The sequence below is a fragment of the Microtetraspora sp. NBRC 13810 genome (assembly GCF_030268685.1).
Classification (GTDB): Bacteria; Actinomycetota; Actinomycetes; order Streptosporangiales; family Streptosporangiaceae; genus BSRQ01.
Map to the genome: position 1 here is coordinate 162,598 of NZ_BSRQ01000003.1, position 56,294 is coordinate 218,891.

Below are 56,294 nucleotides of genomic sequence, written 5' to 3' on the forward strand. Positions count from 1 at the left end.
CACCGGCGGGGGCGGAGGGCGTTGTCGGCGTGGCGAGGGTGGAGGGGGTTCCCTGGGGGGCGGGGGCGGAGGGCGTTCTCGGTGTGCCGAGGGCGGTGAGGAGGGCGTGGTCGAGTGGTTCCTCGCCCGACGCCTCGTCGCCGGCGCGCGGCGGGCCCTCTCCCGCCTGGATCCGGCGGTTCCCCGAGCACAACGTGGTGCCCAGCGCCACGCCGGTGTCCACTTCGGAGGAGACCGCTCCGCGCGACTCGCCGGCGAAGACGAGGTACCGCGTGCCGACCGCGAAGCCGTACCCGCACGACGCCTCGTCCGCGTCGGTCACCACCTCGAACTCGGCGTTCGCCTCCCCCTTGTAGACGTGGTCGGCGCGGAGCGTGTGGACGACGGGCGGCCTGGGTCCGAGAGGGTCGCCGGACAGCGGGCGCGCGGAGACGACGGTGCCGGTGAAGACGGCCGCCGCCCTCCGCACCTGTTCCTCCGGCCCGGCCGTGGCGCACGAGCACGCGCAGGCGGCGGCGCCGGGCACGATCGCGAAGGCGCCTGCGAGAAGCAGGACGAGGAGTAAGCGGGCTGTCATGCCTCTCGGAACGCGGGCGAGCGCGGGACGGTTCAGCGGGAGCCCGGGTGGCGGTTCAGAGCGGGCGGGCGTGGGACGGTTCGGCGGGCGCACGACGGTTCAGCGGGGGTGGGACGGTTCGCGCGGGCGGGGCGGTTCGAGCGGGGCCGGGCGGTTCGGCCAGGGGGCGGTTCCCACGCGGGGGTGGGGGTGGGGGGAGGGGGGATCGCGGTGGTCATAGATTGGAGACGGAGAGTGACCTGTCCCCCCGGGCAGGCCGAGGTCGCCGCGCGGGTGGCGGCATCTCCTGGCGCCGGCGCCGCAGATCCGAGGCTCCGAAGGGGGACGATCGATGACGAAGCACACGACCCGGCTGAGACGGCTGATCGACGATCCGAAGATCCTGGTGGTGCCGGGCGCCTACGACGGGTTGGGGGCACGGCTGGTCCAGGCGCTCGGCTTCCAGGCGATCTACCTGAGCGGATTCCAGACCTCGGCCAGTGTGCTCGGCCAGCCGGATGTCGGCTACCTCACGCTGACCCAGATGGCGGCGCGCGTCTCCGCCCTGGCGGAGGTGGCCGACCTGCCGCTGATCGCGGACGGGGACACCGGGTACGGCAACCCGCTCAACGTCCGGCGGGCGGTCCGCGAGTACGAGAAGGCGGGCGCGGCGGCGATGCACATCGAGGACCAGACCTTCCCCAAGCGGTGCGGGCACATGACCGGGCGGCATGTGGTGCCGGGGGAGGAGATGGTGCAGAAGATCAAGGCGGCGGTGGACGCCCGGCAGGACGCCGACTTCGTGATCATCGCCAGGACGGACGCGCGGACGACGAGGGGCCTGGCGGAGGCGCTCGAACGCGGCGCGGCCTACCACGAGGCCGGGGCCGACATGCTGTTCATCGAGTCGCCCGAGACCGAGGAGGAGATGCGGCGCAGCTGCGCGGCCTTCCAGGGCGTCGTGCCGGTGCTCTGCAACCAGATCGAGGGCGGCCGCACGCCCATGCCGGGCGTCCGCGTGCTGGAGGAGATGGGGTACGCGCTGGCGCTCTTCTCGCTCGGCACGGCGTTCGCCGCGGCCAGGGGCATCCGGGACTACCTCGAAGTGCTCGCCAGCGAGGGTGACACCCGCGGGGCACTCCAGGACATGGTCATGTTCGACGAGTTCAACAAGCTGATCGGCCTGGACGAGCACGCCGAGCTGGAAAGGCGCTACCAGACGCCCTGACCCGTGCGGGCCGCGCCACGAGACCGCCACGGGCCACCGGTCCCACGCGATCGCGATAGATGGACGTCCTCCGTCGGCGCCACCGGCTCCCAGGCCGGTCAGGGCCAACGTATTGCACCGATCATTCCAAAACCTGTACGGTACGGGGCATGGCACGACCGAGAGGGTTCGACGAGGATCGGGCGATCGACGCGGCGATGCGGGCGTTCTGGACCGCGGGCTACGAGGCGACCTCGACGCAGGACCTGTGCGAGGCGACGGGGCTCGGGCGGAGCAGCATCTACAACACCTTCAAGAGCAAGCACGACCTGTTCGAGAAGGCCCTGGACCGCTACACCGAGGAGCGGAACGCCGCGATCGCGGAGGTCCTGGACGGCCCGCTGCCGATCCGGGAGAAGATCCGCACCCTGCTGTGGCAGAGCGTCGAGCCACACGCCGGCGACCCGCTCGGCTGCCTGGTGGTCAACTCCATGATCGAGCTGGCCCCGCACGACCCGGAGATCGCCGAACGGCTCCGCCGCGACCGCGACTGGCGGACGGAGGCGCTGCGCGCGGCCCTGGACGCCGGCAGGCGGGCCGGCGAGATCGGCGCGGACAAGGATCCCCGCACCCTCGCCGACTTCTTCGTCGCCGCGGTCAGCGGCATGCGGGTCGCGGCCCGGGGCGGCGCCGGCCGTCCCACCCTGGAGTCGATCGCGGCCACCGCCCTCACCGTCCTCTGACCGGCGGGCGACACCCGCCCTCCTTCGCCATGCCCGCATTATGAACTGATCCATCCAAAACTGGGAGGCAACCCCGATGCCACTGGCCGTCTACATCCTGGGCCTGGCGATCTTCGCCCAGGGGACGTCCGAGCTCATGCTCGCCGGACTGCTCCCCGAGATCGCCGCAGACCTGGGCGTCTCCATCCCCAGCGCGGGGCTGCTGATCTCGGCCTTCGCCCTGGGCATGCTGGTGGGCGCGCCGGTGCTCGCCGCGCTCACGCTGCGCCGGTCCCGCCGTACGACCCTGCTGACCTTTCTCGCCGTCTTCGTGCTGGCGCACGTCGCCGGGGCGCTGACCCCGGACTACTGGCATCTTTTCGCCACCCGGGTCGTCGGCGCCTTCGTGTACGCGGGGTTCTGGGCGGTGGCCACGGTGACCACGATGACCCTCGTCCCGCGGAACCGGCGCGGCAGGGCGATGGCGATCGTCACCGGCGGGCTCACCGTGGCCACCCTCGCCGGGCTGCCCGCGGGCACGGTCATCGGCCAGCATCTCGGCTGGCGGGCGGCCTTCTGGGTGGTGGCGGCGATGTCCGCGCTGGTGATGATCGGCGTGCTGGCCACCGTCCCCGGCGGACGCCCCGACCCGCGGACCGCCCCCCGGGTACGCGACGAACTGCGCGCCATGGTCAGCCCCGGCCTGTGGCTCTCGTACGGCACGACCGCCCTGGCCACCGGCGGCCTGCTCGTCACGTTCAGCTACCTCGCCCCGATGCTGACCGAGACGACCGGCCTCGCGGCGTCCTGGGTCCCCGCGGTGCTGGCGCTGTACGGGGTCGGCGCGCTCATCGGCATCACCGCCGGCGGGCGGATGTCGGACGCGCGGCCGTTCGGCACGCTCTACATCGGGCTCGCGGGGCTCGTCGTCACGTCCGCGGCGCTGGCCCTGGCCGCAGGCGCCCCCACGCCCGCCGTCGTACTGATCTTCCTCCTCGGCATGTTCGGCTTCGCGGTCAACCCCGCGCTGAACACCCGCGTGTTCAGTTTCGCGGACGGCGCCCCCACGCTCGCCACCGCGACCAACACCTCCGCCTTCAACGTGGGCATCACGGCAGGCCCGTGGCTCGGCGGCCTGGCCGTGGACGCCGGAGCCGGGTATCCGGCCCTCGCCTGGATCGGCGCCGGACTGGGCGCGCTCGCGCTCGGCACGGTGGCGCTGGCCGCCGCCCTGCACCGCCCCCGCCGGCACCCGCGGGCCGCCGAGACCCCGCTCCAGCCGGCCGGAAGCGGAGCGGCACACCCCACCCCTTGACCACTTCCCCGACATGGTCACCGCGAAGGCCGGAAATCACCATCCGTATTCAGCTGAACACGTAACGCAATGTACCTTTGTTCCCATGACCGATGCGATGCGCGGCACCCGGCGCGGGGACGTCCTCCTCGCGCTGTGCCTGGCCGTGCTCGGGATCGTCGTGCTGCTGCACGTGGCGTTGTCCGTCGTCGCCCCCGCCCACGCGGCCCACGCCGGGCACCTCCCGCACGCGGGCCAGGGGATCGCCGTCGAGACGGCCGCCGGTCACGGCGGCCTGGGAGCGTACGGGGAACACGGGCCGTGCCCGCAGCGTCCCGGCCATGACGATCACACCCTGTGCGGCGCCGCCGCCGGGGTCACCCTCACCGGAGAGCGCACCCTGCTCGCCGCGGGGCCCACCTGCTGCGAGTGGACCGGCGCGCAGACCGGGGCCGTGTCCCCGGCCCCCGTCCGGCGTTCCTCGCAGCCCGCCCGCCTGCCGCGAGGCACGGCGGTGCTGCTGCTCAAGTCCGTTTCCCGTACATAGCCGCCCCGCGGGCGTCGCGCGGCAGGCGGCTCGGCATCCGGCGTGGCCGGTGTGAGCCCGTGTCCCCGCGCGCCCAGATGCGCCTCGGCCACATCGCGTCCACGGGAAACGGATCATGATAAACACGTTCCAGCCATCGCAGAGCGCCATCGCTCCGCTGGCCCAGCTCATCACCGGCACGACCTGTCACACGCCGGAGCACGTCGTCGGCAACACGCCCGTTCTGTGGGTCCCGGAGATCTCCACCGGTGAGGGGCGGGGGTTCTGGGCCAAACTGGAGGGGGCCAACCCCGGGGGGATCAAGGACAGGCCCGCGCTGTACATCGTCGAGCGGGCGCGCGAGCGCGGCGACCTGCTGCCCGGCGCGCCCATCGTGGAGTCCACCAGCGGCACCTTCGGCCTGGGCCTGGCGCTGGCCGGCATCGTGCACGGGCATCCGGTCACACTGGTCGGCGACCCCGGCATGGAGCCCCTCATCCGCCGGCTGCTGTCGGCCTACGGCGCCCGGGTGGACCTGGTCGCCGAACCGCACCCGGCGGGCGGCTGGCAGCAGGCCCGCCGGGACCGCGTCCGGCGGCTGCTGCGCGAACAGCCCGGCGGCTACTGCCCGGACCAGTACACCAACCCGGACAACGTCGCCGCGTACGCCGGGCTGGCCACCGAGCTCGCCGGGCAGCTCGGCCGTATCGACGTCCTGGTGTGCAGCGTGGGCACCGGCGGTCACAGCGCCGGCGTCTACCGGGCGCTGCGCCGCTTCTACCCCGAGTTGCGGCTCGTCGGCGTCGACACCGTCGGCTCCACGATCTTCGGCCAGCCCGCCCGCCCCCGGCTCATGCGCGGCCTGGGCAGCAGCATCTATCCGCGCAACGTCGCCTACGACGCCTTCAGCGAGGTCCACTGGGTCGCCCCGGCCGAGGCGGTGTGGGCCTGCCGCCGCCTGGCCGGCCTGCGCTACGCCACGGGCGGCTGGAGCGTCGGCGCCGTCGCCCTGGTCGCCTCCTGGCTCGCCCGCACCCAGCCCAGCCACACCCGGATCGCCGCGGTCTTCCCCGACGGCCCGCACCGCTACTTCGACACCGTCTTCAACGACGACTACTGCGCCGCGCACGACCTGCTGACCGGACCGCCCGCCACCGAACCCGACGAGATAGCCCATCCCGCGGAACGCGAGCCCACCCGCTGGACCCGCTGCACCACCGTCCCGATCCCGGCCACGGCCCTCCGAAACGCCCCCGCCGACACCCCCGACGGCCCGCTCGGCGGCCCGTCCGATGATCCGTCCGGCGGTCCGCTCGGTGGTTCGCTCGGCGGCCCGCTCGGTGGCGAGGGGGTGCCGCGGTGAAGGGCACCCTGGCGCTGGCGCGGTCCTTCGACCGCACGGTCAAGCTGCTCCTGGTCAACCAGCTCACCATCAACACCGGTTTCTACATGCTGATGCCCTACCTGGCGGGCCACCTGTCCGGCTCGCTGGCCATGCCGGCGGCGCTGGTCGGCCTGGTCCTGGGCGTCCGCCATCTCAGTCAGCAGGGCATGTTCCTGGTCGGCGGGACCCTCGCCGACCGGCTCGGCTGCAAGCCGCTGATCATCGCCGGGTGCGCCCTGCGCACGGTCGCGTTCCTGCTGCTGGCGGTGGCCGAGTCACTGCCCGCGCTGGTGGTGGCCTCGGTGCTGACCGGGTTCGCCGGGGCGCTGTTCAACCCGGCCGTGCGCGCCTACCTGGCCCTCGCGGCCGGGGAGCGCAAGGTGGAGGCGTTCGCCGCGTTCAACGCGTTCTACCAGCTCGGCATCCTGGCCGGGCCGCTGATCGGCCTGCTGCTCAACGCCGTGGCCTTCCGGCTCGTCTGCCTCGTGGCCGGGCTGGTGTTCGCCGTGCTGACCCTCGCGCAGATCCGGTCGCTGCCCGCGCGGCCGACACCGGCGGCCCCGGAGGGTGGGAGCGTGCTGCGCGACTGGCGGGAGGTGCTGACGAACCGGCCCTTCCTGCTGTTCTCACTGGCCATGATCGGCTCCTACGTGCTGAACTTCCAGGTCTACCTCGCCCTGCCGCTGGAGATCCGCCGGGTCACCGGGGACGAGCTGGGCGTCACCCTGGTGTTCGCGCTCACCGCCGTGCTCACCATCGCCGGGCAGGCCCGCGCGACGGCGTGGGCGAGCCGCCGGCTGCGGCCGGCGCAGGCCATCGCCTGGGGGGTGGCGCTGATGGGCGCGGCCTTCCTGCCGCCCGCCCTGGCCTCCGCGACCGGCGCGGCGGGCGCGCCCCTCGGCGGCCTGGCGCACGCCGTCGCGCTCGTCCCGGTCCTGTGCACGGCGGCGCTGCTCGGCCTGGCCACGATGGTCGTCTACCCGTTCGAGATGGCGACCGTCGTCACCTTCGCCGGGCCGCGCCTGGTCGCCACCTACTACGGGCTCTACAGCACGCTGTCCGGCATCGGCATCGCCGCGGGCAACCTCCTGACCGGCTGGCTGCTGGATCTCGGCTCGGCGTCGGGCGTACCGGCGCTGCCGTGGGCCGTGCTGGCGCTGATCGGGGCCGGCTGCGCCGCGGCCGTCGCCGTACTGGACCGGTCGGGGCGGCTGGCGGCGGCGCCGCGGGCCGCGGCGGCCGGTACGCCGGGGTGACGTCCCGCCCCGGCGGGTGACGCGCGGCGGAGGGCCGGCCCGGAGGACGGGCCGGCCCCGTGGGGTCAGGGATAGCTGACGATGGTGCTCGTGCCGTAGGAGCCGACGACCGGGGTGCCGGCGTCGTTGATGGTGCGCTCGATGCCGCCGCTGCCGTCGAGGAAGACGGTGACCATGTTGTGGAAGCGGACCCCCGGCGTCTTCGGGACCTCGATCCCGCGGTCCGCCCGGATGTCCACGTTCTGGTTGAAGTAGGAGTAGACGCCCAGGCCCCACGCCTCGTGGGCGCGCACCCCGCGGCTCACCTTGTACGACGCCCAGCCCTTGCCGGTCGGGCTGGTCCACGCCTGCTGGCTCGGCGGGTCGTACGGCAGCTCGCTCTGGTAGAAGATCGTCCGGCCGTTCTCGCCGTTCCAGATCGTCTGGTACTTCTGGTAGTGCTCGACGAACAGGCCGTACGCGGTCACGTCGTCACCGTTGATCACGACGCCGGTGTCACCGGTGTTCTGCGACCAGCCGATCCCGTTGCCGTGGTCGCCGCGCCAGGCCCAGATGTTGTCGATGATCGTGTCGTCGCTGTTGACGACGAGGCTGGTCTCCGCCCGGCCGACCCACGGGCCGCCGATCCGGAAGAAGACGTCCTGGAGCGAGATCGGGTTCCTGGAGTGGTCGCGGCGGCTGTGCCGGTCGCCCACCTCCACCAGCGTCTCCGACTCGCGCCGCCCGGCGTCCACCAGCACGCCGGCGATCCTGACCCCGTCGACGTCGTCCACCCGCAGCGCCGCGTCGCCGGTGCCGGGCGCCAGGCTCGGCATGCCGAGGCCGAGCACCACGGTGTCCCTGTTCTTCACCCGCAGGGCGCGGTCGAGGTGGTAGACACCCGGGGTGAGCAGGAGGTGCTTGCCGCGGGAGAGCTGCTGGTTGATCTTCGCCGCGCTGTCGGACGGCTTCGCGACGAAGAAGTCCCTGATCGGCAGCGAGTGGCCCTGCGGACGCTGCCCGCCGGCCCAGGTGGTGCCGGAGGTGTCGCGCCGCAGGCCGGGGACGAAGACCCGGTAGCCTCCCGAGCCGTCGATGTAGAGGAAGGGCTTCTCCCTGGTGACCGGGCTGGTGGGCAGGGTCGTGTAGGGCGGGTTCGGGAAGCCCTGCTCGGGGGCCCCCACCACGCCGGAGAACACCTGGTTCCAGACGCCGTTGGTCCAGGCGTCGCCGAGTTCGCTGTCCCGGGTGAGCCACTGCTGCTGCGACCCGTTGATGGTGACCCCGTCGATCTTGGAGTCGGCGATGTATCCGCCGCTGGAGTACCCGGCGTTCCCTGGCTCCAGCCAGAGGGTGCCGCGGATGTGCACCCGCCGCATCGGGGAGGCCTGGGACACCGCCCACTGGTTCGACCAGTCGGTCGGCGTGACGGACAGGTTCTCCGCCGAGCGCCAGAAGTTGGTGAGCGCGGAGATGCCGGCCGCGGAGTCCGGGTCGGACTGGCCGACGACCCGTACGGCGCCGCGGATGTCGACGTCGTCCGGCGACATGCCGAGCCCGGCGACGGAGGTGTAGTAGCCGAGCCTGGCGTTGACGTCGTACTGGCCCGGTTTGAAGAGCACGGCGTACCGGTTCGTGCCCATCTCGTTCTCTTCCTGCTGTGCGAAGAGCTGGTCGAACTTGGCCTGGATCTCGGCGGCGGGGGTCTCGGGGTCGTACACGAAGACGTTGGGGCCGAAGTCCGGCTCCCCGCCGTGGTCGGCGGCGGCGGGGACCGCCGCGGACATGAGGCTGGTGGCGGCGAGCGCCGCCGAGGCGCCCACGGCGAGGAGACGGGATAAGACGCCGCGGCGGGCGCGAGGGCGGTGGTCGGGGGTCGTTCTCATGGACCTGCCTATCGGGACCGGAGGGCATGACGTCACAACGTAACGAGAGAGCGCTCTCTCGTTACACCGCGTTCACGTCAGGCCGATGCGAAGGGGTTGGTTATTTCTATCCGGTCAACGGGCTTCGCGCTATGGGTGATCTCTCCCCCGTCCGCATCAGGACGGTGGAAACCGGGTCAGTCCAGGCGGCGCAGCCCGCTCCGGTGCCGGCGGGCCAGGTCGAGATAGGTGGCGACGGCGTAGTCGATCCACTTGGCCTGCGCGCGGCCCGCGTCGAGCCGCAGCCTGGCCGGCACCCCGACGGCCAGCGCGCCCGCGGGCACGATCATGCCCTCCTTGACCAGGGCCCCGGCGGCCACGACGGCGTCCGGCTCGACCCGGGCGCGGTTCAGCACGATGGAGCCGGAGCCGATCAGGGCGTGACCCTCCACCACGCACCCCTCCAGGTGCGCGCGGTGCCCCACCACGCAGTCGTCGCCGATGAAGGTCGGCCACTCCTTGGTGGTGTGCAGCACCGTGCCGTCCTGGATCGAGGTGCGCTCCCCCACCCGGATGACGCCGTGGTCGCCGCGCAGCACCGCGCCCGGCCACACCGAGGCGCCCGCGCCCAGGTCCACCGCGCCGATCACCACCGCCTCGGGATGGACGTAGGCGTCCGGATGGATCTGCGGAGTCAGGTCGTCGAGGGCGTAGACAGGCATGTGTCACTTCCCCAAGTCGGCGGCGATCTCCCGGACGGCGACCCTCCCGATCTTACCGGTGGCCGTCCCGGGCACTCCGTCCAGCCTCAGCACCGCGCGCGCTCGAAGGCAGGCGTCTCGAAGGACGCCGTCCGCGAGATGGGCGCAGGCGTTGGACGACTCCCCGGACATGACCGTCCCGTCCGCGGGCGGGCGCGCGGAGATGAACCTCTACGTCTGGAAAGTGTTCCGTCAATGACTTGTAGCATGGGAGCAGTCTTCGGGACGTCCGATCGAGGGGAGACCCGGCCCGCCATGCCCGCAGCAGCCCGTGAGCCCGCGGCGGCCGAGCCTTCCTACTCCCGGCGCCATCAGGCCGGCACCGGCAGCGCCAGGTCCCTCCTGCTCACCGTGTTCGGCGAGTACGTGCTGCCGCACGCCGAGCCGGCCTGGACCTCCACGCTGCTGCACGTGCTCGGCGGGCTGGGCGTGGAGGAGAAGTCCGCCCGCCAGGCGCTGGCGAGGATGGCCGCGGACGGCTGGGTGGTCGCCGAGCGCGCCGGGCGCCGGGTGCGCTGGGGCCTGACCGAACAAGGCCGGCGGCTGCTGACCAAGGGCGCCGAGCGGATCTACTCCTTCGGCCGGGACCCGATCGTCTGGGACGGCCGGTGGCTGGTGCTGATCGTGACCGTGCCGGAGACCAGGCGCGAGCTGCGTCACCAGTTGCGCACCCGGTTGACCTGGGCCGGGTTCGGCAGCCCCGTGCCGGGCGTCTGGGTCAGCCCGCACGCCTCCTACGAAGCCGAGGCCAGGCGGATCGCCGAGGAGCTCGGCCTCGCGGCGGCGGCGTTCTCCTTCAGCGGCCCGTACGCGGGCATCGGGTCCGAGCGCACGATGGTCGATCAGGCGTGGCCGCTGGACGACCTGGCCGCCGGCTACGAGGTCTTCATCCGGGAGTTCGCCGGGGCGCGGCCCGAGCCCGGCGACCCGACGCTCCTCGCGCAGGTCCGCCTGGTGCACGAGTGGCGGCGGTTCCCGACGATGGACCCTCAGCTCCCGCCGGAGCTGCTGCCGCCCGACTGGGCGGGCGCGCGTGCCGCCGTCGTCTTCCACGGGCTGCACCGGGCCTGGCTGAGTCCCGCCCGGCGGCAGTGGGCCAGGCTCTCCGCCGCCGGGACGTGACCCTCCCACAGTTGACAATTCTCGATAGTTACATGATGAATGCGTAGCATGTCCGCGTCTGTGGAGAGGAGCCTTCCCTGAACGAGACCCTGAGGCTGGAGGAGGGAAGCGACCGGCTGCTGGTCCGGCTGGACCGCCCGCACGTGCGCAACGCGATCGACGCCGCCACCGTGGCCGAGCTGCACGAGGTCTGCGCCGACCTGGAGCGCCGCCCGCGGGTGCTCGTGCTGACCGGCTCGGACGGCGTGTTCGCGGCCGGCGCCGACATCCGCGAGCTGCGCGAGCGGCGCAGGGACGACGCGCTGGCCGGCATCAACAGCGGCCTGTTCGACCGGATCGCCCGGCTGCCGATGCCCACGATCGCCGCGGTGGACGGCCCCGCCCTCGGCGGCGGCGCGGAGCTCGCCTACGCCTGCGACTTCCGGCTGGCCACCCCGCGGGCGCGGTTCGGCAACCCGGAGACCGGCCTCGGCATCATGGCCGCGGCCGGGGCCACCTGGCGGCTGCGCGAGCTGGTCGGCGAGCCGCTGGCCAAGGAGATCCTGCTGGCCGGCCGGGTGCTGTCCGCCGAGGAGGCGCACGCGGTCCGGCTGGTCAACGAGCTGGTCCCGGCGGAGGAGCTGCTCGACGCCGCCGACCGGTGGGCCGGCCGGATCCTGAAGAACGCCCCGCTGGCGCTGCGCCTGACCAAGCTGGCCCTCGCCGCCCCGCCGGGCGCGCACCCCCAGTTCGACAACATCGCCCAGGCCGTACTGTTCGAGACCGAGGAGAAGCACGAGCGCATGACCGCCTTCCTGGAGCGTCGCCGATGACGCCCGAACTCACCGGAGTGCTCGGCGGCGGCCGGATGGGCGTGGGCATCGCGCACGCCTTCCTGCTGGCCGGCGGCACCGTACGTCTCGCCGAGGTGGACGCGGGCACGGCCGAGGCGGCCCGCGCCAGGGTGGCCAGGGCCGTCGAGGCGAGCGCCGAGCGCGGCAAGCTCGGCGCGCCCGTGCCGGACGTGCTCGCCCGGCTGGAGGCGACCGTCGGCCCGGACTCCCTGGCCGGCTGCGACCTGGTGATCGAGGCGGTCCCCGAGGACCCCGCCCTCAAGGCGCGCGTCCTCGGCGCCCTGTCCGCCGCCCTGTCCCCGGACGCGACGATCGCCACGAACACCAGCAGCCTGTCCGTGGGCGAGCTGGCCAACGCGATCGACCGTCCGGAGCGCTTCCTCGGTCTGCACTTCTTCAACCCGGTCCCGGCGAGCGCGCTGGTGGAGATCGTGACCGGGGAGCGTACCGCGCCCGGCCTGGCGGACCGCGCCGGCGACTGGGTGCGCGCCCTGGGCAAGACGCCCATCGTCGTACGCGACTCCCCCGGCTTCGCCAGCAGCCGTCTCGGCGTCGCCCTCGGCCTGGAGGCGATCCGGATGGTGGCGGAGGGCGTGGCCTCGCCCGAGGACATCGACGCCGCCATGACGCTCGGCTACAAGCACCCGGTCGGCCCGTTGCGGCTGACCGACCTCGTCGGCCTCGACGTGCGGCTCGGCATCGCCGAATACCTCGCCTCGACGCTCGGCGAGCGTTTCGCCCCGCCCGCCCTGCTGCGCGAGAAGGTCGCCAGGGGCGAGCTGGGCCGCAAGAGCGGCCGGGGCTTCTACTCCTGGGACGACACCCCGTGACCCGGCGTTGCGGGCGGCTCAGAGCAGCCCGCCGGCGGTGCCCAGGGAAGCGCCGGTGACCCTGGACGGGAGCGCCGAGGCCGCGCCGGTCCTGGCGTCCCCGATCTTCGGGTCGGCCCAGTCCAGCATCTCCGCCATGCCGGTCGCGCGCGCCGGGCCCTCCTCCGCCCACGGGCCGCGGGCCGCCGGGAAGTCGTCGTGGCCGGCGTAGTGGCCGCGGTCCTCCGCGGGACGCCAGTACGCCGGATGATCCGGGTAAGCCGGGTAGCCCGCGTAGCCCCGGCCGGTGCCCGCGGCGGTCGCCTGGCTCACCGCGCCGGTGGGGGCGGCCGTGTCACGGGGGCGGGGCACGATCTGCACGACAACCGTCTGCCGGGCCTGACCGTTGACGTTGTGGGCGCGGTTCTGGCCGACGTTGCTGCGGTTCAGCGCGCGGGTGAGGGCGCGGGTGAGCGACCGGTTCCAGCTCCGGCCGCGGTGCCGGTCCCAGCCTCCGCGTCGCGCGCCGTGGTGCTTGTCCTTCGTCAGCGTGGGGCTCGACACACCGGCATGCGCGGCACCGGTCACGGCGCTCAGGCCGACGACGCCGCCCGCGAGAACGGCACTGACGGCGAGCGTGCTCACGGCCTTTCTGAGGTCAGGCATCACGTATCCCCCTTACGAAATGCTTTGGCTGTTCGGGAAAGGTCATCCCACTTGTCTTGTTCTCCCAGCTTGATGTACGACAAACGCACATCGTCTGCTTTTGACCTCAAGTTACGATCTTGTCGCATGATTCGACACGGTATTTCGTGAATTTCCCCCCGACGCGAGCGCCCCGACCTTACCCGCCACCACCCGGCCACCCGGCCCGCACCCCCACGCCGTCAACCCATCCGCCCGCCTTTTCGAGATATGTCCAGATTCACTCGCCCGTAAGTCATTACCAGCGCCAATTCCGCTAACCCACCCACATATCGACATCAGACCTCAACCGTACCCATCAACCAATTACCCACCCCTTTCGCGAAACCCTGCAAACCACCCAAGCCACCCGATAGCACCTGATCAGCGGCACTCCCCTGGACGGCGGCACGGCATCCCGGCGCCGCCCGCCCCGGACGCGCGCCCGCGAGCGCTCCGGACCTTCCGCCGGGAGCGGAAGTCGCGAGCACCGTTCGGTGAAGTGAACGCCGATCGTTGCCCTCTATCGGCCTCGGGCCGCACCCGGCACGTCAAGCGGAAGCCAAAATTGGTCATGTCCGCCTATAGTTTTGGTCGAATATCCGTCTTTGACGTTTTTAGCAGCCCTTGCAGTGACTCTAGGCAAATAGTGTCTTGAACTATTGGACTCTGCCGTGACGGCGGGGACCGGCCGGCCGTGAGCAGGGACAGGGAGGGATAGGGTGTCGCCGCTTCCACGTCCGCACTCGATCCGGGCCCGGTTCACCATCGCCGCGGCCGCCCTGTCACTCGTCGCCATGGCGACCCTCGGGGCCAGTTTCGACGTGGCGATCCGGTACCGGGTCCAGTCCGACGCCTACAACCAGGCGGAGCGGGTCGCCAGCCAGTGGAGCGCGGCGGTGCGCAACGGGTTCGTGCCGCAGACGATCCCCACCTACGGCCGGGTGGACCTGGTCCAGTTGGTGGACGCCAAGGGGCAGGTGGTCGACGCCAGCAGGATGGCCTCGCGGACCCGGCCGATCAGCCTGCTGCGCCCGCCCGCCGACGACCGGTTCCAGAAGCTCACCGAATGCGCCGCGGGCCACTGCGTCGTGCTCATGGCCATCCGGATCTCTCCCTCGGCGGACTCCCCCGTCGTCTACGCCGGCCTCGCGGAGCCGTCCCTGCTGGCCACGAACGCCCTGGAGTACTCGATCGCGATCATCCTGCTGCTCGTCGTCGCCCTCGCGGTGTGGACCACCTGGTCGGTGGTCGGCCGTACGCTGCGGCCGGTGGCGGCGATCCGGGCGCGGATGGCGGAGATCACGGTGAGCGACCTGAGCCTGCGGGTGCCCGTGCCGCCCGGCGGGGACGAGATCGCGCTGCTGGCCGGCACCGCCAACCAGACGCTGGCCCGGCTGGAGTCTGCGGTGGAACAGCAGCGGCAGTTCGCCTCCACCGCCTCGCACGAGCTGCGCACCCCGCTCGCCGGGCTGCGCACGCAACTGGAGGAGGCGCTGTACTACCCGGGCGAGGTCGATCCGCACGACACGATCCGCTCGTCGCTGTCGGTCACCGACCGGCTGGAGGCGATCGTCAACGACCTGCTCGCGCTGGCCAGGCTGCGCGCCGCCGACCCGGCCCCGCCGGAGGCGATCGACCTCGGCGCCCTGGTGAGCGACGAGATCGCCTACCGCGAGCTGCGGGTGGCCACGTCCGTGCGCGCCATGCCGGACGTGAAGATCCTCGGCTCCCGGATGCAGCTGATCCGGGTCCTGGACAACCTGCTGACGAACGCGCAGCGGCACGCTGACAAGCACGTCGTCGTGCACGTGTACGCGGCGGAGGACGACGCCGTGGTCGAGGTGATCGACGACGGCGTGGGCATCGCGCCCGCCGACCGCGAGCGCGTCTTCGAGCGGTTCATCCGGCTGGACGACGGCCGCCGCCGCGACCCGGGCGGCAGCGGTCTCGGCCTCGCCATCTCCCGGGACATCGCCCAGGCCCACCAGGGCACGCTGCGGGTGGAGGACTCAGCACAGGGCGCCCGATTCGTCCTGCGACTGCCGTCGCTCTCCGCCCAGGCGTGCCGCGAGGCCCAGCCCAGGACCGGCGGCGGGCCGGGGGACGGCCCGGGGGACGGGCCGCCCACCGGTCCAGGCGGCAAGGAGGATTCCTGATGCGCATCGAAAGGTTCGACCACCTGGTCCTGACCGTCGCCGACGTCGAGGCGACGATCGGCTTCTACAGCCGCGTGCTCGGCATGCGGCCGGTCACCTTCGACGAGGGCCGCCGCGCCCTGCTCTTCGGCCGATCGAAGATCAATCTGCACCAGGCGGGGCGCGAGTTCGAGCCCAAGGCGGCTCATCCGGTGCCGGGAAGCGTGGACGTGTGCCTGATCAGCGCCGACCCGCTGGTGCAGGTGATCGCGGAGCTGGTGCGGCACGGTGTGCCGATCGAGGAGGGACCGGTCCGGCGTACGGGCGCCCTCGGCCCGATCGACAGCGTCTACCTGCGCGACCCCGACCGCAACCTGATCGAGATCTCCGCCTACCCGGGACACCCGCAGGAGCCCCTGTAGGTCGCGCGGAGAAGCCCCTGAAGGTCCCGGTAGGTCACGCGGAGGAGCCCCTGAAGGTCCCCGCAGGTCACGCGGAGGAACCCCCGAGGGCAAAGGCTTCCCATGCGCAGGGCAATGAGGCCGGGCCGGGAGGCCGTGGCACGGCACCATGGGCTGGTCGTGCCGTACGGATGCCGGAGGTGCAGCAGTGACCGGACGCCAGCAGCCCCGCCGCGCCCTGCCGTGCGGCGATTTCCATGGATTCCCAGTAGGGAATATTGACTTTGGGTCGCGGCGTGCTTAACGTCATGACCATGAGTCAAGGGATGTACTTGACCCGGCGCGCGCATGTCGACCTCTGCCATGTCGCCAGCGCCCAGTGTCGCCGCCCTTCGTAGCTCGAGCACCGCGGTCCGCCGGCCGGGCCGCCGCCGCACGCCTTCAGCCACCTAAGGGCCACATATGTCTCCTCCACCGTCCCGGCGAGCCTTATCCGGGCTCGCAGCCGTCCTCCTGCTGTCGATCGCCGCGCTCACCTCGTGCGCCACCGCCGGCGAACAAGCCTCGGGGCCCGCTCTCGCGCTCGACGCGCCGCTGCCGGCCGAGGTCCCCCCGGGCACCCGGCTCAGGGTGGGCGATCCCCAGACCCAGGTCGCCCTCCGGCTGTCCGGCGAGATCGACAAGTTCTCCTTCGACGTCGAATGGGCCAACCTCTCCGGCGGCCCGCAGACCACGGAGGCGTTCCGCGCCGACGCGCTGGACGTCGGCGCCGTCGCCGAGATCCCGGCGATCCACGCCACCTGGACCGGCCTGCCCGTGAAGATCGTCGCCTCCAGGTTCAAGCAGGACCCCCTCAACCATCCCACCTACGAACTCGGCATCGCCCCCGGCGCCGACGTCACCACCCTGGCCGGCCTGCGCGGCAAGAAGATCGCTTACAGCCCCGGCCAGGCGCAGGGCGCGCTCGTGCTGCGCATCCTGCGCAAGGCCGGGCTGACCAGTGAGGACGTGACGTTCGTCGAGCTGCCGAGCACCGGCGACGTCTACGTCAACGCGCTGGCGAGCAAGCAGGTGGACGCGGCCCCGCTCGGCGGCGTCAACATCAAGCGCTACGTCACCAAGTACGGCGCGGACGGCGCCACCACCATCCGGCACGGCATCCGCGACGACCCCGCCCACCTCTACGTCCGGACCGAGACGCTCAAGGACCCGGCCAAGGCCGCGGCCATCCGCGAGTACGTCCGGGCGTGGGCGCGCGCCGCGGTGTGGATCGACGAGCACCCGCAAGAGTGGATCGAGGGCTACTACGTCAAGGACCAGGGCCTGACCGCCGCCGACGGCGACTACCTCGTCAAGCTGGCCGGATCCCCGGAGATCCCGGCGAACTGGGACGACGTCATCGCCCGGCACCAGGAGACGGTCGGGCTCCTCGCCGCCGAGACAGGCAACCCGGTGCTGGACGCCCGGGACCTCTACGACCTGCGGTTCGCGTCCGTGGCGGCCGACGCGCTGAAGGAGGGCGCCTGACATGGACACCCAGACCACCGACGCCCCGGCCGCCGTCCCTCCCCGCACGACGCCGCCCCGCCCGGTCCTGAGAACCGTCCGCGCCCGCCGCCGCCTCGGGCCGGGCAGGCGCATCAGGTTCGGCTTCCTGCTCGGCCCGCTGCTCCTGCTGACCGCCTGGACGCTGGGCTCGGCGGCGGGGCTGCTGGACGGCAGGTTCCTGCCCGCGCCGTGGACGATCCTGGGCACCGCCGGCGACCTGATCGCCAGCGGGCGGCTGCAGGAGCACCTGCTCTCCTCGCTGCGACGGGCCGGGCTCGGGCTCGGGCTCGGCATCGCGCTCGGCACCGTCCTCGCGCTCGTGTCCGGGCTCAGCCGCTGGGGGGAGGCCGTCGTCGACGGGCCGGTCCAGATCAAGCGGGCGATCCCGGCGCTGGCGCTGATGCCGCTGCTGATCCTGTGGCTCGGCATCGGCGAGGTGATGAAGGTCACCACGATCACGCTGGGCGTCCTCGTGCCCATCTACATCCACACGCACAACGGCCTGCGCGGCATCGACAACCGCTACGCGGAGCTGGCCGAGACGCTCGGGCTCACCCACCGGACGTTCGTCCGCAGGGTCGTGCTGCCCGGCGCGCTGCCGGGATTCCTGGTCGGCATGCGCTTCGCGGTCACCTCCGCCTGGCTGTTCCTGGCCGTCGTCGAGCAGATCAACTCGACCAGCGGCATCGGCTACATGATGGAGCTGGCGCGTACCTACGGGCAGACCGACGTCATCCTCGTCGGCCTCGTCATCTACGGGCTGCTCGGCCTGTTCTCCGATGGCCTGGTCCGTTACGTGCAGAGGAGGGCGCTGGCATGGCGGCGCACCCTGGAGGACTGAGCACGGCGGCGCCCGCCGTACGGATCGGCGGCCTGACCCGCGCGTACGGCGAGCGGACCGTGCTGGACGCGCTGGACCTGGAGATCGCGCCGGGCGAGTTCGTCGCGCTGCTCGGGCAGAGCGGATCGGGCAAGAGCACCCTGCTGCGCGCCCTGGCCGGCCTGGACTACGAGGTGGCGGGCACGGGATCCGTCGAGGTTCCCGGCAAGGTCTCGGTCGTCTTCCAGGACTCGCGGCTGCTGCCCTGGGGGCGGGTGCTGGACAACGTCGTGCTCGGCCTGGAAGGAGCGGATGCCGCCGCGCGCGGCCGGGACGCCCTGGCCGAGGTGGGCCTCGCCGGGCGGGAGCGCGCCTGGCCGAGCGAGCTGTCCGGCGGCGAGCAGCAGCGCGTGGCGCTGGCCCGCTCGCTGGTCCGCGACCCGGAACTGCTGCTCGCCGACGAGCCGTTCGGCGCGCTGGACGCCCTGACCAGGATCCGCATGCACGCGCTGCTGCGCCGGTTGTGCGACCGGCACCGGCCCGCGGTGCTGCTGGTCACGCACGACGTCGACGAGGCGATCGTGCTCGCCGACCGGGTGCTCGTCCTGGACGAGGGGCGCGTGGCGGCCGAGCGGACCATCGATCTCGAATCCCCGCGGAACTCCGCCGACCCACGGTTCGCCGAGGTCCGCGCCCATCTGCTGGGCGCCCTCGGCGTGACCGGAGAACGGGACCTGGATTGACCCCCTCACCGCGCCTGCTCAATCTGAACCTGTTCATCTACCCGGGCGGCCACCACGAGGCGGCCTGGCGCTACCGCGACTCCGAACCGCACCGGGTGCTGGACATCACCTACTACCAGGAGCTCGCCCGCCGCGCGGAGGCGGCGACGTTCGACGCGATCTTCCTGGCGGACGGGCCGTCGCTGCCGGACAACGTCCGGTACGCCAGCAGGTTCCGGCTGGAACCGTTCACCTGGCTGTCCGGCCTCGCCGCCGCCACCCGGCGGATCGGGCTGATCGGCACCGCCTCCACGACGTACTTCGAGCCCTACAACCTGGCCCGGCTGTTCGCCTCGCTGGACCATCTCAGCGGCGGGCGGGCCGGCTGGAACATCGTGACCACCGGGGCGCCGCAGGCGGCGCAGAACTTCGGGCTGGAGGCGCACCCGGTGCACGCCGACCGGTACGCGCGGGCCCGCGAGTTCGTGGACGTGGTGACCAAGCTGTGGGACAGCTGGGAAGACGAGGCGCTGCTGATCGACCGGGAGTCCGGCGTCTTCGCCGACACCGGGCGGATCCATCCCATCCACCACGACGGCGAGCGGCTGCGGGTGCGCGGCCCGCTCAACACCCCGCGCAGTCCGCAGGGCCGCCCGGTCTACGTGCAGGCGGGGTCGTCGCAGGACGGCAGGTCCTTCGCCGCGAGGTACGCCGAGGCGATCTTCACGGCGCACCAGACCGTACGCAACGCCAGGGAGTTCTACACCGACGTCAAGGAGCGGGCGAAGGCGGAGGGCCGCGATCCCGGCCAGGTGAAGGTGCTGCCGGGGATCAGCCCGTTCATCGGCGCCACCGAGGCCGAGGCGCTGCGGCTGCGGGAGGAGTTCGACGAGCTCACCCAGCCCGAGTACTCGCTGGGGCAGTTGCGCGGCCTGCTGGGCGTGGACCTGTCCGGCCACGATCTCGACGGCCCGGTCCCGCGCGAGCTGATCCCGGCCGGCGGGGAGCGGCACGAGAGCAGCCGGTTCCAGGTGGTGCTGGACATCATCGACCGGGAGCGGCCGACGATCCGCGGCCTGCTGCACCGGCTCGCCGGGGCCCGCGGCCACTGGGTGACGGCGGGGACGCCGGAGCAGATCGCCGACCGGATCACCGAATGGTTCACCACCGGCGCGGCCGACGGGTTCAACGTCATGCCGCCCTACCTGACGGGCGGGTTCGACCTGTTCGCCGAGCACGTCGTGCCCATCCTGCGCAGGCGCGGCCTGTTCCGCTCGGAGTACACCGGCACGACCCTGCGCGACCACTACGGCCTGCCCCGCCCCGCCAGCCAGTACGGTCCCCCTCCCCCGGCACCGGCCCGCATCCAGGATCCGATCCTCGAAAGGACGCCCACACCATGACCCGTGCGCTGACGTCACCTCTCCGCCTGGGGCCGCCCCGGCATCGGCTGAGGTCCACCGCCGTGGTGGCGACCGCCGTGCTGACCGCCGTCACCACGACGGGCACGGCGGTGGAACCCGCCTCGCGGGCCGCGCACACCGCGGTGCACGTGGCGGTGGACGTGGCGGTGGAGTGGTTCGACACGACGGCGGCGACGATCGCCGCGGCGGGGGCGCCGACACAGGTCACCAACAGCCGGACGTGGGCGATCGGCTGGCTGGCCGCCGCCCGCGCCCTGCGCGCCGGCGGTGACCGGCCGGCCGGCGCGCCGCGCGCCGCGGGCGGGCGCGGCGCCTACGCGGACGCCGCGCTCGCCTCGGCCGTGCACACGACACTGACCGGACTGGTACCCGCCCGCCGGGCCGAGCTGGACGCCGCCCTCGCGACCACGCTGGCGCGGATCCCGGACGGCGCGGACCGGGACCGGGGCGTGGCGGCCGGGGCGAGGGAGGCCAGGTCGCTGCTCGCGCAGCGGTCCGGCGACGGGCTCGACCCCGCGTCGGTCAACCGGCCCTACACGCCGCCTCCGCCGCTGCCGGGCGTCTGGCGGCCGACGCCGCCGGACCACCTGGCGGGCACACAGTCCGGGAACCGTCTCGCCAGGCCGTTCGTCCTGGACCGGGCGGACCGGTTCCGCCCGGAGCCGCCGCCCGCGCTGGGCTCGGCCCGCTACCGCGAGGACCTCGCGGAGGTGCGCGCGTACGGCGCGGCCGACAGCACCGTGCGCACCCAGGCGCAGACGGACACCGCGCAGTTCTGGCTCGGCTCGTCCTACGCCATCTACGTGCCGGGGCTGCGCGCGGCGCTCGTCCAGTCCCGCCGGCCGCCGGCGGAGCGGGCCGCGCTGGTCGCGCTCTTCCACGTGGCGTCGGTGGACACCCAGATCGCCACGTCGGACGCGAAGTACGCCTACACGCGCTGGCGTCCGGTCACCGCGATCCGGGCCGAGGACGACGGCGACCCGGCCACCGCGCCGGACCCGGACTGGACGCCGCTGCACGTCACGCCGCCGCATCCGGACTACCCCAGCGGCCACGCGACCTACGCGGGCGCCGCCGAGGAGGTGTTCACCACGCTGGCCGGCGGGCCGCGCCCCCGCGAGCCGTACACGCTGACCAGCCCGACCGCGCCCGGCGTCACCCGGACCTACACCACGTGGCGGCGGCCCTCCCAGGAGAACGTGGACGCCCGTGTCTGGTCCGGCATCCACACCCGGACCGCCGACACGGCGGGCGTCCGGCTGGGCCGCCAGGTCGCCGCGCACGTGCTGCGCAACGCCGGCCGCCTGCTGTGACCGCGCCGGCCGCCGCCCGCGGCGAGGGCGGGCGGCGGCCGGGACCGGACGAGCGCCGGGCGGGACGGCGGCCGGCACCGTGGCCGACAACACTGTGGCCGGCACTGTGGACGGCACTGTGGACGGCACTGTGGACGGCCGGGGCGCCGATGCGACATCCTGGCGTGTGCTGTTACGACAGTTGGAGTATCTGGTGGCCCTGGCCAGGGAACGGCACTTCGCGCGGGCCGCCGCCGCGTGCCACGTCTCCCAGCCCTCGCTGTCGGCCGCGATCAGGAAGCTCGAACGCGAGCTGGGCGTGGCGATCGTCCAGCGGGGCCGCAAGTTCGAGGGGCTCACCCCCGAGGGGGAACGCGTGCTCCAGTGGGCGCACCGCATCCTCGCCGAGTGCGACGCGTTGCGCCAGGACCTCTCCGCGATGCGCGACAGCCTGTCCGGCGTGCTGCGGATGGGCGCGATCCCGACCGCGCTGACCGCCGCCTCGCTGCTCACCGCGCCGTTCTGCGAGCGGCACGGCCACGCCAGGGTGTCGCTCTTCTCGCTGTCCTCGCGGGAGATCAGCAGGCAGATGGCGGAGTTCGAGCTCGACGTGGCGATGACGTACCTCGACGACGAGACTCCGGCCCACGTGCGGACGACCGTGCTGTACGAGGAGCGCTACCTGCTGCTGACGCCGGACGACGGCAGGCTGGCCCGGCGGGACATCGTGCGCTGGGCGGAGGTGGCCGCGATCCCGCTGTGCCTGCTGTCGCCGGAGATGCGCAACCGGCGCATCCTCGACGGCATCTTCCACGAGGCCGGGGCCGTGGTGGTGCCGGCGATCGAGACCGACACCGTCTCCGCGCTGTACGCGCACGTGGCCACGCACCGCTGGTCCAGCGTGATCTCGCACGCCTGGCTGCACATGTTCGGCGTACCGGAGGGGATGCGGGTGGTCCGGCTGGAGCGGCCGGCCACGGCGCCGCGGGTCGGCCTGGTGATCGCCGATCGCGATCCGGAGCCGGTCCTCGCCCGCGCCCTGCTGGACGTCACCCGGGAGGTGGACGTGCGAGACGCGCTCGATCGGGTGATGGCGCGCTACCTGGCGTCTCCCCCTTCATAGGAGCGATCTATCTGCAGATAGAAACTTTCGCTTTGACCTGCGGATACGTCCGCGGCGAGGCTGGAGGCACCAACCCCCGGCAACCGGATGAGGAGCCACCGCAATGGCGAAAGTCCTGTGCGTTCTGTACGACGACCCGGTGAACGGGTACCCCGCCACGTACGCCCGTGACGACCTCCCGGCTCTGGACGGCTACCCCGGCGGGCAGACCCTGCCCACCCCCGAGGCGATCGACTTCACCCCTGGCCATCTGCTCGGCAGCGTCTCCGGCGAGCTGGGCCTGCGCCGCTTCCTGGAGGAGCGCGGCCACACCCTCGTGGTCACCTCCGACAAGGACACCGGGAACTCCGCGTTCGACCGCGAGCTGACCGACGCGGACGTGGTGATCTCCCAGCCGTTCTGGCCCGCTTACCTGACCGCCGAGCGCCTCGCCAAGGCGCCCAACCTGAAGCTGGCGATCACGGCGGGCATCGGTTCCGACCACGTCGACCTGGACGCCGCCATCCGGCACGGCGTCACGGTGGCGGAGGTGACCTACTGCAACAGCATCAGCGTCGCCGAGCACGTGGTGATGATGACGCTGTCGCTGGTGCGCAACTACCTGCCCTCCAACCGGTGGGTGCTGGACGGCGGCTGGAACATCGCCGACTGCGTCAGCCGCTCCTACGACGTGGAGGGCATGCACGTCGGCACGGTCGCCGCCGGGCGGATCGGGCTGGCCGTGCTGCGCCGGCTCAAGCCGTTCGACATGCACCTGCACTACACCGACCGGCACCGGCTGTCGCGCGAGGTGGAGGAGGAACTGGGCCTCACCTGGCACCCGAGCACCGAGGACATGGTGCCGCACTGCGACGTGGTCACCGTCAACGCGCCGCTGCACCCGGAGACCGAGAACCTGTTCGACGACAAGCTGATCGCCTCCATGAAGCGCGGCGCCTATCTGATCAACACGGCGCGGGCCAGGATCGTGGACCGCGACGCCGTCGTGCGCGCCCTGGAGAGCGGCCGGCTCGCCGGGTACGCCGGGGACGTGTGGTACCCCCAGCCGGCCCCAGCCGACCACCCGTGGCGCAGCATGCCGAACCACGGCATGACCCCGCACATCTCGGGCTCCTCGCTGTCGGCGCAGGCGCGGTACGCGGCGGGCACCCGGGAGATCCTGGAGTCGTGGCTGGCGGGCACCCCGATCCGGGACGAGTACCTCATCGTCCAGGGCGGCGGCCTGGCCGGCACCGGCGCCCACTCCTACTCGACCCGCTCCTGACCTGACGGTCAGGCCCTGAGCGTCGCGGCGGGCGTCGGCCATCCGCCCGCCGCGACCCCGTCCGCCTCCCACGGTCCCGCCGGGACCGGGGGAGGCTTTCCGCTCTTCACCCGCGTGACGGGCGGGCTCGCGCGTCCACCTCGCCCCGCTCGCCGTCTCGGCGGTCCCCGCCGCCCGGCGGCCACCGGTGCAGGGCGCCGGTGCTCGTCGTGAACACCGCGTCGCGGCCGGGCTCCACGACCGAGCTCCACGACCGAGCGCGGGCTTGACCCCGGGACGCGGGCACTGTTGTAATGACGGCGTCGCGTGTCGCCGACCAGGAGGACGGCGGTGGCATGGAGGCACCGGACTTGGGATGTGTCGTGTCTACCTACACCTTCCGCGCCTGACGACGCCCTTCCTTTCTTCGCGGGGCGACTCCGCGCGCATCTGCCGCTGAGCCTCGCGCGTTCCCTTTCTCGCTGGTGAGCACCGGCCGCTGAGGCGTGCCGCGTGCCCGCCCGCGCCCGTCCGCCCGTATCCGGGATCCCCGTCCGCCTGACCGTGCCGTGCGCGGTTCCGGGCGGAAGGGTCCCGGCCGCCGGTTGACATCCCCCCTCCCACTGCATAACTTTCCCGCGTGATTACCTTTGCTTTCAAAGCAAAGGCAATCAACCGCGCCCGGACCACGAAGGAGCCCATCCGTGCCCACGGATTTCAACAAGCCGATCATCGAAGAGTTCAGAGCCAACGAAGGCAGGGTCGGCGGCTGGTTCGAGGGATCCCCGCTGATCCTGCTGACCACCACCGGAGCCAGGACCGGCAGGCCCAATGTCAGCCCTCTCGGCTACGTCCCCGACGGCGACCGCATCCTGGTCGTCGCCTCGGCCGCCGGCGCGCCGAACCATCCCGCCTGGTACCACAACCTGCTGGCCGACCCCTGGGTCACCGTGGAACTCGGCACCGAGACGTTCGAGGCGAACGCGGTACCCCTCCGTGGCGAGGAGCGCGACCGGCTCTTCGCCAAGGTGGTGGAGGTCGCCCCCGGGTACGCCGAGTACCAGGCCAAGACGTCGCGGATCATCCCGGTGGTGGCGCTGTACCGAACCGCCGTGGACGAGAAGCGGGCCCGCGCGATCGGCGACGAGCTGCGCGAGCTGCACGACTGGTTCCGCCAGGAGCTCGCGGAGCTGCTCGCCGAGGTCCGCGCCCACCGGGGCGGCGCGGAAGACGCGGCGGGGAAGCCTGCGCCAGCCCTGGGGCAGCAGCTGCGCGAACGCTGCCTGACGTTCTGCGAAGGGCTCGCCAGGCATCACGGCGGCGAGGACATGGTCGTCTTCCCGCACCTGGAGGACCGGTTCCCGCAGCTGAAGGAGGCGCTGGACCGGCTGCGGCGGGAACACGTCACCGTGGAACGGCTGCGCGACGAGCTACGCGACGCGGTCGCCGCCCTCGGCACCGGGGACGCCGCGGAGTCCGAGCGCCTCGGCGACGAGATCGAACGGCTGGCGGCCGAGCTGTCGGCGCACTTCGACTACGAGGAGGATCAGCTCGTCCCGGCCCTCAACTCCCTCACCGACGCCCCCTGGCCGTCCCCGCGATGACACGCCCGGCGCGCCGCCGCGCCCCGAGGGCGATGCGATAGAACAGACCGCATGCAAGATCAGACGATCAGTGGTTTCCTGGAGCAGTTGGCCGCCAAGGTCCCCGCCCCCGGCGGCGGGGCCAGCGCCGCCCTGCACGCCGCGCAGGGGGCGGCGTTGCTGGGCATGGTCGCCCGCTACAGCACCGGCGAGAAGTACGCGGGCGACGCCGAGGCCATCACGCGGATCCGCACGGAGGCCGACCGGCTGCGCGGGCGCGCGGTCGAGCTGGCCGCCGAGGACGCGGCGGCCTTCACCGCGGTCACGGACGCCTACCGGCTGCCGAAGGGGACCGACGCGGAGAAGGACGCCCGCGGGGCCGCCATCGCCGCCGCGTCGGCGGGCGCGGCGAAGCCGCCCGCGGACACGATCACTCTGGCCGGCCACCTGGTGGGCCTGGCCGAGGAACTGCTGCCGATCGCCAACCGCAACGTCGTCACCGACGTGGCGGCCGCCGCCGAGGCCGCCCGCGCCGCGCTGACCACGGCCAGGGTCAACGTGGAGGTCAACCTCGCGGGCGTCCGGGACGGCGAGACGCACGCCGCGCTGGGCGGCGTGCTCGGCACGGTGGACGACCACGTGCGGCGGGCCGAGCGTCTCACCGAGCAGGTCCGCGCGGAGATCGCCCGATGAGCGCCACCGTGCTGTCCGGCCGGGAGCTGGCCGCCGACCTGCGCGCCGACGCCGCCCGGCGGGCCGCGAAGGGCGACCCGCCGCGGCTGGCGGTCGTCACGGCCACCGCGGACGAGTCCAGCGCCTGGTACGTGCGCTCGATCGCCGGCGCGGCGGGGAAGGCCGGCATCGCCTGTGACGTCGTCGATCTCGGCCCGGACGCCCCGGTGGAGACGATCCGCCGGCGGCTGGCCGAGCTCGGCGCGGACGACGCGGTGCACGGCGTCATCCTGCAGACCCCGCTGCCCGGCGGCGCGACGCTGGCCAACCTCGCCTTGGCCATCCCGCCGGGCAAGGACGTCGACGGCGCCGCGCCGCTGTCGCTGGGCCGCCTGATGGCCGGCCTGCCCGCCTTCGCCCCGGCCACCGCCGAGGCGGTCGTCGCGCTGCTCGACCGGCACGGCGTCGATCCCGCGGGCCGCAGGGTGGTGGTCGTCGGGCGTTCCACCGTGGTCGGCAAGCCGCTGTCCCAGCTCCTGCTGGCCAGGAACGCCACGGTCACCGTCGCCCACTCGCGCACCGCCGACCTCGCCGCGGTCACCGCCGAGGCCGACATCCTCGTCGCCGCCGCGGGCCGTATCGGGCTCATCACTCCAGACCATGTCAAGCCCGGCGCGGTGGTGGTGGACGTGGGCACCAATCCGACCCCGGACGGGGGCCTCGCCGGTGACGTGGACCCCGCCGTGGCCGGGCGCGCCGGCGCGCTCAGCCCGGTGCCGGGCGGCGTCGGCCCGGTCACCACCGCCCTCCTCCTCCAGCACACCGTGAAAGCCGCCGGCCGCTGACCGCCGCACCGAGGCCCGGCCGGCTCCGGCCGGGCTCCGGCCCTCACCCGGCCGGGCCGGCCAGCGGCGCGGGAAGCGGGCGGGAGTGCAGGACGTCCAGCCGGGAGACGGCGCGGGTGAGCGCCACGTAGAGCCGGTTGAGGCCGCGCCGCTCGGCCCGCACGATGTCCGCCGGTTCGGCCACCACCACGTGGTCGTACTCCAGGCCCTTCACCAGGGTCGCCGGCATCACGCTGATCCGGCCGCCGGACTCCGGGCCCGCCAGGTGCAGCCCGGCGTCCCACAGCGCGGCCGTCAGCCCTTCCACCGCGTCGTCGGCGGCGATCACGCCGATCGACCCCTCGTGCCGCAGCGCCTCCCGCACCGCGGCGACCGTCGCGCGCGGCACGTCGTCGGCGGCGGTCACCCGCAGCGTGCCGTCCGAGCGGTGGGAGCGGGTCGGCGGCACGTCCACGTCCAGCGCGGCGAGCAGCCGGTTGGCGAGCGCGACCACCGCCGCGGGGACCCGGAAGCCGGTGCTCAGCGCGATCACCTTCGCCTCCGGCTTCCCCAGGTGGGCGAGCAGGGCCGGCCAGTCGCGGGCGGCCCACGGCGTGGTGCCCTGCGCCAGGTCGCCGAGCACGGTGAGGGAACCGTGCTCGCTGCGCCGGGCGACGGCCCGGCACTGCATCGCCGACAGGTCCTGCGCCTCGTCCACGATGACGTGCCCGTAGCCGCGCGGGCGTTCCAGCAGCCCGGCGACCTCGTCGATGAGCACCAGGTCGGCGCTCGACCAGCGGGCGGTCCTGACCGAGCGCGGCGGCCTGGCCCAGCCGATCGCCGCCTGCTCCGGCGGCGTGAGCACCCCGTCCGCGGCGGCGGCCAGCTCCCGCGGGTCGGACAGCAGCCCGGCCACCACCTCCTCCGCGCGCACGGCAGGCCACACCTCGTCCAGGAACGCCGTGACGCCCCGGCCCATCTTCCGCTCCCACCCCGCGCCGGTGCTCCGCCCCCGGATCTCCGCCTGCCGCCGCAGCAGCGCCACGACCCGGGAGCGCACCCGCTCCCGCCCGACCGCGTACGGCGTCGCCTCCCTGCGGGTGTCGTCCACGATCCGGCGCAGCTCGGGTTCCGGCACCCGCCACCGGTAGGACCCGTCGGCGACGACGAGCGGCTCCTGCGGCCTGCGCACCCGCGCGTAGAGCGCCCGGCGCAGCACCCGGGCCATCCGGGCGTCGTGCTTGACCACCGCGGCCGCCTCCCCGTCGGCGCCCCGCGCCGTGCCCGGCGACGGCCCGGCCGCCAGCAGCTCCTCGACGGTGGTCTGCTCGACGTCCACCTCGCCGAGCGCCGGCAGCACCGCCGCGATGTAGCCGATGAACGCCCGGTTCGGGCCCAGCACCAGCACCCCGGCGCGTTCCAGCCGCCGCCGGTGGGCGTAGAGGAGGTAGGCCGCGCGGTGCAGCCCGACGGCGGTCTTGCCGGTGCCGGGCGCGCCCTGGACGCAGATCGACTCCTCCAGCATGGCGCGGACCAGGTCGTCCTGCTCAGGCTGGATGGTGGCGACGATGTCCCGCATGGGGCCGACGCGGGGCCGTTCGATCTCGGCGGCCAGGATCCGGCTCGCGCCGCCCAGCTCCCTGCCCAGGTCGAGCCGCTCGTCCTCGAAGCCGGTCAGCTCGGTGCCCGCCCAGCCGAAACGCCGCCGTACCGTGACGCCCTGCGGGTCGCGGGCGCCGGCCCGGTAGAACGCCCGGGACACCGGGGCGCGCCAGTCGATCACCACCGGCTGCTCGCCGACCTCGCCGGAGATGTGCCGCCGGCCGATGTAGTAGCGCCGCCCGGCGTGGTCGCCCGCGCCGAAGTCGAGCCGGCCGAAGAACGGCGGTCCCCCGGGCTCCTCGTCGAGCTGTTCGGCCAGGCTCTTGAGGTGACGGCCGAGGCGCTCCGCGCTGTAGCGGTCGCCCGCGACGGTCTCGCCGACGACGACGTTGAGCCGCGCGCCGTCCAACATCCTGCGCAGCGCCGTCTCGCAGCGCGCGACGTAGTCCTTCTCCTCCCGGAGAGCGGTCATCTCACACCCCCAAGGGTTAACCGAGTTAAGAATTTAACCAGGTTAACAGCTTGGTAGGGTGGTGCCGTGACCGGACTACGCGATCTGAAGAAGCGGCGGATCCACGAGGCGCTCTCCACCGCGGCCGTCACGCTCTTCCTGGAGCGCGGCTTCGCCGAGGTGTCGGTGGCCGAGGTCGCCGCCGCCGCGGAGGTGTCCAAACCGACGCTGTTCAAGTACTTCGCGTCCAAGGAGGACCTCGCGCTGCACCGGATCGCCGACCACCAGGGCGAGCCGGCCCGGGTGGTACGGGGCCGGCGTCCCGGCGAGGACCCGCTGGCCGCGCTGCGCCGGCACTTCCTGGCCGGACTGGACCGGCGCGACCCGGTCACCGGGCTCAACGACGACGCCGAGGTGCTCGCGTACCACGGGATGATCTTCGGCACTCCGGGACTGGCGGCCCGGGTGTTCCACTACATAACGATGGACGAGGAGGCTCTCGCGGCGGCCCTCGCCGAGGCGTGGGGCGACGATCGGGACGGCCTTACCGCGCGCCTCGCGGCCGGCCAGGCGCTCACCGCGCAGCGCGTCCTCGCCCGCCGCAACTGGGCGGCCCTCGTCGCGGGCGCGACGGCGGCGCAGGTCCACCCCGAGGCGCGCGACGCCGCCGAGCACGCCTTCGACCTGCTCCGCGACGGCTTCGGAACGACCACAGGAACGCCCACAGGAACGACAGAAGGCACCACGCCGGGTACTACGGCCTGAGCCACGAGCGCTCAGCGTGGAGAAGGGCGCGCGGCACCGCTCGGCTGCCGGGCGGGTGCCGCCTGGCAGCCGACGGCTTCCGGCCGGTCGGCGGGGGCGCGCGCCGCTCGGGCGCGCGCCCCCGTGCTACCTCACGGCGTCACGGCCGGTCGTGCCGGACGTACTCGGCTCCCGTCTGTTTGTGGTGCTGAGGCCGCCTCATGCCCAGGAGGCCGAGGAGACCGAGGAGACCTGCCAGCCCCCACAGACCGCCGCCGCCACCGTCGTCCCTGTCGCCCTGGGGAGGCGAGGGCTGCTGCTGCGTGATCGGCGTCGTAGCAGGGGCCTCCGCGATCGCCGCGCTCGTCGGCGCGAGCGCGAGGCAGATCGCCAGCCCAAGGCCACTGAGTGTTTTCCGCATCTTTCCCCCCATAGGACCCCGTTCGCGGAGCCCTGGTCGGCGTCCCGGCCTAGCCAGGCCGCACCGTGATGTGCAGTTTCGCCTACCGGCAATCGGGCCTCTCAAACCTCGCGGGCTCCCGTCCGGGCGCCGGAGGGACCCGCAGGTCAGGCGGGAGCGCCGACGTGGGCGCCGGGCAGCCGGGCCGCCCAGTCCGCGACCCGGCGCAGGAAAGCGACCGCGGTGGGGAGGTGGTCGGCCTCGGGGAGCAGGACGCCGGCGTGGAAGGCATGCGGCATGTGCTGGTAGATGTCGAGTTCGACGTCCACCCCGGCGTCGTCCGCAGCCTGCGCGAAACGCCTGGCGTCGTCGAGCAGCACGGTGACCGGCGAGACGACCGTCGCAGCCGACAAGGCCGGATCCCGGTCACGGCAAACCGTATTCCCGTGCTATTCAGCAAATGTTAATAAATAGCCATTTCTGCGCCACGGTTGATATCCGGTGAAGCGAAATGCGACACTCGTGGTCGCAATTATCCCCTTCGTTCTTTACGGAAGGAATCATGCACCGAAGCCCGTCCGCGCGCGTGCTCCTGTCCACCGCGACGATCGCCGCCGTGCTGTTTCCCGCCACGGCGGCCCAGGCCGCCACCGCGCCGCACGAGATCGCCGCCACGGCCGCCGCCAAGACGAAGACGTTGTCCTTCCGGGGAATGAGCCTCAAGATCCCCGCCGGTTGGCGGGTCTACCGCAACGTGCCGAACGCCGAAGGCGACCGGGTCCGGGTGGTCACCGGGACGTGTCCGAGGGAGATGACCGACAACATATTCCGGTGCGACTCGTTCGACCTCTACGGGCCCAAATGGATCGCGCGGGCACACGCGGGAGAGCCCTATGACGCCCGCCGGCCCTTTCACCCCGGCACCGGCGTGGCGCCCTGCCCGACCCGGTTGGACGCCGTGCTGAAATACCGTTCCGGTAAACCGTCCGCGACCGGTCAGCGCCCGGTGGGACGCGGCCACGAGGCCCGCTACCGGGCCTACGACGGCGTGTGCTCACCCGCCGGCGGTCGCAAGGTCGTCGCCACCTTCACCCAGCGCGAGTGGCACCTGGCCAAGCAGAGAATCCTCGTCGTGGACGTCTGGGACACCCCCGGCCTGGCGACCGTCCTGCGGAACGCCACCTGGAGGTGACCCGCCCCGTGCGACCGGCCTCGCGGGCGCGCCCGGCAACGCGCGCCCGGCAACGCGCGCCCGGCAACGCGCGCCCGGCCACGCGCAGCCGGGTACGGCGGGCGGGCACGGCGGGCGGCACGGGACCGGCGTCCCGGAACGGGGAAGCCGGTGCTACGCGCAGCGCTCCGGCGAGCCGCCGCCCACCGTCTGGAGCCCGCCGCCGGCACTCCGGAGCGAGCCTCCACCGGCCTCCCACGGCGCGCACCCGAGGCCGTCGGCGCCCACGTCGGCGGCCACGGGGAGCCGCGCCCGCACGGTCACCTCTTCCGGCGCCGCGCACACCTGCGGCTCTACGACGCAGTCCTGATCCGCCGGCACCGCGCACGCCTGCGGCACCTCGCCACAGTCCTGATCCGCGTCCACGTAGGCGGCCGGCGCGTCCAGGAGCCGCCTCGGCCCCGCCCCCATGGCGGCGAGCCGGTCATAGGGGTTGGCCAGGGCGCAGCGGTCGATCGACAGGCAGCCGCAGCCGACGCAGTCGGTGAAGTCGTCGCGCAACTGCTGCAACTGGCGGATGCGCTCGTCGAGGTCGGCACGCCAGCGCTCGGACAGCCGCAGCCAGTCGGCCCGGGTCGGGGTGCGGGCGCCGGGCAGCTCGTTGAGGGCCTCGCCGACGACCGCCAGCGGGATGCCGACCCGCTGGGCGATGCGGATGAGCGCCACACGGCGCAACGTGTCGCGCCGGTAGCGGCGCTGGTTGCCCGTCGTGCGGCGGCTGGAGATCAGCCCCTGCCGCTCGTAGAAGTGCAGCGCCGAGACCGCCACACCGCTGCGCTCGGCGAGCTGGCCAACCGTCAGCTCGTGTGCCGGATCGTCCACGGCCGTCCTCCCTCGCTCGCGTTCGGGTCGCCGACCCGCCGACCTGGACCTTAGTCGAGGTTCTATCCTCTCCCGCCTGGCCGGTCAACTCGCCCCGAAACACCGGGCCATCCGCCGGAAACGGACGGTGCGGGTGACGGCCACCGGAGCGGGTCGCGGGCTTAGAGTGTGCCTCGTGCCGCCGCCCGGCGGTCTGAGGTCCTTTCCCCGCCGGCGGAGGTCCGTGCACGATGAGCGAACCCGTGGCCTTCTGGGTCGACCACGACTACGACCGCGAGCGTGCCGGGGACGGGGTCAGCCGCTACGGCGAGCACGTCAGGAACAACGCCGCGGAGTTCGCCGACTGCTACGGCGACATCGCCCCGGTGGCCTTCGCGTGCACGGCGTGGCGGATCGCCACCTCGCCCGTCCTGTCCCCCGGCTACGTGCGCTGGCACCGGCGCATCCTGTCCGCCCGCTGCGTACGCAACCAGTGGGACGGCACCCTGTCGGCCAGGATCGAGCTGGTCTCACCCCGGCCCGCCACGCTCACCTGGTCCCCCGACTGGCAGGGCGACCGCGAGTGGCGCGACTGGCCGCAGACCTTCGGCCAGTTCCTCGAACCCTCCGAACAGGATCTCGTCAAGACGTCCTACCTGCGGGCCATGCTGCTCATCCAGACGCCGATCCCGCTGGACGGCCTGCCCGAGGCCCCCGCCGAACCGCAGGACGCGCTGGAGGACACCGCCCGCCGCACGGTCGTCCTGCTGGCCAGGAAGCTGAACGAGGCGGTCATGCCGATCGTGCGGCAACTGGAGCGCTGGTGAGCCGCCACGAGGCCGTACCGGGCTAGGATCAGGCCGGTGGACGCGCTTGCCGTACCCGGCCCGGGCCTCCGCCCCGGCGGGACGCTCACCCCCGCCACCGACCCCTACCACGTCTACCTCGACTCGCTCACCAGCGCCGAGTCCCGGCGCACGATGGGCGGCTGCCTGGACCGGATCGCCCGGGTGCTCACCGGCGACGAGTCCGCGGGCGGCGCGGGGCAGCCGTGGCACCTGCTGCGCTACGAGCACACCGTGCGGATCCGCGCGATCCTCGGCGAGCAGGGCTGGTCGCCCGCCTACGTCAACAAGCATCTCGTCGCGCTGCGCCGGGTGCTGCGCGAGGCGTGGCGGCTCGGGCAGATGACCGCCGAGGACTACCAGCGCGCCGCCGACCTGCCCACCGTGAGCCACACCCGGCTGCCCGCGGGCTCGCACGTGCCGCCGGAGGTGGTGGGCGCCGCACTGGCCGCCTGCGACGACGACGGATCCCCTGCGGGCCGGCGCGACGCCGCGATGGTGGCGGTGCTCTACTCCACCGGCTGCCGCCGCGCCGAGGTCGCCGGGCTCGCACTGGCCGACTACGACCCGGCGGCGCGTTCCCTGCGCGTACGCGGCAAACGGGACAAGGAGCGCATGGTCTACCTGACCGGGCAGGCCGTGGCCCGGGTCGAACGCTGGCTCGCCGTACGCGGCCAGGCGGCGGGCGCGCTGTTCTGCCCGATCAGCAGGGCCGGGCGGCTGCGCCAGCGCGGCGGCGCGCCCGCCCCGATGACCGGCCAGGCGGTGGCCGACATTCTCACCCGCAGGCTCGCCGCCGCCGGGGCCGCGAAGAAGACCCCGCACGACTTCCGGCGCACCTTCATCGGCGAGCTGCTGGACGCCGGCGTCGACCTCGCCACCGCCCAGGCCCTGGTCGGGCACGCCTCACCGGCCACCACCGCCCGCTACGACCGGCGCCCGGAGCACCGCCGCCGGGAGGCCGTGGACCGGCTCCAGCTCCCGCCGTCGCGCCCCCTGTAGGGGTTCGCGACCGGCACCGGAACACGCCGGGGCACCCCCGGTGGAATAAGCAGTGTCCGGCGTCCGTTAGAGTCAAGTGGCCGATGTGGTCTGTGTCCCCCGGGCCGCAAATTACCGCCTTCACGGAATACCGTTCGGCTGGAGCCGTGTTGTGCCTCTCGCCGAGGAGGCGACCGCCACATCGGCCCCTAGGCCATGAAGGCCCCGCGAGCGCCCCCGTCTCGCGGGGCCTTCGCCGTGTCCGGCCTGTCTCCGGCCTGTCTCCGGCCCCTGTCCGGCTTGTGTCCCGCCCGGGTCCGGCCCGGGTCCGGCCCTCGCCGGGATGCGGCGGCCGTCTCGGTTGCGTGGCGGGGGCGGTCCGCGCGTAGGGTTAGCGGCGTCAGCCGTACTGCGAGGAGAGTCCGTGCTCTACGAGGTCACGAAGTTCGTCAGTGCTCCGTTCCTGCACCTGCTGTGGCGCCCGGAGGTCACCGGAGCCCAGTACGTGCCGGCCCGCGGCCCGGCCATCCTCGCGTCCAACCACCTGTCCGTCCTGGACTCCACCTTCCTGCCGCTGATGCTGCCCAGAAAGGTGGTCTTCGGCGCCAAGGCCGAATACTTCACCGGCAACCGGCTCACCGCCATGTACATGAAGGCCACCGGCCAGATCAGCGTGGACCGGGACAGCGCCCACGCCGCGCAGGGCATGCTGGACGCGGCGGTCGGCGTGCTGAACGCAGGCGACCTGTTCGGCCTCTACCCCGAGGGCACCCGCTCCCCCGACGGCCGCCTCTACCGCGGCAAGATCGGCGTGGCCTGGCTGACCCTGAAGACCGGCGTGCCGGTCATCCCGGTCGCGATGTTCGGCACCGAGAAGGTGCTGCCGATCGGCGCGTCCGTCCCGCGCATCGCCAAGATCGGCATCAAGCTCGGCGAGCCCATGACGTTCAGCGGCGACGCGGGGCACGCCCGCACCAGGCGCGAGGTGACCGACCAGATCATGGCCGAGATCCAGAAACTGTCCGGCCAGGAGTACGTGCCGTCCTACGCCGCGAGCGTCAAGGCCCGCCTGGAAGAGGCCGCCTGACCCTCCCCGGGACGGCCCCGGCGCATGTCAGAGGCGCATCCGGCCGCGGGCGGCGCTAGGCTCGGTACCGCCGGGGCCCGTCGACCATCAGGGGGTGCGCGTGCCACGGGGCCATACGATCGCGATCACTTCGGTGGTCACCGTGCTGGCGGTGGGGGCCGTCGCCGGTGGCGCCTACTACGTCCTGCACACGCGGGGCACGCCGCGGGAGACCGCGCAGACCTTCCTCCAGGCGTGGCAGCGCGGCGACCTCACCGCCATGCGCGGTGAGGTGGCCGCACCCGGACCGGCGTTCACGCCCGCCTACCAGGCGCTGGCGAAGAACCTCGGGGTGCGCTCGACCACGGTGACGCTCACCGGCGTGCGCGAGGCCGACGACTCGGCCGTCGCGGCGTTCAAGGCCGTGCAGCACTTCAGAACCGGCGGGCAGTGGTCCTACGACGGCAGCCTCCGGCTCAAGGTCGAGGACCGCAGGTGGAAGGTCGACTGGTCGCCCGCCGCCATCCACCCCGACCTCACCGACAGCACGAAGCTGGCGCTGAAGACCGTGTGGCCGGCCAGGGCCGCGATCACCGACGCCCGCGGCGAGCGCATCGACGACGGCGACGACGGCGGCTCGGTGCAGCAGCTCGTCGGCTACCTGGACAAGGCCACCGCCAAGGACGCGTCCCAGCTCGGCGCCGCCTACAAGACGGGCGACAGCGTCGGCAGAGGCGGGCTGCAGGCCACCTTCGAGAAGCGGCTCGCCGGTGTGCCCACCACCGAGATCGAGCTCGCCGGCGCCGGCGGCAAACGGGTCAAACTGCTCGGCTCGGTCCCCGGCAAGGAGGGCGAGCCGCTGCGCACCACGCTGGACACCGGGGTTCAGAAGGCCGCCGCCGACACGGTGAGCAAGGTCTCCAAGACCACCTCGCTGGTCGCCGTCCGGCCCTCGACCGGGGAGATCCTGGCCGTGGTCAACAACCAGGGCGGCTTCAACCGGGCGCTGGACGGCCGCTACCCGCCCGGTTCCACGTTCAAGACCGTCACGGCGATCGGGCTGCTCGCCGAGGGCGTCTCGGCGGGCGAGCAGGTCACCTGCCCGCAGTACGTCACGGTGGGCGGCCTGCAGATCCGCAACTCCGAGCACGAGCAGTTCGGGGCGCTGTCCTTCTCCGACGCCTTCGCCGAGTCGTGCAACACCACCTTCGCCCCGCTGGCCGCCCAGCGGCTCGGCGCGGACAAGCTGCTGGCCGCCGCCGAGATGGTCGGCTTCAACCAGCCGCTGAACATCGGCCTGCACGCCACCAAGGCCAGCGTGCCCAAGGCGGGCAGCGAGGCCGAGCTGGCCGCGGAGGCGTTCGGCCAGGGCCGGATCACCGCGAGCCCGCTGGTGATGGCCACGGTCGCCGCGGCGGCCGCCGACGGCACCTGGCGCCCGCCGACGCTGGTCACCTCGCTCCAGCAGCGCGCGAAGCCCAGGAAGCTGCCGGAGAACGTGGTGGGGCCGCTGCGCTCCATGATGGCGGCGGTGGTCACCAAGGGCACCGCCCGCTCGGCCGGGCTGCCCGCCGGGACCAGCGGCAAGACCGGCACCGCGGAGTACGGCTCGGGTAGCGACCTCGACACCCACGCGTGGTTCATCGGCTTCCGCGGCGACCTGGCGTTCGCGGTGGTGGTCGAGGGCGGGGGCGGCGGAGGCGCCGTGGCCGCGCCGGTGGCGGCGCGCTTCCTGCGCGCCCTCGGCTGAGCCGTGGCGACCGGGGGTCACAGCGGCAGGGCCGCCGCCATCTCGGGACGCAGCACCAGGACGAGCAGGGCGGAGATCAGAACGGCGATCACCAGCCAGCTCACCATGATGACGACCGTGGAACGGCGTGGCCTGCGCAACCGCCCGCCCGACCCGCGTGTCTCCCGCTCGCGTGCGGAGTTCTGCCTGTTCTCCTTGCGCTGCACGCGCTCGTTGAACGACTCAAGCCGCGACGCCAGTCGCGGATCATCGTCGACGAGGTGGCGCTCGATCTGTGCGAGCACCCGCTCCTCGTCCTGCGACCAGGCCATGCCTAACCTCCGGAACGCAGTGTTTGTGCCGACTTTCTGCCCAGACGCGAAGATCATTATCCTCACCAAGAGCAGGTAATTCCGGCCTCACCGAAGTTGCGATCATGCTCGAACACCTGTTCCAATCAAGTGATGCGCTGGGACAATCTCCGACTGACCGACACCGGCCGGACAGGCTCCGCCACTCCCCTGTTCTCCAGGGGGGCGATCACCCGCACCTTCGACATGCCCGAGTTCCGCGGGATCACCTTCCACGAGGTGCACGCGCGGTCGATCATCAACCGGGTGCCCGGCGCCGCCCGGGTGCCCTTCGAGTGGACGATCAACCCCTACCGCGGCTGCACCCACGCCTGCGTCTACTGTTTCGCCAGGAAGACGCACGAATACCTCGACCTCGACGCCGGGCGCGACTTCGACTCGCAGGTCGTGGTGAAGGTCAACGCGCCGGAGCTGGCCCGCAGGGAGCTGTCCGCGCCCCGCTGGGCCGGTCACCACATCGCGATGGGCACCAACGTCGACTGTTACCAGCGGGCCGAGGGGCGTTACGGGCTCATGCGGGGGATCCTGGCGGCGCTGCGCGACGCGGGCAACCCGTTCTCCATCCTGACCAAGGGCTCGCTGATCCTGCGCGACCTAGACCTGCTGACCCAGGCGGCCGAGGTCACCGAGGTGGGCACGGCGGTGTCGGTCGGCTTCCTGGACGAGGAGCTGTGGCGGTCGGTCGAGCCGGGCACGCCGAGCCCGCGCAAGCGCCTTGCGGTCTGCGCAACGCTGGGCGAGCACGGCCTGCCCTGCGGGGTGCTCATGGCGCCGATCCTGCCCTACCTCACCGACTCGCCCCGCGCCCTGGACGCCGCGGTGCGCCAGATCGCGGCGGCGGGGGCGGCCAGCGTCAGCCCCATCGTGCTGCACCTGCGCCCGGGGGCCCGCGAGTGGTTCCTCGCCTGGCTCGGCCGCGAGCACCCCGCCCTGCTCCCCCGCTACCGCGAGCTGTACGGCAACGGCTCCTACGCGGCCAAGTCCTACCAGGAGCGGATCGGCGGCCTGGTCAAGGAGCTGGCCGAGCGGCACGGCGTGGGCCGCTCCGCCCCCGCGCGGGTACGGCGGATCCGCCGCGTCCCCCGGCCCCCGGAGCCGCCACCCGGCGAGCAGCTCACCCTGCTCTGAGCCCTCCGGCGGATCGGGTGGTGACGGACCGCCGATAGGGGTATTAACCGCCTTGTCATCACAAACCATGACATAAGGGGGGATCATGGGCGATACAGGTAAGAAACCTACTAAGTCGGCTAAGGCGAAGAAGGCCGCTATCAAGGCGACACGTTCCGCCAAACAGGCCAAGAAGGAAGAAGAGAAGCGTCCTCCGATCGTGGAGTGACCGGCCGTCACGGCCCTCCTCCGACCGGAGGACAACCACCGTCACGGCCACGCCGTACGACGATCCCGCCCGGCGGCCCCACGGCCGCCGCGGCCCCCACCACCTCCGGCCGCGCGGCCCTGGCGACGCCTGTCCCGGTACGCTGCCCGGCGCCCCGGCCCCCTCCGCAACCCACCGCGGTACGGCACGCGAAAACCCTCGTACGGTGCGCGGACACCCCGGCACAGCGGCCGGGCACCCCGGCACGGCGTGCGGACACCTTGGCACGGTGCCGTAGGACCCTCCGCACGGCGGGTTGGCCTTCCCCGGAGTTCCCCAGAGAGCAACGCAGGCCCTTGGAGTCGAAAGATCACTCCCCGTTGCCCCCGCACACCTTGGCGGCGCCCTCAAGGATCAGCCGCGGGTCTGCCCCGGCGGCGTTCGCCCGGCACGGATCGGATCGCGGCGGGGTGGCGTGGATGCCGGCAGTGTGGAGCCGGGTGGCCGGTGCGGGACCGGAGGGGTGGGAGCCTGGGCATGGCTCTGTGCGGGAGGTCGGTGGGCCGTTCGCCTGCGTTCGGGGGGCGTGTCCGGGGGATCGGCGTTCGGCTCGGGCGTGACGCTGGGGAGACGGAGGTGAACAATGGAGGCGCGATCACGCCAACGGGGAGGGACACGATGTCGGCCTACTTCCGCTTTCCGACGATATTTCATGACGTGGTGGTTTTCGCGGCGGAAGATGATCTATGGATGGTGCCCGCCTCCGGAGGGTGGGCCTTCCGGCTGACCGCGGGCGTCGCCGAGGCCGGATATCCCCGTTTCTCCCCGCGCGGCGACCACATCGCCTTCGCCGGCCGTGAAGAGGGCCCGGAAGAGGTCTACGTGATGCCCGCCGACGGCGGCGCCGCCACCCGGGTGACCTTCCACGGCGCCCGTTCGACCGTCACCACCTGGCACGGCGACGACATCGTCTACGCCAGCGACGCCGGCCAGCCGTTCAACGGCTACCGGTGGCTGCACCGGGTCGCGCCCGGCCAGGGCGGCCCGCCCGAGCGCATGCCGTACGGGCCGGCCAACACTGTCACCCACGGACCCGGCGGGGAGATCGTGCTCGGCCGCAACACCGCCGACCCGGCCCGCTGGAAGCGCTACCGCGGCGGCACCGTCGGGGACCTGTGGATCGACCCGAGCGGCGGGGGCGAGTTCCGGCGGCTGATCGCGCTGCCCGGCAACCTCGCCTCGCCGTGCTGGGCCGGGGACCGGGTCTACTTCCTGTCCGACCACGAGGGCATCGGCAACGTCTACTCCTGCACGGCGGACGGCGGCGACCTGCGCAGGCACACCGACCACGCCGACTATTACGCCCGCAACCTCTCCGGCGACGGCGCCCGCCTCACCTACCACGCGGGCGGCGAGCTCTACGTCCTCGACCCGGCGCAGGGCGAGCCGCGGAAGCTGGAGGTGCGGCTGCGCAGCTCGCGCACCCAGCGCAACCGCCGCTTCGTGCCCGCCTCGCGCTACCTCGACAGCGCCACCGTGAACCCGGACGGCAGCGGCCTCGCGATCACCACTCGCGGCAAGGCGTACTCCTTCGCCGCCTGGGAGGGGCCGGTCCGCCAGCACGGCGAGCCGGACGGCGTCCGCTACCGGCTGCTGACCTGGTTCAACGACGGCGAGCGGCTCATCGCGGCGGCCAGCGACGAAGGCGACCGTGAGGTGCTGGTCGTCCTCACCGCGGACGGCAGCGCCGCCCCGGTCCGGCTGGACGCGCTCGACACCGGCCGGGCCATCGCGCTGGAACCCTCGCCGAAGCACGACCGTTTCGCCCTCGCCAACCATCGCAACGAGTTGCTCGTCGTCGACCTCACTAGCGATCCCCGGGCCACCGTCGTCGAGACGAGCAGGTTCGGCCGCGTCGAGGATCCCGCCTGGTCGCCGGACGGCCGCTGGCTCGCCTACGCCTGCCCGGAGAACGCGCACAGCACCGCCATCAAGCTGCACGACACGGAGAACGGCCAGACGTTCGCCGCCACCCGCCCGGTCCTGAACGACAGCAGCCCGTCCTTCGACCCCGAGGGCCGCTACCTCTACTTCATCGGCCAGCGGGACTTCACACCGGTGCACGACTCGCTCCAGTTCGACCTGGGTTTCCCGCTGGGCGGCCGGCCGTACGCGATCGCACTGCGGCCGGATGTCGGCTCGCCGTTCATCCCGGAGGCCCGGCCTCTCGCCAAGAAAGAGGACAAGGACGACGAGGGGGAGGAGAACGACACCCTCGTCATCGAGACCGAAGGGCTGGACCGCCGGGTCATCGCCTTCCCGGTGCCCGAGCGCCGCTATTCGCAGATCGCCGGCATCAAGGGCAAGGTGCTGTTCACCTCCTTCCCGGTCGCCGCGGACGAGGACGACGACGACTCCGACGACGACTCCGGCATCCTGCACCTCTACGACTTCGACAAGCAGGCCGCGGAGAACCTCGCCTCCGGCGTCGCCCACTTCCGGCTCGGCCGTGACGGCACCACCCTCCTCTACCGCTCCGGCCGCCGGCTCCGCCTGGTCAAGGCGGGTGAGGAGCCGAGCGACCGGGACAACACCACCCGCTCCGACGGCTGGATCGACCTCACCCGGGTCAAGGTCTCGGTCCGCCCGGAGGCCGAGTGGCGGCAGATGTTCCGCGAGGCCTGGCGGTTGCAGCGCGAGCACTTCTGGACCGAGGACATGGCCGGGGTGGACTGGGAGGGCGTCTACCGGCGCTACCTGCCGCTGGTGGACACCATCACCACCCGCGGCGAGTTCTCCGACCTGCTGTGGGAGCTGCTGGGCGAGCTGGGCACCTCGCACGCCTACGAGATGGGCGGCGAATACCGTCCCCGCCCGCACTACTGGCAGGGCAAGCTCGGTGTCGACTGGGCCTACGAGGACGGCGTCTACCGCATCGCCGCCATCTCCGACGGCGACCCGTGGGACCCGGACGCGACCTCCCCGCTCAACCGCCTCGGCGCCGGCCTGCGCGCCGGGGACGCCGTCCTCGCCGTCAACGGCCAGCCCATCGGCCCCCAGGCGACCCCGGGCGAGCGCCTCGTCAACCAGGCCGACCAGGAGGTTCAGCTCACCGTGCGGCGGGACGAGGACACCAGGACGGTGACCGTGAAGGCGCTGTCCGACGAGCGGCCGGCCCGCTACCGCGACTGGGTCAACGCCAACCGGGCGCGCACCCACGAACGCACCGGCGGGCGGGTCGGCTACCTGCACATCCCGAACATGGGCGTCGAAGGCTACGCGGAGTTCCACCGGGGCTACCTCACCGAGCACGACCGGGAGGCGCTGATCGTGGACGTCCGGTTCAACGGCGGCGGCAACGTCTCCGCGCTGCTGCTGGAGAAGCTCGCCCGGCGGCGCATCGGCTACGACTTCCCCCGCTGGGGCGTGCCCACCCCCTATCCGCCGGAGTCGCCGCGCGGCGTGCTCGTCGCCCTGACCAACGAGTGGGCGGGCTCGGACGGCGACATCTTCAGCCACACCTTCAAACTGCTCGGCCTCGGCCCGCTGGTCGGCAAGCGCACCTGGGGCGGCGTGATCGGCATCTGGCCGCGGCACCGCCTCGCCGACGGCACCGTGACGACCCAGCCGGAGTTCTCCTTCGCCTTCGACGACGTCGGCTGGCGGGTGGAGAACTACGGCACCGATCCCGACGTCGACGTCGACATCACGCCCCAGGACTACGCCGCGGGCATCGACACCCAGCTGGACAAGGCCATCGAGATCACCCTCGAACGCCTGGCGATGTACCCGCCGCACACGCCCAACCCGGCCGACCGCCCCCGTCTCACCGTCCCCCGTCTCCCTCCCCGCTGACCTCCGGCACCCCGGCGGCGTGCGGAGGCACCCCGGCGGCGTGCGGAGGCGCGCCGCCGCCGCGCTCCGCCGACTCCAGCAGGCGCGCCGCCAGCGCCCGCACCTCCGCGCGCAGCTCCGCGGGCTCCAGCACGGTGAACGGCCAGCCCAGGCCGGCGAGGAGCTGCGCCATGCCGTCCAGCCGGTCCGCCCGCATCCGGAGCAGCACCCCGCCCTCGGTCTCGGTCAGCTCCCCCACCGACGGCGGGATCCGCCGCCGCGCCCGCTCCGCCTCCGTGTGCAGCACCACCTCCACCCGATGCGCGTACGGCACCGCCGACAGTCCCGCGAGCACCTGGGCCACCGGGTCGAACTCCCCCGGCACGGCGAACTCCTCCTCGCCCACCTCGACGGACACCACCCGGTCCACCCGGAACGTCCGCACCTCGCCCCGCCGGTGGTCGTGCCCGGTGACGTACCACCGGCCGGAGTGGAGGACCAGCCCGTAGGGGTCCAGGTCGCGCTCGCCGGCCGCGCCGCCGAAGGACCGGTAGCCGAGCCGCACCCGGCGCCGGCGACGGGCCGCCTCCGCGAGCGGCAGCAGCATGCCGGCCCGTGGCGCCGCCCTGCCGCCGGTCCCGCCCGAGGTCACCTCCACCGTCTCCGCCAGCGCCAGGACCCGCTCGCGCAGCGCCACGGGGAGCACCCGCTGAAGCTTGGCCAGCGCGCTCTCCGTCGCCGCCTCGCCCACCGCCAGGCCGGTACGCCGCCCCGCCATCAGGCCCAGCACCACCGCCGCCGCCTCGTCGTCGCCGAACATCAACGGCGGCAGCCGGTACCCGGGCAGCAACCGGTAACCGCCGTAACGCCCGCGCTCGGCCTCTACTGGCACCCCCAGCTCGGCCAGCCGTACGGCATAGCGGCGCACGGTGCGCTCGTCCACCTCCAGCCTGGCGGCGAGCTCCGGCCCGGTGAGCCCCGGGCGGGCCTGGAGCAGTTCGAGCAGAGCGAGCACCCGGGTCACCGGATGTGACATGGATCACCTTTTCGACGGCTTTTATCCGGGCGGGTCCTGTCCGGATTCGTCGCTAGGTTACGGGCATGAGCACATACGTACTGGTCCCCGGTTTCTGGCTCGGCTCCTGGGCATGGGACGAGGTCGCCGAGCCGCTGCGCGCGGCGGGCCACGAGGTCCACACGGTCACCCTCACCGGACTCGCCGAGCGGGCGCACCTCGGCGGCGCGGGCACGGACCTCGAGACACACATCGCCGACCTCGTCGGGCTGATCCACGACGAGGACCTGCGGGACGTGATCCTCGTCGGCCACAGCGGCGCCATGGGGGCCGTGACCGGCGCGGCCGACCGCTTCCCCGAGCGGATCGCCAGGGTCGTGTTCGTCGACAGCGGCCCGCAGCCCGACGGCGCCTCCTGGATGGACTTCAACCCGCCGGAGTGGCGCGCCCACCTCCTGCGGCGCATCGAGGAGCAGGGCGAGGGCGTCTGGCATCCCTTCCTGCCGTGGGCGGAGCAGGCGGAGAGCGGCGTCAGCCTGGAAGGGCTCGGCGAGGCCGTCCTCGCCCGCGTCCAGGCACGGGCGACCGCGCAGCCGGCCGGCATGCTCACCCAGCCGCTCAAGCGGACCGGCGGCTTCGACCGGCTGCCCAAGACGCTGCTCGCCTGCTCCTTCCCGCTGGACCAGGTGCGCGCGATGATCGACTCCGGTCATCCGTTCTTCGCCGAGATGGCCGGGCCGGAATGGACCTTCCTCGCGCTGCCCACCGGGCACTGGCCGATGTTCTCCCGTCCGCAGGAGACGGCCGAGCTGCTCGCGTCGCTCTGACGCGATCGCGTACGGGCGCGGCAAAGGATCGGGAGATCACCGCGGGCGACGCGGCCGGCGGTCCCTAGCATGACGGCGTGGACATCGACGAAACCAACCTCGCTGTATCGGTGATCGCCTCCGCGGTCGCGCTGGGCGCCCTGTGGGAGGCGCGCAGGTCCCGGCGCACCATGCCGGTGCCGGTGCCCGTGCCGGACAAGCCGGCCACGGAGGCGGCGCGCCCCGAGCACACCACCGACCGCCCGCTGCGGATCGCCGCCAAGCCGGAACGCGGCAAGATCGAAGTCGCCTGGATGTGACCCGCGGTCAGCGGGGCGGCGACACCAGGCCCGCCCCGCAGGCGATCCGCACACCTCGTCCGCTACATCACGTTCCCACCCCACGGCGACACGACAGCGCGACCGACGCCGTGCCCCTACGGAAGCGCGGCCATGCAGGACGCGCACGACGGGCCGACCATGCGGTACACGCACGGCGGGCTGGCCGCGCGGTACGCGCACGGCAGGCCGGCCACGCAGTACGCGCACGGCGGGCTGGCCATGGGGATAGGCGCACGGCGGGCCGACCAAGCGGTACACGCACGGCAGGCCGGCCTCGCAGTACGCGCACGGCGGGCTGGCCATGCGGGTAGGCGCACGGCGGACCGGCCACGCAGTACGCGCGCGTCAGTTCCGGTGGCACCGCGCTCAGCCGGCAGGGCGCGGTGTGCGGGCGGCGCGGCTTCGCCGTACGCGCACGGCCAGGGTGATCGCGGCGAAGGTCAGCGCGGCGAGTAGTTCGAGTCCGGCGGCGGTGAGGAGCGCGCCGGGGAGCGACCACGTGGCGACCTGTCCGGCGAGCCCGGCGCCGAGCGCGAAGCCGGTGATCTTCAGGCTGGCGCCGGTGGTGAAGATCTGACCGCGCAGCCGTTCCGGGGCCTCCCGATGCCGGACCGCGAACAGCGCCGTGAGCTGCGGCCCCTCCGCCACCCCCGCGACCACCATGGCAAGCAAGAGCAGAACCGGCCGCCCACTCGCCGCAAGCAGCATCGCAACGGCCAGCACGACGGTGCTGCACCAGATGACGGCATCGGGCCGCCCCCCAGACCGCACCCCAGACCGCGCGCCGGACCGCGCGCCGGGCTCCGTGCCGGGCTCCGTGCCGGACCGTGCGTCGGGCCTGGCGCCGGGCCGCGCGTCGGGCCGCGCGTCGGAGTGTAGGCGCGACCGTGTGCCGGAACGTGCGTGCCGCCGTGTGCCCGAACGTGGGCGCGGTCGTGTGCCGGAACGCATGTCAGGGCGGGTGCCCGTAGGCGTCGCGTGCGGGCGGCGGGCGAGTACGGCGTTGGCCGCCAGTGCCGAGGCGGCGACGAGGGACAGCAGGACCGCCCCCTGCCCGGGGCCGCCGAGCACCGTCTCCCCGAGAAGGGGAGCGCAGGTGACCAGCATGCCCGCGCCCGCACTTGAGATCACCGAGGCGACGGTCGCCCGCGCCAGCGACGGGCTACGCGCCAGCGCGCGGAACCCCGCGACGAGATCCCCGGCGACCGCCGCGACCGCTGAACGGCCCAGCCGCGAGCGACCACAGGACGACGTCACCCGCGCGTACGGATGACCGGCGACACCGGGCTGAGACCGCGCCGAAGACGCCAAGGGCAACGGTTGCGCTGAGAAGGAATCGGGCTGAACGTCAGCCGCGCGGGGAAGGGCCGGAGGCCGGCCGGAGGGCGAAGCGGACCGGGGCAGGCCCGCAGAGTTACCGAGGAGCGGACGGGTCGAGGACGTGGCGGGGGGTGGCAGGGCGGGAGGGGTGGTGGGGGGCGGGTGGGGTGAGGGGGTGGTGGGGAGGGGCCAGGCTGCGGGGGCGGCGAGGGAGATGAGGGCGATGGCGAAGGCCACGGCGGTCGGTGCTCCGGACAGGGTCGCGAGTGCGCCGGCGAGGGCCGGGCCCGCCAGGCCGGCGGCGTCGAAGGTGGCGGCGTCGAGCGCGTTCGCCCTGGGCAGGCGTTCCGGCGGGACCAGGCGGGGCAACTGGGCGGTCCAGCCGCCGGACAGCGCCGGTCCCAGCAGGCCGGCGAACACCGCGATGAGTACCGTGCAGACGAACGGGACGCGGCCGAGAGTGACGAGGATCGCGGCCAGCGCCGCCGCGTAGAGCGCGAGCGCCACGGCCAGCAGGCGACCGGGGCTCGCCGACCTGTCGAGGAGGGCGCCGAACAACGGACCGCCCACCGCCGCCGCCACCATGATGCCCGCCAGCAGCGCCGACGCCGACGCGGCCGACCCGGTGACCGCGAGCCCGGCCAGCAGCAACGCGGGCCCCGACATCTCGTCTCCGGTACGAGCCGCCGTCGCCCCGGCGAGATACGCCCACATCCCGTAACGCTTTACCATCTGGATAACGTTACGCAGGTAACTCAAACTTTCGCGAGATGCGTTACATTGCCCTGGTGTCGCACCCGAACGACGACTGGTCCACCCGGCACTCGGTGTCGGCCACCGCCCGGCGCACCGTCGCCCTGGTCAACGCCCTGACCGGTGAGCAGCCGGAGGCCGGCGAGATCGCCGCCGTGCTGCGCGAGTACGGCGAAACCGGCCCGGTCGAGCTCACCGCGCGCGACGTCGAGGGGATGCGCGCCGCGGCCCGGCTGCTGCGCGAGGTGTTCGCCGCCGAGCACGTCGACGTGGCCGCTGCCACGCTGAACCGCCTCCTGCTGGAGAGCACCGGCCCGGTCCGCCTCACCTCGCACGCGGGGCTGACCCCCTGGCATCCGCATCTCGACGGCGACGACGACGCGCCGTGGGACGAGTGGTTCCTCGCCTCGTCCTGCATGGCGCTCGCCGTACTGATCTGGGATCGGCAGCGCCCGCCCGGCGGCCTCTGCGCCTCACCCGGCTGCCGGAACGTCTACCTCACCCAGGGCAGCGGCCCGGCCCGCCGCTTCTGCTCCCGCCGCTGCGCCACCCGGGAGAGAGTGGCCGCCCACCGCCGCGCCCGCGCCTGACCCGCCCCCGTGGGCGACGCCGGGGTCACGGCCAGCAGACCACCGTGTAACCGTCCAGGACGGTGAGCCGGTCGGACGTGGGCGCGGGCGGGAGGTCGTGGCCGAGGTCGCGCTCGCGTACCTCGCCGATCCACTGGTCGTGCTGGTACTCGTGGTTGATCAGGGCGACGAGCAGCGTCTGGGCGACCATGCCGAGCTGGGCCGGCGCGCCGACACGGCCTTCGCGGATCGCGCCCAGCCGCGCGTGCACGCGTTCGGCGACGGTGCTCCGGAAGGCCGCCAGCCGGTTCAGATCGGGCAGTTCGCCGCGGGCCTTCTCGGGGGTGGCGGAGTCCATGAGCCCGTCCAGCGCGGGATCCGGGCTCGGCTCGGCTGCGGTGAGATTGCGGACCATGAAATGTGCCACGTGCGCCTGGTGGCCGAGATGCCAGCCGATGGCGCTGGACTCCTCGCTGGGCCGCCAGCGCACCTCCTCCGGGCTGAGGTCACGCCACAGGCTGTCGGTGAACGCGCGGGCGCGGTCGTACTCCGCGAGCAGTTCGGCGATCTCGGCGGCAGGGCTCATCGATGCTCCTAGGGGAGGAAGGGGACGATCGACCCCATCTTCCCAGCCGTACCGGTCCGCGACCCAACCCGCCGGCGCGCTCCGGATGCCCCTGGGACGGCCGGTGCAGCGCCCCGGCTGGGCAAAAAGGCTCCCAGCTCAGCCGGGGAAGGCGACGATCTCGGCGAGGATGCGCGGGTGAGGCACCGGGAAAGCCGTAGCCCCGGCACCGGGAAGGCGGTGCCGGGGCTACGGCGGAGAGGTCAGAGCAGGCTGAGCCGTACGGCGCGGGCGATGGCCTTCATGCCCGCGTCGCTGGGGTGCAGAGCGTCGCCGCCGTCGTAGGCGGGGAGCAGGGCCTTGGGGTGGTCCGGGTCGGCGAGCACCCGGTCCAGGTCCACCACCGCGTCGTACTCGCCGCTGCGCCGCATCCAGTCGTTGAACTCGACGCGGACCTTCTCGTTGCCTGCCGAGTGGTAGTACGCGTTGCCCTCGTTCGGCGGCAGCGTGGCACCGATGATCTTCACGCCGTGGGCGCGCGCCGCCCGGATCAGGCCGCGGTGGCCTTCGATGAGCTCGCGGGCGCCGATCTCCGGCGGGGCGCCGCAGCCGACGTCGAAGCCGTCCAGGGCGATGTCGTTGATGCCGATCAGCACGATGGCGGTGCGGACCCCGGGCTGGTCGAGCACGTCTCGCTTGAAGCGGTGGACGCCGGCGTCGCCGTTGAGGCACGGGGAGTCGGTGAGGAGCATGTTGCCGTTCAGCCCGGCGTTGAGCACGCCGCCCGCCGCCCCGGCGGCCGTCCGCCGCTCGGCGAGCTCGTCCGGGTAGCGGTTGTCCGCGCCGGGGGTGGAGGCGGCGCCGTCGGTGATGGAGTCGCCGAAGGCCACCACGACACCCGGCGCCCGGCGCGGCCCCCCGGTGACGTCCACCCCGGCGAGGTAGTACCACGACTGGCTGGTCTCCCCGCCGAACGCGCCCGCCGCATGATCGAAGCGCCGGTCCCCGGCGGCGCGGTAGCTGGTGGTGAGGCCGCCCGCGTGGAAGGTCGCGGGCCCGGTGGGCCGCGCGAAGTAGAGGGTGACGGTCAGCTTCTCCAGAGGCGAGGTCGTGAGGGGAACGGCGTCGGAGGCGAGGGTACGGCCGGGCGGAACGGTCACGGAGGCCGAACGGCCGAAGGTCAGCGGCCGTAAGGTACCCGGCCGGACAGCGGCGCCGTCGCCCGCCTTCCCGACGGTCGCCCCGGTGAGCCGGAGCGGGGCGGCGCCGTACAGGTTCGACAGCCGGACGCGGACCCCGGTGCCGCCGGCGCTGACCCGGACCACCTGGCGCACCGACTCGGCGGCGAACCCCTCGGTGGACCAGTTGGGACCCGTCAGCTCGTTCGCCACGGGCCGTTGCAGAGCCGTCGACCACACGCCTGACCAGCTCTCCCGCCCACCCCCGCCGGTCACGGCACCGGCCGGCGCGCCGGTCGCCGCCACAGCCGTAACCGCCGTCGCCGCGGCGAGCAGGGACGTCAGAAGAGTCGCGAATCGGGGAGCGAGCACGGGGGGCGTCCTTCCGGAGTAGGAGGTATGAAAAAAAGCTTGTACGTAAAAATCAAGTTTGTCAATCACGCTGGAGCACAGCCGAGCGGTTGGTGGCGTCAGCAGCCCGATGCGATCGACGGCCGACGGCGACAGCCACGGCGACCGCGACGGCGACCGCGACGGCGACCGCGATGGTCAAGGCAACGGCGTGTTCTGCGGGTTCCCCGGAGCGTGCGCGGGAGTTGCCGCCATCCGGCGTTCGATGCGGGCCGATCGCCCAAGGGCCGGGGCCTGTAACGGCTCACCCGCTCTGCGCCGGCGACCGGCGAGTCGGTCCCACTTCGCGACGCATGCCGGTGAAGTCCCCGACCGGTCATGAGGCGGCGGCGTACGGCCGTAGCTTGCGGCCGTAGCTTGCGGCCGTAGCTTGCGGCCGTAGCTTGCGGCCGTAGCTTGCGGCCGTAGCTTGCGGCCGTAGCTTGCGGCCGTAGCTTGCCTCGTGGTTGCGCACCGCGTGCGTGGCCAGGCTGTGCCCGCGCGTCAGATCGATCGGCCGCACCCCCATTTGAGGGTACGTCCACGTCAGCAGCGGGAAACGCCACCAAAGCTTACACAGAAGGTTCAACGATACCGTTGAGCACGTGATCCCCTCGATCCAGGACGCCGCCCGCCCCTTCACCGGCGGCGCCCTCACCGCGCTTCTGCCGCCCGCCACCCGCCTGCTCGGCCTCGGCGAGCCGACCCACGGCGTCGAAGCCTTCCCCGAACTCCGCAACGAGCTCTTCCACCACCTCGTCGAGCACGCGGGCTACCGCTCGATCGCGATGGAGAGCGACTGCCTGGCGGCCATGGTCGCCGACGCGTACGTGACCGACGGCATCGGGACCCTCGACGACGCGATGCGCTGCGGCTTCAGCCACGGCTTCGGCGCCTCACCCGCCAACCGCGAGCTTCTGCGCTGGATGCGCGCCCACAACGAGGGGCGTCCCGCACCGGAGCGGCTCCGTTTCTACGGCTTCGACGGCCCCTTGGAGATAACCGGCCCGGCCAGCCCCCGCCCCGCCCTGACCACACTGCACGACTACCTCGCCGCCCACCTCGACCTGGCCGGGAGCCGCGAGACCCTCGACGAGCTGCTCGGTCCCGACGAACGCTGGACCAACCCGGCCGCCGTCATGGACCCCACCCAGTCCGTCGGCCGTACCTCCGAGGCCGGGGAACTGCGCCTGATCGCCGACGACCTGCGCGCGCTGCTCACCTCGCACGCCCCGCACCTGACGTCCGTCACCTCCCCCGACGCCGTCTGGCGCGCCGACCTGCACGCCCGCACCGCCGCCGGGCTCCTGCGCTACCACGCCGGCATGGCCGACACCGCGCCCACCCGCGCCGACGCGCTCATGGGGCTACGCGACGCGATGATGGCCGACAACCTCGACGCCATCGTCCGTCGCGAGGCCCGTCGCGGCCCCACCCTCGCCTTCGCCGGCAACCGCCACCTACAGCGCGACGAAAGTCACCTCCAACTCGCCGACCTGCCGCTCCGGTGGTGGAGCGCCGGCGCCATCGCCGCCACCCGCCTCGGCGACCAGTACGCCTTCGCCGCCACCACCTTCGGCACCCGTGGCTCCGACGTCCCCCATCCCGACACCCTCGAAGGGCTGTTGTCGACCCTCCCGCACGCCCGCGCCGTCATCGACCCCGGCCGCCTCGCCGCGGCCCTCGACCGGAAGCTCACGCCGCGCGTCCCGGCCGACCACACCTATCTCCCCCTCGACCCGGCCACCACCGGCCAGGCCGATGCCATCATCTTCGTCAGGGAGATCTGAGCCGCCCCGATGGCCGGGTGTCCACTGACGGCTGTTCCATCAGGGGACCCCGACCCCGGCTCGTCCTTTCCCCGTCAGCGCTCCGGGGGGCACGCGCGCCGAGGCGCCTCCGTCAGATGAACGGCTCGACCAGGGCGGCGAACTCCTCCGGGTCCACGATCCGCACGCCCAGGCCCTCGGCCTTGGTCCGCTTGGAGCCCGCCTTCTCTCCCGCGACCAGCATCGACGTCTTGGCCGAGACGCTGGAAGAAGCCTTCCCGCCGGCGCGCTCGATCAGCTCGTTCATCTCGGTGCGGGTCAGCTCCTCCAGGGGGCCGCTCATCGCGCCGGTCACCACGACGGACATGCCGGCCAGCGGCAGGTCGGCGGCGCCCTCGGGGGCCGCTTCGGGCGGGGTCCAGCCCGGCTCGGTCATGGAGACGCCGGCCTTGACGAGCTTGTCGATCAGGTCGGCCAGCTCGGCCAGCTCCGCCACCACCACCGGGGCCTTCTCCGGGCCGATGCCCTCGACGGCCTGGATGGCCTCGGCGTCGGCCGCGCGGATCGCCTCCATGCTGCCGAAGTGGCGGGCGATGCGGCGGCTCATCGAACGGCCGGTGCCGCGCACGCCCAGCGCGCAGAACACCCGGCTGAGCGGCTGGGTCTTGGCCCGCTCGAAGGCGGCGAGCAGATTGTCGGTGCTGACCTCGCCCATCCGCTCCAGCCCCAGCAACTGGTCGCGGGTCAGGTAGAACAGGTCGGCGAAGTCGTTGATCAAGCCGGCGTTCAGCAGTTGGAGGATGCGGTTTTCCGCCAGGCCCTCGATGTCGAGCTGGTCGCGGCCCGCGGCGTAGCTGATAGAGGCGATCAGGCGGCAGGCACGGCCGCGCACGCACCGCCAGCGCTCCTGGGAGACGTCGATGCCGTCGCCGCAGGACGGGCAGACCTGCGGGATCTCGATCGGCCGCTCCTCGCCGGTGCGCAGGCTCACCACAGGGGCCTCGATCCTGGGGATCACGTCGCCCGCCTTGTAGACGACCACGCTGTCGCCGAGCATCAGGCCCCTGCGCCGGATGTCCGCGACGTTGTGCAGCGTCGCGTAGGTGACGACGCTGCCGTCGAGCTCGACCGGCTCCAGCACCGCACGGGGAGCGATGACGCCGGTGCGCCCGGTGTTCCACTCGACGGCGAGCAGCTTGGTGATCTTTTCGACGGCGGGCAGCTTGTAGGCGATCGCCCAGCGCGGCGCACGCGAGCTGAACCCGGCCTGCGCCTGGTCGGCCGCCAGATCGCACTTGATCACGATGCCGTCGATGCCGAACGGCAGCCCGGCCCGCTTGGCGGCGATCTGCTCGACGCGCTCCTGCACCTGCTCCAGGGTCACCGCGACGATGCCGCCGACCTCCGTCACGGCCGGGGTCTGCACGCCCTGCGCGGCGACCCACGCCATGACCTCGCTGTGCGGCAGCTCGCGCAGCCGCACCGCCGCCTCGGACGTGTCGTCGGGATGCGGCAGGGCGCCGTAGCCGAAGAACGTCAGCTCGCACACGTAGGGCCGGTCCTGGGCGCGCAGCGTGCCCGCGGCGGCGCTGCGCGGGTTGGCGAACGTGGTGCCGTCGTGCGCCTGCCGCTTGGCGCACGCCTCCTCGAACTGCGCCGCGGTCATCATCACCTCGCCGCGCAGCTCCACCGTGACCGGCTCGGCCAGCCGGGCGGGCAGCCCGACGATGGTGCCGATCGCGTGGCTCACGTCCTCCCCCGCGGTGCCGTCGCCCCGGGTCACCAGCTGCGCCAGCCTGCCGCCGCGATATCGGGCGGTGATCGCGAGCCCGTCGAGCTTGGGCTCCACGCTCCACGACGTGACCGGGCGGCCCAGCCTGCGCTCCAGGGACGCGGCCCAGTCGGCGAGCTGCTCGGCGCCGAAGACGTTGTCGAGGCTCAGCATGGGAACGGTGTGCGGGACGTCGCCGACCACCGCGCCGCCCGCGACCTTGCCCGTCGGGGAGGTGCTCAGCACCTCACCGGGATGGGCCTCCTCATAGGCGGCGATGCCGCGCACCAGCCGGTCGTAGGCGTCGTCGTCGAGCGTGGAGGTGCCGTCGCCGTAGTAGGCCGCGGCGGCGTCGAGCGCGAGTTGCACGGCCTCGCCATATGCGGCGGCGTCGGCGAGGCTGGTGATCGGAGGCGTGTCACTCATGGTCACATCATGCCTTCCGCCACCGACAATTCCAGGGGCCCGGCCGGCGGGTCAACGGCTGGTCGAGCGGCGGACCCGGCGGATGGCGTGACGGCACGGCGGACTTCACTCCGCGTGACCGCCCTCCCGCCTGACGACGGGCAGGAAGGCGACCAGGGCGACCGTGACGGCGATGGCGTCGAGGACGCAGACGCCGAGCCAGCCGTGCGCGGCGTAGACGGCCGTCCCGGCGGCGGAGCCGACGGAGCCGCCGACGAACGCCGACGCCATGCAGAGCGTGTTCACCCGGCTGCGCGCGTCGGGCCGGTCGGCGAAGATGCGGTTCTGGTGGCAGACCTGACCCGACTGCATGCCCGCCGTCAGGGCGAGCACGCCGACCGCCAGGCCCGCGACCGTGGTGCCCGCGCCGGTGAGGATCACGACCGCGGCGCCCGAGATCAGCAGGGCCGCGGCCGTGACGGCGACCGGGCCGTGCCGGTCGATCCGGCGCCCGGCGACCGGGGTGAGCAGGGCCGCGGCCAGCCCCGCCGCCCCGAACAGCCCGGCCGCGCCGGTGGACCAGCCGAACCGCGGCCCGGTCAGGTACAACGCGAGCACCGTCCAGGTGGCACTGAACGCCAGGAACACGCACAGCTGCAACAGGCACGCCTGCCGGAGCACGGGCTGACGCCGGAACAGACCGGGCAGACCGGCCAGCAGCCGGGGATAGGGCATCGGCGACCCGATCGGCCTGGCGGTCAGCGCGGGACGCAGCAGCACGGCGGTGATCGCCACCAGCACGGCCGCGGTCGCGTAGGCCGCCCGCCAGCCGGCGAGCTGCGCGATCAGCGAGCCGAGCAGCCGACTGCCGAAGATGCCGCCCATCAGCCCGGTGACCAGCATGGCGACGACCCGGCCCGCCTGCCGGGGATGTGCCAGATGGCTCGCCAGCGGCAGCAGAATCTGCGGCACCACGGCGAACACCCCGGCGAGCAGCGTGGCCAGCGCGAGCAGCGGCGCGGTGGGCGCGACGGCCCCGGCCGCCATGCAGGCCGCGGTCGCGGACAACAGCGTGGTGACCAGCCGCCGCGGCCCGGCGAGGTCGCCGAGCGGCACCAGGAACACGATCCCCACGGCGTACCCGAGCTGGGCCGAGGTGGCGATCAGTCCCCCGCCGCCCGCGGCGACACGCGGATCGGCCGCCATCAGCCCGAGGAGCGGCTGGGGCAGGTAGACGTTCCCCACGGCGACGCCGCAGGCGACCGCGAACAGCAGCGCGGTGCCCCTGCTCAGCGAACCGGTCCGCACCACCGGGATGGACGCGATGACTCGGGACATGAAGACCCCTTGTCGGACAATAGTACAAAATGGCACCGCCCCAACCGGTAGCACCTCCACCCGCCACCCCGCGATGTCCGGGTCTCATCCCGCGGCCCGTAGATCCGGCCGGTCAATCGGCCTTACATCCGCCCCGCACGTCCGACGCGCACGTCCGACGCGCACGTCCGACGCGGACATCGGCGGGGCGTCCGGGGCGCATGGACGGACATCCGGCCGGTCGGTGGCCGAAAATGGTGGGGAACCGGACGACGACGCGAACATCCGCAGGGGGTGTCGGATGCTGTTGAAAGCCTGCCTCAACGGGAGCCGGGCGGTGGGCGACCATCCGCTGCTTCCCGTGACGCCGGGCGAGCTGGCCGCCGACGCTTCTGCCGTACGGCTGGCCGGAGCGCAGGCCGTGCACGTCCATCCGCGTGACGCGGGCGGGCGGGAGTCGCTGGCGGCCGGCGACATCGGCGCGGCCGTGGCGGCGATCCGCGCGGCGTCCCCCGGGCTTCCCGTCGGCGTCTCGACCGGCCTGTGGATCACCGGCGGGGACGTGCCCGGCAGGCTGGACGCGGTCCGCGCGTGGGCCGGACTGGCCGCGGGCGCCCGGCCGGACTTCGCCTCGGTCAACCTCTCCGAGCCAGGGTTCGGCGATCTCGCCCTGGCGCTGCTGGAGGCGGGCATCGGGGTCGAGGCGGGGGTGTGGTCGCCGCAGGACGCCGTCGAGCTGGCCGGATCGGGGCTGGCCGAGCGGGTGCTGCGCGTCCTCGTCGAGGTGATCGACCCGCCGCCCGGCGAGGCGCTGCCCCGCGCCGCCGCCGTCATCGGCCGCCTGGACGACCTGGGCCTGTCCGCCCCCCGGCTGCTGCACGGCGAAGGACGGGCCGCCTGGCCGCTCCTCGCCGAGGCCGCCCGGCGGAACCTCGCGACCAGGATCGGCCTGGAGGACACGCTCCTCCTCCCCGACAGCCGCCCGGCCCCCGGAAACGCCGCCCTCGTCCGGCTGGCCCGGGCCGGCTTCACCCCCCACCCACCCCATACGACGTGAGAAAGGGGCGAACCGCCCGGGAGCCACACGGAAAGGGGCTAACCGCCCGGAAGCCTCGCGAAAGGGGGCGAGGCCGACAGGGCGGGGTCAGGACGACAGGGCGTCGATGGCGGAGATGTCGTCCTTGTCGAGGGAGAAGCCGAAGAGGTCGAAGTTCTCCTCGATGCGGGCGCGGTGCGACGACTTGGGGATCATGACGATGCCGTGTTCGAGATGCCAGCGCAGGACGACCTGGGCGGGCGTCACGCCGTGCCGGGACGCGATTTCGGTCAGGACGGGGGGCGCGCAGGTCGGTCTCCTTGAGGGAGCTGTATCCCTCCACGGCCACGCCGCGGTCGCGGTGCTCGGCCAGCAGCGCGGCGTCGTGCCCGGACGGGCTCCACGGGATCTGGTTGACCGCCGGTGCCCGTCCGGTCGGGCCGGTCACCCTGTCGATCTGGGCCGGGCTGTAGTTGCTCACCCCGACCGCCCGCGCGAGACCGGACTCCTGGACGGCGAGGAACTCCTCCCACGTGCGCACCAGCTCGTCGCGCCCGGGCGGCCAGTGCACCAGCCACAGGTCCACGTAGTCGGTGCCGAGGTCGTCCAGGCTCCGGCGGATCGTCTCCCGCACCCGGCCGACGTTCCCCGGCGGCAGCTTCGTGGTCACGAAGACGTCGCCGCGGTCCAGCCCGCTGTCCCGCAGCGCCCGGCCGACCTCCGTCTCGTTCGCGTACATGGTCGCCGTGTCGATGTGCCGGTAGCCGACCTCCAGCGCGGCCAGGGTGGCCTCGTAAGCCTGGCGCCCCCGCAACTGCCATGTGCCGAAGCCGAGCAGCGGCATGTCGACGTCGCCGCCCAGCGGCACTGTGGAACCCTCGTGTAGTCCAGCCATCCCCCC

51 protein-coding genes and 1 pseudogene are annotated in these 56,294 nt (G+C 73.1%); 35 read left to right on the forward strand and 17 right to left on the reverse strand.

Features of this window, described 5'->3' with window-relative positions; genetic code table 11:
• Positions 1 to 577, reverse strand: a 577-nt coding sequence (locus QSK26_RS07900) for a hypothetical protein (RefSeq protein ID WP_285774334.1), incomplete at its 3' end; no start/stop codon positions are given.
• A gap of 331 nt (positions 578 to 908) precedes the next feature.
• Here QSK26_RS07900 and QSK26_RS07905 point away from each other — a divergent pair.
• The 6 genes from QSK26_RS07905 to QSK26_RS07930 all read left to right on the forward strand — a co-directional run bounded on the left by QSK26_RS07905 (position 909) and on the right by QSK26_RS07930 (position 6,945).
• Positions 909 to 1,784, forward strand: a complete 876-nt coding sequence (locus QSK26_RS07905; RefSeq protein ID WP_285774335.1) for an isocitrate lyase/PEP mutase family protein — start codon at positions 909 to 911, stop codon at positions 1,782 to 1,784.
• 149 nt (positions 1,785 to 1,933) lie between these two features.
• Complete coding sequence (locus QSK26_RS07910) at positions 1,934 to 2,506, forward strand: TetR/AcrR family transcriptional regulator (RefSeq protein WP_285774336.1); 573 nt, start codon at positions 1,934 to 1,936, stop codon at positions 2,504 to 2,506.
• A gap of 76 nt (positions 2,507 to 2,582) precedes the next feature.
• Positions 2,583 to 3,800: a Cmx/CmrA family chloramphenicol efflux MFS transporter gene (locus QSK26_RS07915; protein WP_285774337.1), complete on the forward strand. Its 1,218-nt coding sequence runs from the start codon at positions 2,583 to 2,585 to the stop codon at positions 3,798 to 3,800.
• An 85-nt stretch (positions 3,801 to 3,885) separates the two neighbouring features.
• Complete coding sequence (locus QSK26_RS07920) at positions 3,886 to 4,326, forward strand: hypothetical protein (protein ID WP_285774338.1); 441 nt, start codon at positions 3,886 to 3,888, stop codon at positions 4,324 to 4,326.
• A gap of 115 nt (positions 4,327 to 4,441) precedes the next feature.
• Positions 4,442 to 5,668, forward strand: a complete 1,227-nt coding sequence (locus QSK26_RS07925; RefSeq protein WP_285774339.1) for a PLP-dependent cysteine synthase family protein — start codon at positions 4,442 to 4,444, stop codon at positions 5,666 to 5,668.
• Positions 5,665 to 6,945 (forward strand): MFS transporter, encoded by a 1,281-nt coding sequence (locus tag QSK26_RS07930; protein WP_285774340.1) that lies wholly within the window; start codon positions 5,665 to 5,667, stop codon positions 6,943 to 6,945. Before QSK26_RS07925 ends, QSK26_RS07930 begins: the two co-directional genes overlap by 4 nt.
• Positions 6,946 to 7,010: 65 nt before the next feature.
• Here QSK26_RS07930 and QSK26_RS07935 read toward each other — a convergent pair whose 3' ends face one another.
• Together QSK26_RS07935 and QSK26_RS07940 are read right to left on the reverse strand one after the other, a co-directional pair.
• On the reverse strand, positions 7,011 to 8,810 hold the full coding sequence (locus QSK26_RS07935; protein WP_285774341.1) for a pectate lyase-like domain-containing protein: 1,800 nt from the start codon (positions 8,808 to 8,810) through the stop codon (positions 7,011 to 7,013).
• A gap of 176 nt (positions 8,811 to 8,986) precedes the next feature.
• Positions 8,987 to 9,511, reverse strand: coding sequence for a gamma carbonic anhydrase family protein (locus tag QSK26_RS07940; RefSeq protein ID WP_285774342.1), 525 nt, complete (start codon positions 9,509 to 9,511; stop codon positions 8,987 to 8,989).
• A 294-nt stretch (positions 9,512 to 9,805) separates the two neighbouring features.
• Here QSK26_RS07940 and QSK26_RS07945 point away from each other — a divergent pair, with 294 nt between their 5' ends.
• The 3 genes from QSK26_RS07945 (at position 9,806) to QSK26_RS07955 (ending at position 12,335) form a co-directional block, all read left to right on the forward strand.
• A complete protein-coding gene (locus QSK26_RS07945) occupies positions 9,806 to 10,672 on the forward strand; it encodes a PaaX family transcriptional regulator (protein ID WP_285774343.1) in 867 nt (288 codons plus the stop codon).
• A gap of 128 nt (positions 10,673 to 10,800) precedes the next feature.
• Positions 10,801 to 11,484: an enoyl-CoA hydratase/isomerase family protein gene (locus QSK26_RS07950; RefSeq protein WP_352244302.1), complete on the forward strand. Its 684-nt coding sequence runs from the start codon at positions 10,801 to 10,803 to the stop codon at positions 11,482 to 11,484.
• Positions 11,481 to 12,335, forward strand: a complete 855-nt coding sequence (locus QSK26_RS07955) for a 3-hydroxyacyl-CoA dehydrogenase family protein (protein ID WP_285774344.1) — start codon at positions 11,481 to 11,483, stop codon at positions 12,333 to 12,335. The genes QSK26_RS07950 and QSK26_RS07955 overlap by 4 nt, the downstream gene beginning before the upstream one ends.
• Positions 12,336 to 12,353: 18 nt before the next feature.
• Here QSK26_RS07955 and QSK26_RS07960 read toward each other — a convergent pair whose 3' ends face one another.
• Entirely contained in the window at positions 12,354 to 12,980 is a 627-nt protein-coding gene (locus tag QSK26_RS07960; RefSeq protein WP_285774345.1) for a hypothetical protein, read from the reverse strand.
• A 740-nt stretch (positions 12,981 to 13,720) separates the two neighbouring features.
• On the opposite strand from QSK26_RS07960, the gene QSK26_RS07965 reads away from it, so the two are divergent.
• From QSK26_RS07965 to QSK26_RS08005, 9 genes are all read left to right on the forward strand, one after another.
• Complete coding sequence (locus QSK26_RS07965; RefSeq protein WP_285774346.1) at positions 13,721 to 15,157, forward strand: sensor histidine kinase; 1,437 nt, start codon at positions 13,721 to 13,723, stop codon at positions 15,155 to 15,157.
• Positions 15,157 to 15,558, forward strand: coding sequence for a VOC family protein (locus tag QSK26_RS07970; RefSeq protein ID WP_285774347.1), 402 nt, complete (start codon positions 15,157 to 15,159; stop codon positions 15,556 to 15,558). Before QSK26_RS07965 ends, QSK26_RS07970 begins: the two co-directional genes overlap by 1 nt.
• A gap of 441 nt (positions 15,559 to 15,999) precedes the next feature.
• Positions 16,000 to 17,064 (forward strand): ABC transporter substrate-binding protein, encoded by a 1,065-nt coding sequence (locus tag QSK26_RS07975; RefSeq protein ID WP_285774348.1) that lies wholly within the window; start codon positions 16,000 to 16,002, stop codon positions 17,062 to 17,064.
• 1 nt (position 17,065) lies between these two features.
• Complete coding sequence (locus QSK26_RS07980) at positions 17,066 to 17,926, forward strand: ABC transporter permease (protein WP_285774349.1); 861 nt, start codon at positions 17,066 to 17,068, stop codon at positions 17,924 to 17,926.
• On the forward strand, positions 17,902 to 18,648 hold the full coding sequence (locus tag QSK26_RS07985) for an ABC transporter ATP-binding protein (protein ID WP_285774350.1): 747 nt from the start codon (positions 17,902 to 17,904) through the stop codon (positions 18,646 to 18,648). The genes QSK26_RS07980 and QSK26_RS07985 overlap by 25 nt, the downstream gene beginning before the upstream one ends.
• On the forward strand, positions 18,645 to 20,030 hold the full coding sequence (locus QSK26_RS07990; protein ID WP_285774351.1) for an LLM class flavin-dependent oxidoreductase: 1,386 nt from the start codon (positions 18,645 to 18,647) through the stop codon (positions 20,028 to 20,030). The genes QSK26_RS07985 and QSK26_RS07990 overlap by 4 nt, the downstream gene beginning before the upstream one ends.
• Positions 20,027 to 21,364, forward strand: coding sequence for a vanadium-dependent haloperoxidase (locus QSK26_RS07995; protein WP_285774352.1), 1,338 nt, complete (start codon positions 20,027 to 20,029; stop codon positions 21,362 to 21,364). Before QSK26_RS07990 ends, QSK26_RS07995 begins: the two co-directional genes overlap by 4 nt.
• Before the next feature lie 79 nt (positions 21,365 to 21,443).
• Positions 21,444 to 22,466 (forward strand): LysR family transcriptional regulator, encoded by a 1,023-nt coding sequence (locus QSK26_RS08000; protein WP_285774353.1) that lies wholly within the window; start codon positions 21,444 to 21,446, stop codon positions 22,464 to 22,466.
• A gap of 103 nt (positions 22,467 to 22,569) precedes the next feature.
• On the forward strand, positions 22,570 to 23,730 hold the full coding sequence (locus QSK26_RS08005; protein WP_285774354.1) for an NAD-dependent formate dehydrogenase: 1,161 nt from the start codon (positions 22,570 to 22,572) through the stop codon (positions 23,728 to 23,730).
• Positions 23,731 to 23,836: 106 nt separating this feature from the next.
• Here QSK26_RS08005 and QSK26_RS08010 read toward each other — a convergent pair whose 3' ends face one another.
• On the reverse strand, positions 23,837 to 23,968 hold the full coding sequence (locus QSK26_RS08010) for a hypothetical protein (protein ID WP_285774355.1): 132 nt from the start codon (positions 23,966 to 23,968) through the stop codon (positions 23,837 to 23,839).
• Positions 23,969 to 24,413: 445 nt separating this feature from the next.
• Here QSK26_RS08010 and QSK26_RS08015 point away from each other — a divergent pair, with 445 nt between their 5' ends.
• From QSK26_RS08015 to QSK26_RS08025, 3 genes are read left to right on the forward strand one after another with little or no spacing between them, the layout of a single operon-like run.
• On the forward strand, positions 24,414 to 25,313 hold the full coding sequence (locus QSK26_RS08015; protein ID WP_285774356.1) for a nitroreductase/quinone reductase family protein: 900 nt from the start codon (positions 24,414 to 24,416) through the stop codon (positions 25,311 to 25,313).
• Positions 25,314 to 25,364: 51 nt separating this feature from the next.
• Positions 25,365 to 25,985 (forward strand): cyclodeaminase/cyclohydrolase family protein, encoded by a 621-nt coding sequence (locus QSK26_RS08020; protein ID WP_285774357.1) that lies wholly within the window; start codon positions 25,365 to 25,367, stop codon positions 25,983 to 25,985.
• Positions 25,982 to 26,809, forward strand: a complete 828-nt coding sequence (locus QSK26_RS08025; RefSeq protein WP_285774358.1) for a bifunctional 5,10-methylenetetrahydrofolate dehydrogenase/5,10-methenyltetrahydrofolate cyclohydrolase — start codon at positions 25,982 to 25,984, stop codon at positions 26,807 to 26,809. Before QSK26_RS08020 ends, QSK26_RS08025 begins: the two co-directional genes overlap by 4 nt.
• A 43-nt stretch (positions 26,810 to 26,852) precedes the next feature.
• Here QSK26_RS08025 and QSK26_RS08030 read toward each other — a convergent pair whose 3' ends face one another.
• Positions 26,853 to 28,862 (reverse strand): HelD family protein, encoded by a 2,010-nt coding sequence (locus QSK26_RS08030; protein WP_285774359.1) that lies wholly within the window; start codon positions 28,860 to 28,862, stop codon positions 26,853 to 26,855.
• A 66-nt stretch (positions 28,863 to 28,928) separates the two neighbouring features.
• On the opposite strand from QSK26_RS08030, the gene QSK26_RS08035 reads away from it, so the two are divergent.
• Positions 28,929 to 29,606: a TetR family transcriptional regulator gene (locus QSK26_RS08035; protein WP_285774360.1), complete on the forward strand. Its 678-nt coding sequence runs from the start codon at positions 28,929 to 28,931 to the stop codon at positions 29,604 to 29,606.
• Between the two features lie 139 nt (positions 29,607 to 29,745).
• Here the strand turns inward: QSK26_RS08035 and QSK26_RS08040 are convergent, their stop codons facing one another.
• Positions 29,746 to 30,006: a WGxxGxxG family protein gene (locus QSK26_RS08040; protein ID WP_285774361.1), complete on the reverse strand. Its 261-nt coding sequence runs from the start codon at positions 30,004 to 30,006 to the stop codon at positions 29,746 to 29,748.
• A gap of 146 nt (positions 30,007 to 30,152) precedes the next feature.
• On the reverse strand, positions 30,153 to 30,398 hold the full coding sequence (locus QSK26_RS08045; RefSeq protein WP_285774362.1) for an alpha/beta hydrolase family protein: 246 nt from the start codon (positions 30,396 to 30,398) through the stop codon (positions 30,153 to 30,155).
• 149 nt (positions 30,399 to 30,547) lie between these two features.
• Here QSK26_RS08045 and QSK26_RS08050 point away from each other — a divergent pair, with 149 nt between their 5' ends.
• A complete protein-coding gene (locus tag QSK26_RS08050; RefSeq protein WP_285774363.1) occupies positions 30,548 to 31,177 on the forward strand; it encodes a hypothetical protein in 630 nt (209 codons plus the stop codon).
• Between the two features lie 417 nt (positions 31,178 to 31,594).
• Here the strand turns inward: QSK26_RS08050 and soxR are convergent.
• A pseudogene (soxR, locus tag QSK26_RS08055) lies at positions 31,595 to 32,038 on the reverse strand (redox-sensitive transcriptional activator SoxR); the annotation flags it as partial.
• A 230-nt stretch (positions 32,039 to 32,268) separates the two neighbouring features.
• Here soxR and QSK26_RS08060 point away from each other — a divergent pair.
• From QSK26_RS08060 to QSK26_RS08075, 4 genes are all read left to right on the forward strand, one after another.
• Entirely contained in the window at positions 32,269 to 32,844 is a 576-nt protein-coding gene (locus QSK26_RS08060; protein ID WP_285774364.1) for a hypothetical protein, read from the forward strand.
• A gap of 36 nt (positions 32,845 to 32,880) precedes the next feature.
• A complete protein-coding gene (locus tag QSK26_RS08065) occupies positions 32,881 to 33,864 on the forward strand; it encodes a tyrosine-type recombinase/integrase (RefSeq protein WP_285774365.1) in 984 nt (327 codons plus the stop codon).
• A 403-nt stretch (positions 33,865 to 34,267) separates the two neighbouring features.
• The gene (locus QSK26_RS08070; RefSeq protein WP_285774366.1) at positions 34,268 to 34,930 is read left to right on the forward strand and encodes a lysophospholipid acyltransferase family protein; all 663 of its coding nucleotides are present in this window, start codon (positions 34,268 to 34,270) and stop codon (positions 34,928 to 34,930) included.
• Positions 34,931 to 35,030: 100 nt separating this feature from the next.
• The gene (locus tag QSK26_RS08075; protein WP_285774367.1) at positions 35,031 to 36,659 is read left to right on the forward strand and encodes a penicillin-binding transpeptidase domain-containing protein; all 1,629 of its coding nucleotides are present in this window, start codon (positions 35,031 to 35,033) and stop codon (positions 36,657 to 36,659) included.
• Between the two features lie 17 nt (positions 36,660 to 36,676).
• On the opposite strand, the gene QSK26_RS08080 is transcribed toward QSK26_RS08075, so the two are convergent.
• The gene (locus QSK26_RS08080; protein WP_285774368.1) at positions 36,677 to 36,970 is read right to left on the reverse strand and encodes a DUF3040 domain-containing protein; all 294 of its coding nucleotides are present in this window, start codon (positions 36,968 to 36,970) and stop codon (positions 36,677 to 36,679) included.
• Positions 36,971 to 37,102: 132 nt separating this feature from the next.
• Here QSK26_RS08080 and QSK26_RS08085 point away from each other — a divergent pair, with 132 nt between their 5' ends.
• From QSK26_RS08085 to QSK26_RS08095, 3 genes are all read left to right on the forward strand, one after another.
• Complete coding sequence (locus QSK26_RS08085) at positions 37,103 to 38,137, forward strand: Rv2578c family radical SAM protein (RefSeq protein ID WP_285774369.1); 1,035 nt, start codon at positions 37,103 to 37,105, stop codon at positions 38,135 to 38,137.
• An 85-nt stretch (positions 38,138 to 38,222) separates the two neighbouring features.
• Positions 38,223 to 38,345, forward strand: a complete 123-nt coding sequence (locus QSK26_RS08090; RefSeq protein ID WP_285774370.1) for a hypothetical protein — start codon at positions 38,223 to 38,225, stop codon at positions 38,343 to 38,345.
• A gap of 657 nt (positions 38,346 to 39,002) precedes the next feature.
• Positions 39,003 to 42,179 (forward strand): S41 family peptidase, encoded by a 3,177-nt coding sequence (locus tag QSK26_RS08095; protein ID WP_502888684.1) that lies wholly within the window; start codon positions 39,003 to 39,005, stop codon positions 42,177 to 42,179.
• Here QSK26_RS08095 and QSK26_RS08100 read toward each other — a convergent pair.
• Positions 42,151 to 43,194 carry a helix-turn-helix transcriptional regulator gene (locus QSK26_RS08100; protein WP_285774372.1) on the reverse strand — a complete coding sequence of 348 codons (1,044 nt, stop codon included), beginning with the start codon at positions 43,192 to 43,194 and terminating at the stop codon, positions 42,151 to 42,153. The two genes, QSK26_RS08095 and QSK26_RS08100, sit on opposite strands and share 29 nt — an antisense overlap.
• Positions 43,195 to 43,259: 65 nt before the next feature.
• Here QSK26_RS08100 and QSK26_RS08105 point away from each other — a divergent pair, with 65 nt between their 5' ends.
• The gene (locus QSK26_RS08105; protein WP_285774373.1) at positions 43,260 to 44,000 is read left to right on the forward strand and encodes an alpha/beta fold hydrolase; all 741 of its coding nucleotides are present in this window, start codon (positions 43,260 to 43,262) and stop codon (positions 43,998 to 44,000) included.
• A 77-nt stretch (positions 44,001 to 44,077) separates the two neighbouring features.
• Complete coding sequence (locus tag QSK26_RS08110; RefSeq protein WP_285774374.1) at positions 44,078 to 44,299, forward strand: hypothetical protein; 222 nt, start codon at positions 44,078 to 44,080, stop codon at positions 44,297 to 44,299.
• A gap of 387 nt (positions 44,300 to 44,686) precedes the next feature.
• On the opposite strand, the gene QSK26_RS08115 is transcribed toward QSK26_RS08110, so the two are convergent.
• A complete protein-coding gene (locus QSK26_RS08115; RefSeq protein WP_285774375.1) occupies positions 44,687 to 46,372 on the reverse strand; it encodes an MFS transporter in 1,686 nt (561 codons plus the stop codon).
• A gap of 38 nt (positions 46,373 to 46,410) precedes the next feature.
• Between QSK26_RS08115 and QSK26_RS08120 the strand changes: the two genes are divergently transcribed.
• The gene (locus QSK26_RS08120) at positions 46,411 to 46,983 is read left to right on the forward strand and encodes a CGNR zinc finger domain-containing protein (protein ID WP_285774376.1); all 573 of its coding nucleotides are present in this window, start codon (positions 46,411 to 46,413) and stop codon (positions 46,981 to 46,983) included.
• A gap of 25 nt (positions 46,984 to 47,008) precedes the next feature.
• Here the strand turns inward: QSK26_RS08120 and QSK26_RS08125 are convergent, their stop codons facing one another.
• Both QSK26_RS08125 and QSK26_RS08130 read right to left on the reverse strand, forming a co-directional pair.
• Positions 47,009 to 47,548, reverse strand: a complete 540-nt coding sequence (locus QSK26_RS08125) for a DinB family protein (protein ID WP_285774377.1) — start codon at positions 47,546 to 47,548, stop codon at positions 47,009 to 47,011.
• Positions 47,549 to 47,790: 242 nt separating this feature from the next.
• Complete coding sequence (locus QSK26_RS08130; protein WP_285774378.1) at positions 47,791 to 49,077, reverse strand: SGNH/GDSL hydrolase family protein; 1,287 nt, start codon at positions 49,075 to 49,077, stop codon at positions 47,791 to 47,793.
• A 623-nt stretch (positions 49,078 to 49,700) separates the two neighbouring features.
• On the opposite strand from QSK26_RS08130, the gene QSK26_RS08135 reads away from it, so the two are divergent.
• On the forward strand, positions 49,701 to 50,885 hold the full coding sequence (locus QSK26_RS08135) for an erythromycin esterase family protein (protein ID WP_285774379.1): 1,185 nt from the start codon (positions 49,701 to 49,703) through the stop codon (positions 50,883 to 50,885).
• A 112-nt stretch (positions 50,886 to 50,997) separates the two neighbouring features.
• Here the strand turns inward: QSK26_RS08135 and ligA are convergent, their stop codons facing one another.
• Both ligA and QSK26_RS08145 read right to left on the reverse strand, forming a co-directional pair.
• Positions 50,998 to 53,061, reverse strand: coding sequence for an NAD-dependent DNA ligase LigA (gene ligA, locus QSK26_RS08140; protein ID WP_285774380.1), 2,064 nt, complete (start codon positions 53,059 to 53,061; stop codon positions 50,998 to 51,000).
• Between the two features lie 105 nt (positions 53,062 to 53,166).
• Positions 53,167 to 54,378 (reverse strand): MFS transporter, encoded by a 1,212-nt coding sequence (locus tag QSK26_RS08145; protein ID WP_285774381.1) that lies wholly within the window; start codon positions 54,376 to 54,378, stop codon positions 53,167 to 53,169.
• A 280-nt stretch (positions 54,379 to 54,658) separates the two neighbouring features.
• Here QSK26_RS08145 and QSK26_RS08150 point away from each other — a divergent pair, with 280 nt between their 5' ends.
• A complete protein-coding gene (locus tag QSK26_RS08150) occupies positions 54,659 to 55,414 on the forward strand; it encodes a 3-keto-5-aminohexanoate cleavage protein (RefSeq protein ID WP_285774382.1) in 756 nt (251 codons plus the stop codon).
• Here QSK26_RS08150 and QSK26_RS42095 read toward each other — a convergent pair.
• Entirely contained in the window at positions 55,386 to 56,288 is a 903-nt protein-coding gene (locus QSK26_RS42095; protein WP_285774383.1) for an aldo/keto reductase, read from the reverse strand. The two genes, QSK26_RS08150 and QSK26_RS42095, sit on opposite strands and share 29 nt — an antisense overlap.
• Between the last annotated feature and the right edge of the window lie 6 nt (positions 56,289 to 56,294).

What these genes read in the sequence shown, in the direction of transcription:
- QSK26_RS08020 (WP_285774357.1), top strand. Translation starts at nt 25,365, where the DNA reads ATGCAAGATCAGACGATCAGTGGTTTCCTGGAGCAGTTGGCCGCCAAG.
- ligA (WP_285774380.1), bottom strand. Translation starts at nt 53,061, where the DNA reads ATGAGTGACACGCCTCCGATCACCAGCCTCGCCGACGCCGCCGCATAT.
- QSK26_RS07910 (WP_285774336.1), top strand. Translation starts at nt 1,934, where the DNA reads ATGGCACGACCGAGAGGGTTCGACGAGGATCGGGCGATCGACGCGGCG.
- QSK26_RS08005 (WP_285774354.1), top strand. Translation starts at nt 22,570, where the DNA reads ATGGCGAAAGTCCTGTGCGTTCTGTACGACGACCCGGTGAACGGGTAC.
- QSK26_RS08150 (WP_285774382.1), top strand. Translation starts at nt 54,659, where the DNA reads ATGCTGTTGAAAGCCTGCCTCAACGGGAGCCGGGCGGTGGGCGACCAT.
- QSK26_RS08095 (WP_502888684.1), top strand. Translation starts at nt 39,003, where the DNA reads ATGTCGGCCTACTTCCGCTTTCCGACGATATTTCATGACGTGGTGGTT.
- QSK26_RS07980 (WP_285774349.1), top strand. Translation starts at nt 17,066, where the DNA reads ATGGACACCCAGACCACCGACGCCCCGGCCGCCGTCCCTCCCCGCACG.
- QSK26_RS07945 (WP_285774343.1), top strand. Translation starts at nt 9,806, where the DNA reads ATGCCCGCAGCAGCCCGTGAGCCCGCGGCGGCCGAGCCTTCCTACTCC.
- QSK26_RS07975 (WP_285774348.1), top strand. Translation starts at nt 16,000, where the DNA reads ATGTCTCCTCCACCGTCCCGGCGAGCCTTATCCGGGCTCGCAGCCGTC.
- QSK26_RS07955 (WP_285774344.1), top strand. Translation starts at nt 11,481, where the DNA reads ATGACGCCCGAACTCACCGGAGTGCTCGGCGGCGGCCGGATGGGCGTG.
- QSK26_RS07970 (WP_285774347.1), top strand. Translation starts at nt 15,157, where the DNA reads ATGCGCATCGAAAGGTTCGACCACCTGGTCCTGACCGTCGCCGACGTC.
- QSK26_RS08085 (WP_285774369.1), top strand. Translation starts at nt 37,103, where the DNA reads ATGCGCTGGGACAATCTCCGACTGACCGACACCGGCCGGACAGGCTCC.
- QSK26_RS08115 (WP_285774375.1), bottom strand. Translation starts at nt 46,372, where the DNA reads ATGGTAAAGCGTTACGGGATGTGGGCGTATCTCGCCGGGGCGACGGCG.
- QSK26_RS08080 (WP_285774368.1), bottom strand. Translation starts at nt 36,970, where the DNA reads ATGGCCTGGTCGCAGGACGAGGAGCGGGTGCTCGCACAGATCGAGCGC.
- QSK26_RS08120 (WP_285774376.1), top strand. Translation starts at nt 46,411, where the DNA reads ATGCGTTACATTGCCCTGGTGTCGCACCCGAACGACGACTGGTCCACC.
- QSK26_RS07915 (WP_285774337.1), top strand. Translation starts at nt 2,583, where the DNA reads ATGCCACTGGCCGTCTACATCCTGGGCCTGGCGATCTTCGCCCAGGGG.
- QSK26_RS08040 (WP_285774361.1), bottom strand. Translation starts at nt 30,006, where the DNA reads ATGCGGAAAACACTCAGTGGCCTTGGGCTGGCGATCTGCCTCGCGCTC.
- QSK26_RS07920 (WP_285774338.1), top strand. Translation starts at nt 3,886, where the DNA reads ATGACCGATGCGATGCGCGGCACCCGGCGCGGGGACGTCCTCCTCGCG.
- QSK26_RS08100 (WP_285774372.1), bottom strand. Translation starts at nt 43,194, where the DNA reads ATGTCACATCCGGTGACCCGGGTGCTCGCTCTGCTCGAACTGCTCCAG.
- QSK26_RS07940 (WP_285774342.1), bottom strand. Translation starts at nt 9,511, where the DNA reads ATGCCTGTCTACGCCCTCGACGACCTGACTCCGCAGATCCATCCGGAC.
- QSK26_RS08025 (WP_285774358.1), top strand. Translation starts at nt 25,982, where the DNA reads ATGAGCGCCACCGTGCTGTCCGGCCGGGAGCTGGCCGCCGACCTGCGC.
- QSK26_RS08145 (WP_285774381.1), bottom strand. Translation starts at nt 54,378, where the DNA reads ATGTCCCGAGTCATCGCGTCCATCCCGGTGGTGCGGACCGGTTCGCTG.
- QSK26_RS08125 (WP_285774377.1), bottom strand. Translation starts at nt 47,548, where the DNA reads ATGAGCCCTGCCGCCGAGATCGCCGAACTGCTCGCGGAGTACGACCGC.
- QSK26_RS07925 (WP_285774339.1), top strand. Translation starts at nt 4,442, where the DNA reads ATGATAAACACGTTCCAGCCATCGCAGAGCGCCATCGCTCCGCTGGCC.
- QSK26_RS07995 (WP_285774352.1), top strand. Translation starts at nt 20,027, where the DNA reads ATGACCCGTGCGCTGACGTCACCTCTCCGCCTGGGGCCGCCCCGGCAT.
- QSK26_RS08050 (WP_285774363.1), top strand. Translation starts at nt 30,548, where the DNA reads ATGCACCGAAGCCCGTCCGCGCGCGTGCTCCTGTCCACCGCGACGATC.
- QSK26_RS08090 (WP_285774370.1), top strand. Translation starts at nt 38,223, where the DNA reads ATGGGCGATACAGGTAAGAAACCTACTAAGTCGGCTAAGGCGAAGAAG.
- QSK26_RS07935 (WP_285774341.1), bottom strand. Translation starts at nt 8,810, where the DNA reads ATGAGAACGACCCCCGACCACCGCCCTCGCGCCCGCCGCGGCGTCTTA.
- QSK26_RS08030 (WP_285774359.1), bottom strand. Translation starts at nt 28,862, where the DNA reads ATGACCGCTCTCCGGGAGGAGAAGGACTACGTCGCGCGCTGCGAGACG.
- QSK26_RS08105 (WP_285774373.1), top strand. Translation starts at nt 43,260, where the DNA reads ATGAGCACATACGTACTGGTCCCCGGTTTCTGGCTCGGCTCCTGGGCA.
- QSK26_RS07905 (WP_285774335.1), top strand. Translation starts at nt 909, where the DNA reads ATGACGAAGCACACGACCCGGCTGAGACGGCTGATCGACGATCCGAAG.
- QSK26_RS07985 (WP_285774350.1), top strand. Translation starts at nt 17,902, where the DNA reads ATGGCGGCGCACCCTGGAGGACTGAGCACGGCGGCGCCCGCCGTACGG.
- QSK26_RS42095 (WP_285774383.1), bottom strand. Translation starts at nt 56,288, where the DNA reads ATGGCTGGACTACACGAGGGTTCCACAGTGCCGCTGGGCGGCGACGTC.
- QSK26_RS08060 (WP_285774364.1), top strand. Translation starts at nt 32,269, where the DNA reads ATGAGCGAACCCGTGGCCTTCTGGGTCGACCACGACTACGACCGCGAG.
- QSK26_RS07960 (WP_285774345.1), bottom strand. Translation starts at nt 12,980, where the DNA reads ATGCCTGACCTCAGAAAGGCCGTGAGCACGCTCGCCGTCAGTGCCGTT.